This is a genomic window from Sporosarcina contaminans, from assembly GCF_042679045.1.
Lineage (GTDB): Bacteria > Bacillota > Bacilli > Bacillales_A > Planococcaceae > Sporosarcina > Sporosarcina contaminans.
The window spans coordinates 1-42387 of the sequence record NZ_JBHTLT010000122.1; the positions used below are offsets into that span (position 1 = coordinate 1).

Annotated in this window: 47 protein-coding genes and 1 riboswitch; of the genes, 2 read left to right on the forward strand and 45 right to left on the reverse strand. The window is 41.1% G+C overall.

The annotated features are described in order from the left end of the window. Nucleotides 1-624: 624 nt before the first annotated feature. The 10 genes from gcvPB to comGA form a co-directional block, all read right to left on the reverse strand. Nucleotides 625-2103 carry an aminomethyl-transferring glycine dehydrogenase subunit GcvPB gene (gene gcvPB, locus ACFQ38_RS14830; RefSeq protein ID WP_336824640.1) on the reverse strand — a complete coding sequence of 493 codons (1479 nt, stop codon included), beginning with the start codon at nucleotides 2101-2103 and terminating at the stop codon, nucleotides 625-627. Continuing rightward, nucleotides 2096-3442: an aminomethyl-transferring glycine dehydrogenase subunit GcvPA gene (gcvPA, locus tag ACFQ38_RS14835; protein ID WP_336824641.1), complete on the reverse strand. Its 1347-nt coding sequence runs from the start codon at nucleotides 3440-3442 to the stop codon at nucleotides 2096-2098. Before gcvPA ends, gcvPB begins: the two co-directional genes overlap by 8 nt. Before the next feature lie 24 nt (nucleotides 3443-3466). Beyond that, on the reverse strand, nucleotides 3467-4567 hold the full coding sequence (gene gcvT, locus ACFQ38_RS14840; protein WP_336824642.1) for a glycine cleavage system aminomethyltransferase GcvT: 1101 nt from the start codon (nucleotides 4565-4567) through the stop codon (nucleotides 3467-3469). A gap of 144 nt (nucleotides 4568-4711) precedes the next feature. Then, a riboswitch (glycine riboswitch) is annotated at nucleotides 4712-4804 on the reverse strand. 200 nt (nucleotides 4805-5004) lie between these two features. Next, a complete protein-coding gene (locus tag ACFQ38_RS14845) occupies nucleotides 5005-5514 on the reverse strand; it encodes a shikimate kinase (RefSeq protein WP_336824643.1) in 510 nt (169 codons plus the stop codon). A gap of 164 nt (nucleotides 5515-5678) precedes the next feature. Then, complete coding sequence (comGF, locus tag ACFQ38_RS14850) at nucleotides 5679-6119, reverse strand: competence type IV pilus minor pilin ComGF (RefSeq protein ID WP_336824644.1); 441 nt, start codon at nucleotides 6117-6119, stop codon at nucleotides 5679-5681. Then, on the reverse strand, nucleotides 6107-6406 hold the full coding sequence (locus ACFQ38_RS14855; protein WP_336824645.1) for a hypothetical protein: 300 nt from the start codon (nucleotides 6404-6406) through the stop codon (nucleotides 6107-6109). The genes comGF and ACFQ38_RS14855 overlap by 13 nt, the downstream gene beginning before the upstream one ends. Then, nucleotides 6396-6848: a competence type IV pilus minor pilin ComGD gene (comGD, locus tag ACFQ38_RS14860; protein WP_336824646.1), complete on the reverse strand. Its 453-nt coding sequence runs from the start codon at nucleotides 6846-6848 to the stop codon at nucleotides 6396-6398. Before comGD ends, ACFQ38_RS14855 begins: the two co-directional genes overlap by 11 nt. Further along, nucleotides 6832-7164: a competence type IV pilus major pilin ComGC gene (gene comGC, locus ACFQ38_RS14865; RefSeq protein WP_381481912.1), complete on the reverse strand. Its 333-nt coding sequence runs from the start codon at nucleotides 7162-7164 to the stop codon at nucleotides 6832-6834. Before comGC ends, comGD begins: the two co-directional genes overlap by 17 nt. 13 nt (nucleotides 7165-7177) lie before the next feature. Further along, nucleotides 7178-8233 carry a competence type IV pilus assembly protein ComGB gene (gene comGB / locus ACFQ38_RS14870; protein WP_381481913.1) on the reverse strand — a complete coding sequence of 352 codons (1056 nt, stop codon included), beginning with the start codon at nucleotides 8231-8233 and terminating at the stop codon, nucleotides 7178-7180. Continuing rightward, nucleotides 8230-9234, reverse strand: coding sequence for a competence type IV pilus ATPase ComGA (comGA, locus tag ACFQ38_RS14875; RefSeq protein WP_381481915.1), 1005 nt, complete (start codon nucleotides 9232-9234; stop codon nucleotides 8230-8232). The genes comGB and comGA overlap by 4 nt, the downstream gene beginning before the upstream one ends. Before the next feature lie 244 nt (nucleotides 9235-9478). Between comGA and ACFQ38_RS14880 the strand changes: the two genes are divergently transcribed. Further along, a complete protein-coding gene (locus ACFQ38_RS14880) occupies nucleotides 9479-9955 on the forward strand; it encodes a hypothetical protein (RefSeq protein ID WP_381481917.1) in 477 nt (158 codons plus the stop codon). 394 nt (nucleotides 9956-10349) lie between these two features. Here ACFQ38_RS14880 and panD read toward each other — a convergent pair whose 3' ends face one another. From panD to ACFQ38_RS14920, 8 genes are all read right to left on the reverse strand, one after another. Next, nucleotides 10350-10730: an aspartate 1-decarboxylase gene (gene panD, locus ACFQ38_RS14885; RefSeq protein WP_381481919.1), complete on the reverse strand. Its 381-nt coding sequence runs from the start codon at nucleotides 10728-10730 to the stop codon at nucleotides 10350-10352. Then, on the reverse strand, nucleotides 10708-11625 hold the full coding sequence (panC, locus tag ACFQ38_RS14890; protein ID WP_381481921.1) for a pantoate--beta-alanine ligase: 918 nt from the start codon (nucleotides 11623-11625) through the stop codon (nucleotides 10708-10710). Before panC ends, panD begins: the two co-directional genes overlap by 23 nt. After that, nucleotides 11612-12445 carry a 3-methyl-2-oxobutanoate hydroxymethyltransferase gene (panB, locus tag ACFQ38_RS14895; protein ID WP_381481923.1) on the reverse strand — a complete coding sequence of 278 codons (834 nt, stop codon included), beginning with the start codon at nucleotides 12443-12445 and terminating at the stop codon, nucleotides 11612-11614. Before panB ends, panC begins: the two co-directional genes overlap by 14 nt. 277 nt (nucleotides 12446-12722) lie before the next feature. Then, nucleotides 12723-13706 carry a biotin--[acetyl-CoA-carboxylase] ligase gene (locus ACFQ38_RS14900; protein WP_381481925.1) on the reverse strand — a complete coding sequence of 328 codons (984 nt, stop codon included), beginning with the start codon at nucleotides 13704-13706 and terminating at the stop codon, nucleotides 12723-12725. Further along, a complete protein-coding gene (locus ACFQ38_RS14905) occupies nucleotides 13684-14868 on the reverse strand; it encodes a CCA tRNA nucleotidyltransferase (RefSeq protein ID WP_381481927.1) in 1185 nt (394 codons plus the stop codon). Before ACFQ38_RS14905 ends, ACFQ38_RS14900 begins: the two co-directional genes overlap by 23 nt. Beyond that, complete coding sequence (gene bshA, locus ACFQ38_RS14910; protein ID WP_381481929.1) at nucleotides 14865-16001, reverse strand: N-acetyl-alpha-D-glucosaminyl L-malate synthase BshA; 1137 nt, start codon at nucleotides 15999-16001, stop codon at nucleotides 14865-14867. The genes ACFQ38_RS14905 and bshA overlap by 4 nt, the downstream gene beginning before the upstream one ends. An 83-nt stretch (nucleotides 16002-16084) precedes the next feature. Then, on the reverse strand, nucleotides 16085-16879 hold the full coding sequence (gene dapB, locus ACFQ38_RS14915) for a 4-hydroxy-tetrahydrodipicolinate reductase (protein WP_381481931.1): 795 nt from the start codon (nucleotides 16877-16879) through the stop codon (nucleotides 16085-16087). Beyond that, complete coding sequence (locus tag ACFQ38_RS14920) at nucleotides 16872-17228, reverse strand: nucleotide pyrophosphohydrolase (RefSeq protein ID WP_381481933.1); 357 nt, start codon at nucleotides 17226-17228, stop codon at nucleotides 16872-16874. Before ACFQ38_RS14920 ends, dapB begins: the two co-directional genes overlap by 8 nt. A gap of 94 nt (nucleotides 17229-17322) precedes the next feature. On the opposite strand from ACFQ38_RS14920, the gene ACFQ38_RS14925 reads away from it, so the two are divergent. Next, nucleotides 17323-18195 (forward strand): YitT family protein, encoded by an 873-nt coding sequence (locus ACFQ38_RS14925; RefSeq protein WP_336824659.1) that lies wholly within the window; start codon nucleotides 17323-17325, stop codon nucleotides 18193-18195. 49 nt (nucleotides 18196-18244) lie between these two features. On the opposite strand, the gene ACFQ38_RS14930 is transcribed toward ACFQ38_RS14925, so the two are convergent. From ACFQ38_RS14930 to der, 27 genes are all read right to left on the reverse strand, one after another. Further along, nucleotides 18245-18913: a zinc metallopeptidase gene (locus ACFQ38_RS14930; protein WP_336824660.1), complete on the reverse strand. Its 669-nt coding sequence runs from the start codon at nucleotides 18911-18913 to the stop codon at nucleotides 18245-18247. A 68-nt stretch (nucleotides 18914-18981) separates the two neighbouring features. After that, nucleotides 18982-19551, reverse strand: a complete 570-nt coding sequence (lhaT, locus tag ACFQ38_RS14935; RefSeq protein WP_381481949.1) for a lipoprotein heptaprenylglyceryl N-acetyltransferase LhaT — start codon at nucleotides 19549-19551, stop codon at nucleotides 18982-18984. A gap of 258 nt (nucleotides 19552-19809) precedes the next feature. Continuing rightward, the gene (locus ACFQ38_RS14940; protein ID WP_336824662.1) at nucleotides 19810-20580 is read right to left on the reverse strand and encodes a menaquinol-cytochrome c reductase cytochrome b/c subunit; all 771 of its coding nucleotides are present in this window, start codon (nucleotides 20578-20580) and stop codon (nucleotides 19810-19812) included. 56 nt (nucleotides 20581-20636) lie between these two features. Beyond that, nucleotides 20637-21311, reverse strand: coding sequence for a menaquinol-cytochrome c reductase cytochrome b subunit (gene qcrB / locus ACFQ38_RS14945; protein ID WP_147059784.1), 675 nt, complete (start codon nucleotides 21309-21311; stop codon nucleotides 20637-20639). 22 nt (nucleotides 21312-21333) lie between these two features. Then, on the reverse strand, nucleotides 21334-21837 hold the full coding sequence (locus ACFQ38_RS14950; protein ID WP_336824678.1) for a QcrA and Rieske domain-containing protein: 504 nt from the start codon (nucleotides 21835-21837) through the stop codon (nucleotides 21334-21336). A 199-nt stretch (nucleotides 21838-22036) separates the two neighbouring features. Then, nucleotides 22037-22486 (reverse strand): DUF2487 family protein, encoded by a 450-nt coding sequence (locus ACFQ38_RS14955; protein WP_336824663.1) that lies wholly within the window; start codon nucleotides 22484-22486, stop codon nucleotides 22037-22039. A gap of 55 nt (nucleotides 22487-22541) precedes the next feature. Beyond that, nucleotides 22542-23096, reverse strand: a complete 555-nt coding sequence (locus ACFQ38_RS14960; protein WP_336824664.1) for a ReoY family proteolytic degradation factor — start codon at nucleotides 23094-23096, stop codon at nucleotides 22542-22544. Between the two features lies 1 nt (nucleotide 23097). Continuing rightward, complete coding sequence (locus ACFQ38_RS14965; RefSeq protein WP_336824665.1) at nucleotides 23098-24360, reverse strand: tetratricopeptide repeat protein; 1263 nt, start codon at nucleotides 24358-24360, stop codon at nucleotides 23098-23100. A 42-nt stretch (nucleotides 24361-24402) separates the two neighbouring features. Further along, a complete protein-coding gene (gene aroA, locus ACFQ38_RS14970; protein ID WP_336824666.1) occupies nucleotides 24403-25695 on the reverse strand; it encodes a 3-phosphoshikimate 1-carboxyvinyltransferase in 1293 nt (430 codons plus the stop codon). Nucleotides 25696-25711: 16 nt separating this feature from the next. Beyond that, on the reverse strand, nucleotides 25712-26827 hold the full coding sequence (locus ACFQ38_RS14975; protein WP_381481936.1) for a prephenate dehydrogenase: 1116 nt from the start codon (nucleotides 26825-26827) through the stop codon (nucleotides 25712-25714). Further along, nucleotides 26824-27921, reverse strand: a complete 1098-nt coding sequence (gene hisC, locus ACFQ38_RS14980; RefSeq protein ID WP_336824668.1) for a histidinol-phosphate transaminase — start codon at nucleotides 27919-27921, stop codon at nucleotides 26824-26826. Before hisC ends, ACFQ38_RS14975 begins: the two co-directional genes overlap by 4 nt. Nucleotides 27922-27950: 29 nt before the next feature. Then, entirely contained in the window at nucleotides 27951-28316 is a 366-nt protein-coding gene (gene aroH / locus ACFQ38_RS14985) for a chorismate mutase (RefSeq protein WP_336824669.1), read from the reverse strand. Nucleotides 28317-28318: 2 nt separating this feature from the next. Beyond that, entirely contained in the window at nucleotides 28319-29419 is a 1101-nt protein-coding gene (gene aroB / locus ACFQ38_RS14990; protein ID WP_381481939.1) for a 3-dehydroquinate synthase, read from the reverse strand. A 1-nt stretch (nucleotide 29420) separates the two neighbouring features. Next, a complete protein-coding gene (aroC, locus tag ACFQ38_RS14995; protein WP_381481941.1) occupies nucleotides 29421-30602 on the reverse strand; it encodes a chorismate synthase in 1182 nt (393 codons plus the stop codon). Nucleotides 30603-30724: 122 nt separating this feature from the next. Continuing rightward, the gene (locus ACFQ38_RS15000; RefSeq protein ID WP_381481951.1) at nucleotides 30725-31495 is read right to left on the reverse strand and encodes a CheR family methyltransferase; all 771 of its coding nucleotides are present in this window, start codon (nucleotides 31493-31495) and stop codon (nucleotides 30725-30727) included. Between the two features lie 711 nt (nucleotides 31496-32206). Next, the gene (gene ndk, locus ACFQ38_RS15005; RefSeq protein ID WP_336824672.1) at nucleotides 32207-32653 is read right to left on the reverse strand and encodes a nucleoside-diphosphate kinase; all 447 of its coding nucleotides are present in this window, start codon (nucleotides 32651-32653) and stop codon (nucleotides 32207-32209) included. Nucleotides 32654-32745: 92 nt separating this feature from the next. Next, the gene (locus ACFQ38_RS15010) at nucleotides 32746-33720 is read right to left on the reverse strand and encodes a polyprenyl synthetase family protein (RefSeq protein WP_336824673.1); all 975 of its coding nucleotides are present in this window, start codon (nucleotides 33718-33720) and stop codon (nucleotides 32746-32748) included. 26 nt (nucleotides 33721-33746) lie between these two features. Next, on the reverse strand, nucleotides 33747-34442 hold the full coding sequence (locus ACFQ38_RS15015; RefSeq protein ID WP_336824674.1) for a demethylmenaquinone methyltransferase: 696 nt from the start codon (nucleotides 34440-34442) through the stop codon (nucleotides 33747-33749). Nucleotides 34443-34460: 18 nt separating this feature from the next. Then, on the reverse strand, nucleotides 34461-35195 hold the full coding sequence (locus ACFQ38_RS15020; protein ID WP_336824675.1) for a heptaprenyl diphosphate synthase component 1: 735 nt from the start codon (nucleotides 35193-35195) through the stop codon (nucleotides 34461-34463). 47 nt (nucleotides 35196-35242) lie between these two features. Next, entirely contained in the window at nucleotides 35243-35464 is a 222-nt protein-coding gene (gene mtrB / locus ACFQ38_RS15025; protein WP_336824676.1) for a trp RNA-binding attenuation protein MtrB, read from the reverse strand. 65 nt (nucleotides 35465-35529) lie between these two features. Beyond that, a complete protein-coding gene (gene folE, locus ACFQ38_RS15030; protein WP_336824677.1) occupies nucleotides 35530-36099 on the reverse strand; it encodes a GTP cyclohydrolase I FolE in 570 nt (189 codons plus the stop codon). Nucleotides 36100-36274: 175 nt separating this feature from the next. Then, nucleotides 36275-36547 (reverse strand): HU family DNA-binding protein, encoded by a 273-nt coding sequence (locus ACFQ38_RS15035; protein ID WP_147059822.1) that lies wholly within the window; start codon nucleotides 36545-36547, stop codon nucleotides 36275-36277. 814 nt (nucleotides 36548-37361) lie between these two features. Beyond that, the gene (gene spoIVA / locus ACFQ38_RS15040; protein ID WP_336825166.1) at nucleotides 37362-38840 is read right to left on the reverse strand and encodes a stage IV sporulation protein A; all 1479 of its coding nucleotides are present in this window, start codon (nucleotides 38838-38840) and stop codon (nucleotides 37362-37364) included. 89 nt (nucleotides 38841-38929) lie between these two features. Next, nucleotides 38930-39646 (reverse strand): hypothetical protein, encoded by a 717-nt coding sequence (locus tag ACFQ38_RS15045; protein ID WP_381481945.1) that lies wholly within the window; start codon nucleotides 39644-39646, stop codon nucleotides 38930-38932. 5 nt (nucleotides 39647-39651) lie between these two features. Continuing rightward, entirely contained in the window at nucleotides 39652-39855 is a 204-nt protein-coding gene (locus ACFQ38_RS15050) for a DUF2768 domain-containing protein (RefSeq protein ID WP_336825168.1), read from the reverse strand. 33 nt (nucleotides 39856-39888) lie between these two features. Continuing rightward, the gene (locus tag ACFQ38_RS15055) at nucleotides 39889-40908 is read right to left on the reverse strand and encodes an NAD(P)H-dependent glycerol-3-phosphate dehydrogenase (RefSeq protein ID WP_381481947.1); all 1020 of its coding nucleotides are present in this window, start codon (nucleotides 40906-40908) and stop codon (nucleotides 39889-39891) included. 30 nt (nucleotides 40909-40938) lie between these two features. Then, on the reverse strand, nucleotides 40939-42249 hold the full coding sequence (gene der / locus ACFQ38_RS15060) for a ribosome biogenesis GTPase Der (protein ID WP_336825170.1): 1311 nt from the start codon (nucleotides 42247-42249) through the stop codon (nucleotides 40939-40941). Between the last annotated feature and the right edge of the window lie 138 nt (nucleotides 42250-42387).

The following is a 42387-nucleotide window of genomic DNA, read 5'->3' on the forward strand; positions in this document are numbered from 1 at the left end:
TGGAACGGAAAGCGACGGTTGTCAGGGGTTCCCCATTTATTCTCCAACCAGAAAGGGACTATCACAGAAAATCAGTTTTCACTGACTTTCTGGACAGCCCCTTTTGATATTCCTTACTCTGTTTCTTTTATTGAGGTTATGATTCGTTTCAGCACCTTGTATCTATATGACAGATAGAACCGTGTCTATGTTTTAAAATGAGGATCGCTGAGAACACCATTCAATAAACAAAATAAACAGCGATCCTCTCCTCGATGAAAAGAAATAGATCACTGTTTTTAAATTACTTTCAATCATATGAGTTCCGTTGGTTGAAGTCTATATCTGCGACTCCTGTCGGGGGAGTGAAAGCCGTAACGAAGAACGGCTTTTGCGAGTAAAAGCGTAGCGTTGGGAGTACGAATGCAAAACAGATGCCTTAATTTCTACGACAATCGCAGAAGTTAAGGGAAATCAACTCTTTATGGTTCCCCGTCCCACGGAAAGCGTCAAGTCGGAACGTAAATCGACAGTTAGTGTTTAGGGCTTCATCAATTGAAGCTTTAAAGATTAAAAAAGGAATTGGAAAAAGACCGCATCGAATGCAATCAGGTCTCTTTCCATTCAAATGATTACTCTTCCTATTTATACACCGACTGTTTCTTCTTCTTTTTGATAGCGAAGGACTGGCTTCCTTGCAGCTTTCGTTTCGTCCAAGCGGCTAATAACCGTTGTATGAGGTGCTTCTTGAACAATTTCAGGGCTTTCCTCAACCTCTTTCGCGATTTGGATCATCGCATCGATAAAAGAATCCAACGTTTCTTTTGATTCTGTTTCTGTTGGCTCAATCATCATTCCTTCCTCAACATTCAGAGGGAAGTAAATTGTAGGTGGATGGAATCCAAAATCCAATAACCTCTTTGCCATATCCAACGTGCGGACACCCAATTTCTTTTGGCGTCTGCCGGATAGGACGAATTCATGCTTACAATGCTGTGGATATGGAAGATCGAAATACGGTTCCAACTTTCTCATCATATAGTTTGCATTTAATACTGCGTATTCCGTTACAGCTTTTAAACCATCAGGTCCCATCGAACGAATATACGTGTATGCGCGCAAATAAATGCCAAAGTTTCCGTAGAATGGCTTCACTCGCCCAATTGATTTAGGACGATCATACTCAAATGTATATTGGTCCTCTTTTTTGACTAATACCGGTTTTGGCAAATAAGGAGCCAATTCTTTCGTAACCCCTACCGGACCGGATCCTGGACCGCCTCCTCCATGAGGACCTGTAAACGTCTTATGCAAGTTCAGATGGACAGCATCGAATCCCATATCTCCAGGGCGCGCTTTTGCCATGACAGCATTTAAATTTGCACCGTCATAATACAACTTACCGCCGACGCCATGGACGATTTTCGCCATTTCAAGGATTTCTTCCTCAAATAAACCTAAAGTATTAGGGTTCGTTAACATGAGTGCAGCCGTTTTCGGACCAACCTTCGCTTTTAAATCTTCGATGTCGACTAATCCGTTCTCATTCGACTTCACTGTAACCGTATCAAACCCAGCTACCGCAGCAGACGCAGGGTTCGTTCCGTGAGCAGAATCGGGCACTAATACTTCTGTTCGTTCAGTTTCTCCATTGGCTTCATGAAATGCGCGAATCATCATAAGAGCAGTCCATTCGCCATGAGCTCCAGCTGCCGGTTGCAACGTTACTTCATCCATTCCCGTAATTTCGGATAGATGCTCCTGTAAATCATACATAACTTCCATTGCGCCTTGTACAGTAGATTCATCTTGCAATGGATGAACATTTGCAAAACCAGAAAAACGAGCTACCGCTTCGTTTATTTTCGGATTGTATTTCATCGTACATGAGCCTAATGGATAGAAACCTGTATCAACGCCATGGTTGCGGTTCGACAATGCTGTGTAATGACGCATAATATCTAACTCCGACACTTCAGGAAGCTCCGCGTCTTCTTGTCGCACAAAGCCGTTTGGCATTAGGTCAGATAAAGCCACCTCTGGTACATCCAATGCTGGAAGGCTGTAGCCGATCCTTCCTTCTTTTGAAAGTTCAAAAATTAAAGGTTGGTTCTCTTTATGCATGAATGGCCTCCATTTCCTGCACGAGTGCATCGATTTCTTCTTTCGTCCGCTGCTCAGTAACGGCAATAAGCACATGATTTTCAAGCTCTGGATATGTCAAGCTTAAATCATAGCCGCCGATTATTCCTTTTTTAAATAACTCGGCATTTATTTCTTTAACTGGCTTTTTGCAAGCGACAACAATCTCATTGAAATGAGCATCACTAAATTTCACGTCAAAACCTGCTTTTGCAAATGCATTTTTGGCATAATGAGCTTTGGCTATGTTTTGATATGCAATTTCTTTTACGCCATTTCTGCCTAAAGCTGTCATCGCTACAGATGCAGCAAGTGCATTTAAAGCTTGGTTCGAACAAATATTAGATGTCGCTTTATCGCGGCGAATATGTTGCTCACGGGCTTGGAGCGTTAATACATAACCTCTTCTGCCTTCTTCGTCAGTCGTTTCTCCTACCAGTCTGCCTGGCATTTTACGCATCAATTTTTTAGTCGAAGCGAAATACCCGCAATGAGGACCTCCAAATTGCTCTGGAATGCCAAATGGCTGTGCATCGCCTACTGTTATATCTGCTCCTAAAGCTCCAGGTGGTGTCAATACGCCAAGTGCAAGAGGATTAGCAGACACAATGAATAAACTGCCTTTTTCATGTGCCATTTGACCAATTTTTTGCAAGTCTTCAATTTGACCGAAGAAATTCGGATATTGAACCATTACAGCTGCTACATCTTCATTTAATAGTTGCCCTAATTTTTCAATACTGCTAACGCCGTTTTCCTGTGGAATTGTGACTACTTCCAAAAATTGGCCGGCGGCATAAGATTTAACAACATCTCGGGATTCAGGATGAATCGCTTCCGAGACTAACAGCTTCTTACGGCGCGTATGGCCAGCAGATAAAGTACCAGCTTCTGCAAGTGCTGTGCCGCCGTCATACATTGACGAGTTCGCAATTTCCATTCCTGTCAATTCACAAATCATCGTCTGGAATTCAAAAATCGCTTGCAGTTCACCTTGTGAAATTTCTGGTTGGTAAGGTGTATAAGCGGTGTAGAATTCAGATCTTGAAATGACATGATCAACAATGATCGGCTTGTAATGATCATACACACCAGCGCCCAGGAATGATGTATAGGATTTCGAGTCGGCATTTTTTGCAGCAAGGCTTGAAAGTTCTTTTAAAAGTTCAGTTTCGGATTTCGCTTCTTTAATTTTCAATTCACCTTTAAAGCGGACCTCTTCAGGAATATCCTCAAATAATTCATCAACCGTTGCGATGCCGATTGCCGACAACATTTCATCACGGTCTTTATCCGTCATTGGAATGTACCGATGCTTCATATCACATATCTCCTCTTCAGTAATTTAACGTTTATAGAAAGGTGTTGCGATAACTGTTGCCTTCAAACGACGATTACGGACTTCAACTTCAACTACTGTGCCGACTTCCGCATGCTCACTAGCTAATAATGCAAATCCGATGTTTTTCTGCAATGTTGGCGATTGCGTTCCAGTTGTCACTTCACCGACTTCTTCATCTTCGATATAAACTTTATATCCCGTGCGCGGAATTCCTTTGTCGATCATTTCCAAACCGACCAGCTTACGTGTGATGCCATTTGATTTCTGTGCAGATAGAACTTCTTTGCCGATAAAATCAGCATCTTTACCAAGTTTTACAACAAAGCCTAAATTTGCTTCTAACGGGCTAATGTCTTTTGACAGCTCCTGTCCGTATAAAGGCAAGCCAGCTTCAAAGCGCAGAGTATCACGCGCACCAAGTCCAGCAGGTACAATTCCTTCTTCTTTACCAGCTTCAAGTATAGCTGGCCATAGAGCAACAATCGCATCAGGCGAAGCGTAAAGTTCAAAACCATCTTCACCTGTATATCCAGTACGGGAAATTAGGACATCATGTCCCGCTACATTGACATGTTCTTTGAAACGGAAAAATTTAATTTCATCCAGAGGTTCGGTTGTTAACTTTTGCAAAATTTCTTGCGATTTCGGCCCTTGTAATGCCAATAATCCGTACTCGGAAGAGCGGTCATCAATATGCACGTCGCTTGCAGCGTGTTCTTTCATCCATGCAACGTCTTTATCAATATTCGATGCGTTGACGACTAATAGGTAATCATTGTCTTGGCGTTTATAAATGAGCAAATCATCGACAGTGCCGCCGTTTTCATAGCACATGACAGTATATTGGGCTTGCCCATCCTTCAATTTTGATACGTCATTTGTACAAAGTGACTGCAAAAAAGAAAGCGCCCCTTCACCTGATACAAAAACTTCTCCCATATGGGATACATCGAATAGACCTGCTTTTGTCCGGACAGCTTCGTGTTCAGCTTTAATGCTTGAAAACTGTACAGGAAGTTCCCAGCCGCCAAAGTCAATCGTCTTTCCGCCATAGGCTTTATACTGATCAAACAATGGCGTTCGCTTCAAAGTCGTTTCTGTCACCTTAAAATGCCCCCTAACGTTTATTTTTAGATAAAAAAAGACAGAAGTCCCCTAATAAGAGAACCTCTGTCCATGTACCTGAAAGTTTGACCTTACGGCTTTCCTCGTTGGTGGCCGATCATCCATCGGCGCTCTCCAGAGATGCGTCCTGAACGAGTCTTGTTACCTGAGAGATTCATAACCTTCGTTACTTGCTCCTTCGGTGACGCCTTATGCGTGCTCTCCCCATCCATTCATCCGCCATATGTAATTGAATATTAATGTGTAAGATTCGGACAATAATTGCCCTTTCACCTAACATCTTAACATTTCATTTAAGGAAGCGCAATCTTTTTTATGAATTTAGAGATTTCACGTACAAAATAATTGTTTTTTTGTGAAACGTTCGTGTTTAGGTAGTGATTTCATTATCGAACAATTTAATATGCTTATCTAAACTATCCTTTTAATCTATTAATTTGAAAAGCGACGTATTGTGAAATTTCATGAAGAGAACGATTCGTCGTCTCTACCTTAAAATGTGCACTTTCCATATAATAAGCTTTCCTTTTATTAAATAGGATTTCTAATTCTTCTCGGGTGGATTTTTGCACGATAGGCCGATTAGGATCCGTTGAGACTCTACGCCAAATATCCCGGAAGGTAGAATTCAAATAAAATACTAGCCCGGAGCTTTTCATCAATTCTCTATTTTCAGCTCGCATTGGTACACCACCCCCGGTAGCGATTATACAATACTCGTCTGGAAAGGTTTTTAGAAATTCTGTTTCAATATCCCTAAATCCTTCCTCACCATACGTTTCGAATATCTGCGGAATGGTCATACCTATCATCTTTACTATTTCGGCATCCATATCATAAAAGGGCATATTCACTAATGGAGTAAGCCGTTTTCCGACAGCGCTTTTCCCAGATCCCATAAAGCCTACCAAATAAACTTTTTTCATCTCTTCAACCGCCTTGCCTCATTATCTTCAACGTCTCTTTTTCATAATGCATTTCTATTGAATCGAATGTTCTATATAAATTACTATGCCATGAAACGATGTTGAAAAGAAAGAGGCTAACGAAAAAAAGTAAGACAATGCAAGCGGCTAGTGTGGTTCCTTTTTCATTCTGGATATATACCAATCACAAACCCCCTTTCCCTAACCTGGCCGTCAGTCATTGTAACTTGCACATTCAAAAACTCTCCCGATCGAGAAAAATGAACAGACCTAACATTTGTATACAGTGGAATATGCCCCATTCCAAAAACCGTTTTCCGAATGACCGAGCCGCTTTGACCGATTTCTATTTCTCCTCTGTCTGTTATGAAATATATCGCTCTGCCTTCTTTCGTAATATGAAACTCTTTTACGTCTGCTATATAAGATTGTAGATCAATCGCAAAAAGCTCCCATTCTACTGATGAATAATCTTGGAGTTGATTTTCAATCGGTGCTTTCCAAAAATAAAATAGGACGACGAATTGCAGAAAGATCGCCATGATCGCCAATTGAAATAACGACTCCAACAACGTATATCCCTTTTCATCCTTTAACCAATGCATCGCTCATTATCCTCGCCATGCAACTCATATGTCACACAAATTTTTTGTCCCAATACAATCCATTCAAAATTTATGCCATTTATCATTCTCACACCTTCCACTATACCGGTCGTTTCATATAAAATAGCGCTTTGATAAGCCAATTCTGCAGCGTGCATCGTATATTTTTTCTTATCTAATTGGTAAGCAAGCTTTGAGGCGAACGGAAGCAAAGTGCCAAAAATGCCTATAATCACAAAAAGCGAAAGTATTGTTTCTGGCCATGAAAAGCCTTTCTCATTGATCATGTTTAATTACCCTCCCATGCTCAAGCTGAAAAGCTAAACGAACATCCCCTCGGCTTGTCCGGAAAACAATCGAACCGGTTTTAAGTATATGTCCGTTCGGATGAAATGCCACTTCATTCAGTGAGCTGCTGCTGACGAAACGCATAGAAGGCGGAAAATCAATTGTTGCAATTTCTGTCGTGTTTGGCGCGTAAAGGGAATACGATTTTCCACTATTTCTAAATTTAATTGTTGTATGCGCTTCGTTTGCTATCGAATATGCTTGCATTTGGTGAACAGAAGAAATGAAAACCGCAATTGCTTCATCTTCAGATTGCTCCCTTATCCAACGGTCCCCGAATGGAATAATTAAAAGGATCAAAATGCTAACGATTGATAGAACAAGAAGCAGTTCCAATAGGGTGAAGCCTTTCTCTCTAAACTTATCAGTCCGTATCTCCACCTGAATCTGCTACCCCTTCCGCAGTAACCAATCCATCTGAATCAATCGTTACCGCCCTACCATCCGGACATTGAGGAAGCTCAGGCATATATTCTTCATCCATCAAATCTTCTGCAGTCGGGACAGTATGATGATCCATCCGATACGCTTCAACTTGTCCTTGCACCATCTTGACATATGCATTGCATCCCTTCTGGTCAATCGATTTCGAGTGTTTCGTCACATTCGGTATTGCAATTAGCACTAACACGGAAATAATAAGCAGGACGATCATCATCTCTATTAAAGTGAAGCCTCTATCATTCAATAGTTTCATTTATAGTCACTCCTCATATTTTGTCGATCATGCCATAAACAGGCAACAGCAATGATAAATATGCCAAAAGAATGCAAATGGCAATCAAACTAAATAGGACTGGCTGCACTAATCCCATCTTCTTAGTCAATTCAACCTCGATCATTTCAGTTAAATGTTCTCCGTAAATAATAAGTTCCTTCGGTAAATGACCGGTATTTGCGCCATGTTTTGCAAAGGTAGTTAATTCTTTATTCAACCCATACGTCAAGTCGATCGCCTTATCAAAATCGACTCCATAGATGACCAGTTCCATGATTTCCGAACCGATCGTGCTTAAAATCGGATCCACATTCTGTTCTGCAATTATTTGAAGGGCGTCTTGCATAGATATTCCCGATTGCAGTAAACTTCCTATTTCTGATGCAAAATCCCTTGTAGTTATGTTCATGAAAAAAGTTTTTAGGAAAGGCAATGACATCATAAAACGTATTTTGTTTTTCGGAAGCATTTTCCGATAGGCAATCATGCCACCTAACGTAATGATAAAAATTGCTACGCCGATCATCGTCGCTGCATCCGGAATCCTTGCCACTATAGTTGGAAGTGATGCGAATATAGTAGAAGAGTCAGTTTGCCTTGCTAAGGATAGTGCTTGCAAATTAGGAAGAAAGAAATTTCTGAACAGCAATAAAAGCATTGCCATAAAAAGAAAAAGCGCTAGTGGATAAAGAAGGAGGCCTTTTAATTTCTTCCTTCGTTGTTCTGAGTTCTTTAAACGCTCCGATAGTCCTTTTAACGCTTCGGGTAGCTGCCCATTCATTTCACCGATGACAATTGGAAGAAGCTTTGAGGATGGCAAACCTAATCTCCCTAAAATTTCAGTCACACCAAGTCCTTCGCTGAAATCCTTTTCTACTTGCAATGTCTTCTCTTCATACTGTTTTATATGATGCGGCAAAAGAAGCATCAAACCATCATAGAAAGTATATCCTTCCATTAATAAAGCGGATAAACGCGATAAAAACATTGCTTGATTGTTTAAAGATGTCTGACGACTATTCAAACGAGCAAAAAATCGACACTTCATACGTACAAACCTTCGGAAACAGTATATTTTTGAACAACGGTTTCTATTTGCATCTCTTGCGGAATTTCAACCCGTTCTCCGTGAATAATACGATCTGATACGATATTGAGCATTTCCCCTTGAATGATTTGAAAGACAGCGCTGATTTCTCCATCTGTTTTAGTGATTAAACGCTGAGAAGATATGCAAACAATTGTCTGTCTTAGCTCTTCAGGCGTTATGCCGAAATCCATTAACCGATAAAAACACCCAACAGCATCTTTAGAATGGACAGTAGTTAAAACTAAATGACCTGTCAGAGCTGCTGCCACTGCAATCTTCGCTGTTTCCGCATCTCTTATTTCCCCAATCATAATGACGTCAGGTGAGTGCCGTAAAATAGCTTTCAATCCTGTCGCATACGTCATGCCGGCCCGTTCATTTACTTGTATTTGCAACAGATGGCTATGATTGTTTTCCACCGGATCTTCAAGAGTGATAACATGCCTGTCTAATTCATTTACACAATGTGCTGTTAAAGAGTAAATAGTCGTCGTTTTACCGCTTCCTGTCGGACCTGTCATAATGAGAAGTCCTTGTCTCTTGGATGCAGCTTCTCGAAGCTGCTGCTCCCACTCATCCTCTATACATAGCTGTGAAAGAGGAACAATTTTATCATGTTTTTGTAACCGGATAACAACGCTTTCCTTCATTTGAATTGAAGGGATGGTTGACACCCGAAATGAATAATTTTCGTTTTGGAATTGTTTATGGAAAGATCCGCTTTGAGGTTTTCTTTTATCGCTTATATCTAAAGAGGAGAGAAACTTGAAAAATGAAATCATTCGGACCGATAACTGTAGGGGGAATGTATCGACCCGTACTATTTTCGCGTGTTTTTTAAAAAGAATTTCGTATCCGTTGCGAGTAGGTACAAAATGAATATCTGAGGCCTCATATTCAATCGCTTTTAATAAAAGCTTAAAACTTTTTTCTTCAATGAGATTATCCTTACGCTCCATCGAATCCCCCTTTCTACTAAACGGAAGACCGCATTCCGCCTTACTCAAAGTATAGGATGGCTCCATTAAAAATGAAAGACTTTCCACGAAGGTCGAATTTTCGTCTGCCGATATCGCTTAAAATAGAATTGTGCAAGCCGAATTTTCCTCAAATTCGTTTTTTACGTTTGAACGATTATTTTTAGAATAAATCGAAACTTTTATAAATGGAAGCCGTCTAATTTGGAAGCAGGGAGGGAGTAAGATGAAAAGGTTTTTAATTGGCATATCGCTTTTCTCATTTTTAATAATTGTAGGTTGTTCAGTAAAAGAAACGAAAAGTGAGGAACTATTGCCAGAGGGAATTCCTGAATTTGTACAGGAAAGCGATTTCGATAAGATTGATTGGAATAAAAAGGCTGTGACATTTGATCGCAATATGATCGGAAATGAAAACAAATTAGGCGTTATCGGCATGGATCAGCCTAGTTTGCATGCACAAAAATGGATGTGGCATTTATGGGGGATCGATCATTCCACAAATCCAACATTGACAGTTGTCGGTTTTCATAAAGAGACTGGTACCGTCCATCCAATTTTATCAACGGGATGGTCTATGGGCCTGAGCGGACCGAATAATGGAGCTGATGCACATACACCATCTACCGTAACAATACCAAAAGCAGGAGAGTGGGCATTTATACTGTGTATACCGACGAAAACATATTTGATATTTTGGTAACCGACATTACCGAATAACAGTATTTTCATGGAAAATGCTTGACGAACGTCAGGCATTTTTTTGAATTTTAATTCCCTCTATTCTCGCACATTCCCAATTCTGCATGCATTGTTAATTTCATCATGATGCTACTTTGCGTCATAATAATTAGCATTCTCGTTATTGATGTTTCACCCTATAACAGTGGATTTTTATTACAGTGACCGTTTTTCAGTTCAGATTGCTATTTTTAACCACTCTACATCCACCAAAACATTAAAATGCGTACTATTTTCACTAAAGGATCTCATAGTTTTGGAAAATGTCTATGCCATCTTATGTAGATAATCGATAAATTGAACAGACAAAAAGGCAATTACGTCTCAGCGTAGTTGCCTTTTTATGGAACTATACATTACAATACCGTACTCGCTTTTTCACGGATCACTTGTTGAATGCCATTTTTCTCATCCAATAAAAGGACCGTCGGTTCATGTACTTTTGCTTCCTCGTCAGACATGAAAACGTAAGAGATAATAATAACAATATCTCCGGGCTGGACAAGCCTCGCTGCCGCGCCGTTGACGCAAATAACACCGCTACCCCGTTCACCTGCAATAATATACGTTTCAAAGCGAGCTCCGTTATTGTTGTTGACGATTTGCACTTTTTCATTCGGCAATAGTCCTGCTGCATCCAATAAATCTTGATCGATTGTTATGCTTCCTACATAATTTAAATTTGCTTCTGTCACTGTTGCTCGATGCAATTTACTATTCATCATTGTTCGAAACATTTAGTTTACCCTCTTTAGTTGACATAATAATATTATCTATTAATCTCGCCTTTTCAAATTTCACCGCACAAGCGATAATGATTTCTTTGGAATGCTCCTCAATCGGCTGCAAATCAGGGAAGGATAAAATTTCCACATAATCTATTTCACCGGTCGTTTCCGAGCAAATCATTTCTTTCACCATTTGAATGGCTTCTTCTGGATGCTTTCCTTGTTCTATATATTTCGCGCCTTTCTGCAATGCCTTATAAATTGCAGGGGCTTCCTTCCTTTCAACTCCGCTTAATTTTACATTTCGTGAGCTTTTCGCCAAACCATCCTCTTCCCGAACGATCGGCACTCGGACAATCTTTGTCCGTAAATTGAAATCATGGACAAAAGATTCAATTATGGAAAGCTGCTGCGCATCTTTCATCCCGAAATAGGAACGATCCGGGTCAACGATATTAAATAGTTTCAATATAACCTTCAGCACACCATCAAAATGCCCCGGCCGTTTCGCACCACATAACACGCTTTTTTGTTCGCCAGGAAGAATGCGAATACCGCTTTCATGTGGATACATTTCATCAACAGAAGGTATGAATACAATATCTACACCTGCCGAAGCGGCTAACTGTAAATCCCGTTCTTTATCTCGCGGATAAGTTGCATAATCCTCATTCGGTCCAAACTGGGCAGGATTGACAAAAATGCTCATGACGACGAGATCATTTTCTTCCCTTGCATACTGAACTAAGGAGAGATGCCCTTCATGTAAATAGCCCATTGTCGGCACGAATCCTACGGTTTTACCTTTTCGATCGTTACGGTCCAATAGCTTGCGCATTTCCTCAATCGTTTCGATCACTTGAAGCTTTGTTTGTTTCGTTCCTTCGATATTACTTGCCACCATACATGGCCTCCAGCTCTGCTTCTTTCATCGTAAATTGGTGTTGCTCGGCAGGAAAACCTCCTGATTTCACTGCTTCCGCATAGCTTTGGAGCCCATTTCGTATCGCTGTGCCAGCATCTGCATAAGCCTCTACAAACTTCGGAATATGATGATCGCCATATTTGATCGTATCGTGAAAGACCAACACTTGACCATCTGTTTTTGCTCCAGCACCAATGCCAATCGTCGGAATAGTTATAGCTTGAGAAACTCGTTCGGCTAATTGATAAGGAATGCATTCCAACACGATCATACATGCTCCAGCAGCTTCGCAAGCTTTTGCATCTTCGATCAGCTTTTCTGCAGCCTCAGCTGTTTTCCCTTGTACTTTATAACCGCCTAGGACAGCGGCTGATTGCGGTAACAGACCTAAGTGCGCTACGACAGGAATACCTGTATCCGTCAGTAGCTGTATTTTATTAATTACATTCCCTGCCCCTTCCAACTTCAAAGCGTTTGCTCCAGTCTCTTGGAAAATACGTGTTGCTTCCTTTAGTGTTTGATCGGTCGAACCATGATAAGAACCGAAAGGCATATCGACGACTACAAACGTTTCCTTTGCCCCTCGCCGTACAGCCTTGCCATGGTGAATCATATCATCCACGGTTACAAATGCTGTAGAATCATATCCTAAAACGACCATTCCTAAAGAATCTCCGACTAAAATAACATCAATTCCTGCTTGTTCTGCTAGTTTTGCAGATGGATGATCGTACGCTGTCAGCATGACAATTTTCTCTTGTTCACGCTTCATCCTCATAAAATCAGCCGTGCTTTTCATTTCTTACCCTCTCCTTTTCTTCAATTGAGAGGAGAAAACCGAAAAACCCTTCCGTCAAAAATAGGACAGAAGGGTTGTGTGCCACAAATTCATTTATACCCATTGACCGTCTGCGATCAAATGAGTCTGGTATTATGGTTTCCTCCGTCCCTGTCTTTTACAAGATCAAGGCAGAACGTATTGAATTGCTATTATAATTGCCTACTTTTTGGTGCAGTTCAATGTGATACTGCCCATCGGTTTTACTATACCAAATCTTCATAAAGTTGTATACTGATTATTTTTTAATTTCGATATCTGCCGAGAAGATCGCTCGAACAGACCCGTCATCCATTTTTAGCTCCAAAAGCCCATCATCTGAAATACCAATTGCCGACCCTTCAATTGTTTCATTGAGCATGACGGCACGGATCCGTTTCCCTTCAATATTTGCATAGCTTTCCCATAATAACTTAATAGGACTGAAACCATGCTTTTCATACATTGTCGTATATAGTTCAAGGTAGTATAAAATTTCTGCGATCAATCTGGAGCGATCTACTACTTGACCTCCTTCCAAACGAAGCGATGTTGCAATCGACTTTAATTCGATAGGGAAATCTTCTTCAGTCTGATTAACATTCATTCCAATACCTAAGATGATCGCTTTTACTCGATCGGGATCCGCTTGCAATTCAGTTAAGATACCGGTCATTTTTTTCCCTGAAATCATTATATCATTCGGCCACTTTATCGTTGGTTCAATCCCTGTCAATTCTTCAATGGCTCGAACAATTGCAACGGCAGCTACTAAAGTCATCTGGGGCGCTTGATGTGGCATAAGTGACGGCCGAATAACGATGCTCATCCAAATGCCTTTTTGCGCCGCTGAATTCCATGGCCTTGACATTCTTCCCTTTCCTGCTGTCTGCTCTTCAGCAACAAAAAGTGTGCCGTCGTCTGCATTTGCTTGCGCAGCATCATGGGCAATGAGCTGTGTCGATGGACAGCTTTCATAATAATGAATGATCTTGCCATAGTGATCCGTTTTTAAATGCTGTTGAATATTGGCAGCATTAATTCGGTCAGGTGAGGAAAGCAATACATACCCTTTTTTTCGAATTGAAGCAATTTCATAACCTTCTTCTTCAAACTCTTTTATATACTTCCAAATCGCCGTTCTTGATAAGCCGTATTCATCCGCGAATTCCTGGCCGGATATAGGGGCCCCGTTTGCTTCGAACAGCCTTTTTAAAAGCTCATGCTTGACGTTTGAATTCACTTAGAAACCATTCCTTTAAATGCTTACTTGTATTGATGCACTGTCCATATAATACTGCCCGTTCAGCTCTATAGAGCCATTCTCCGAGCCATTTTCCACCACGTTGTCCAGTCCATTCCATTAAATCTTTTCCGTTTATACACAAATCCTCTTTAGACTGGATCGGCAATTTACCTTTCATTTCACGCAACTCTTCAATCGTCATATATTCTTTATTAGGATATAATGCATGGAAAATTCTTTCCGTTATTTGTAACACGCTTTCAGTATATTTATACAGTTGATCAGTTCCAAACTTTCCAGCCAGCCTCTCCTGAAACGCTTCTGATACTGCAGTGAGAAACTGCTTGTCCTGATTCGATAACTTATAAGCTTTAAACAGGTCCTGCGGATTGAATTTGCCTACGATCATGAAGGCAGCCCATCCATGCAATGGAGAAGAAAAAGGAGCACATGCAGACAGCATCCCTATTTCCTGTGGAAATAATGGCAGCTCGCGATGCAGATTACTTTCTACCAAAATGGTCAATGCTCTTTCTACATACTTCCCAATGAACAGTTTGTCCATTTCAGTCTTAATGCGCTCTACGGATATATGACCGATTAGTGGAGCATTATTTTTTAATGCATTCGCTGTATCTTTTTCTATTGCGAACCCTAAAGTAGAGGCAAATCGCACTGTTCGGATGATGCGCAAAGCGTCTTCTTGAAAACGATCGTCAGCATTGCCTACAGCTCGAATTAGCCTTTTCTTAATATCCTCTTGGCCACCGAACGGATCGATGCATAAACCGTCCAAAGTCAATGCTAAAGCATTCATCGTAAAATCCCTGCGTTTCAGATCTTCTTCCAAAGAACGGACAAAATGGACTTCATCCGGCCTTCGATGATCCGCATATGTACCTTCCGTTCGGTAGGTCGTTACTTCGATCGGTTCTCCATACATCATGACGAGTACAGTTCCATGCTGAATGCCAACATCGAATGTATGCGAAAAAACCTCTTTCACTTCAGTAGGCATTGCGGAAGTTGCGATATCAATATCCGATGCCTCTTTCCCTAAAAGATGATCTCTCACGGAGCCGCCGACAAAAACTGCTTCATAGCCTGCATCCATTAATTGCCTTACAACTTCCCGACTTGCAGCCGTACCGAAACTCATCGACCTTTGCCACCTGCCAATTCATAATACAAACGTTCATATTGCTGAACAATCGAATCCGAATTAAATTTTTTAAAGGCAGTATGGAACGCATTTTGCCTAAACTCCTCATGTAAATGCTCATTTTCGAGCAAAAGCAATGCTCGCTCTGCAGCTAATTGCACATCTCCTATTTCGACAAGATAGCCGTTCTTCCCATCTTCAATCACCTCAGGAATTCCGCCGATATTCGTGCCGATTGCCGGTACTCCGCATGAAAATCCTTCTAACAAAACAAGTCCAAATGCCTCTTTTTCAGATAAAAGAAACAGCACATCACTGATTGCTAATAACTCCGGCAAGTCATCACGCTTTCCAGTGAATATAATATCTTCTTGCAGTCCTTCATTTTTCACCATTTCATGTAAACCTATTAGTTCTGGGCCTGTTCCGACTAACAGTAATTTTGAACTGCAACGCTCTCTAATAATTTTAAAGCTATTGATTATGTCGCCAATTCTTTTAACGCTTCTAAAATTAGAAATATGAATGATGACTTTTTCTTCTTTTCCGATCCCTAAATCACTTTTTAAAGTCTTTGGATCGACAGGGTGGTATTTTTCTTCATCAATAAAATTATAGATCGTCAAAATTTCCTTATTCGGTTTAATTAAAGACAATGTTTCTTGACGAAGCGATTCTGAGACAGCTGTCGTTATGTCCGATTTATTTATGCCATACCGCACAGTGTTTCTCAATGTAAGGTCATGTCCCAATATCGTTACATCTGTCCCGTGGAGTGTCGTAATGACGCCGATATCTGAATTAGCCATATCTTTTGCTAACGCTGCGGAAATGGCATGAGGAACTGCGTAATGCACGTGAAGCAAGTCCAAATGCTCTTGCTCGATTACTTGAGCAATCCGATTTGCTAATGCAATGTCGTATGGCGGATACTTAAATACTGCATAGCCATCAATTTTCACCTCATGAAAATGGACATTCGGATGGACATCTAAACGAAAAGGTTTACTCGATGTAATAAAATGCACCTCATGTCCTTTTTCTGCCATCTTTTTTCCTAACTCCGTAGCGACTACACCTGATCCGCCCAACGTCGGATAACATATGACACCGACTTTTAATTTTTTCATGACCACACCTCTTTCGCCATTCAATCAATTATGCCTCTTTAATCATTCACTATAAAGAATCCTTTATAATAATTAGTCAATGACTATAGTAATTTTTCGAGACCATAAATAAGATCCGTTCTGCCGACAACATCCCGGATTGCCATCATTATGCCAGGCATAAAACTTTTCCTGTCGAATGAGTCATGACGAAGCGTCAGTAATTCCCCTTCCCCACCTAATAGCACTTGCTGATGCGCCAATAATCCCGGAAGACGGACGCTATGAATTTTCATGCCTTCTACATCAGCACCACGAGCGCCATTTAAATGCTCTTGTTCTTCAGGGTGTCCTTGAATATGCGATGGTCGCACTTGCTTAATCATATCTGCCGTTTTGACAGCTGTTCCCGAAGGTGCATCCAACTTCCGATCATGGTGCATTTCAATAATTTCTACATCGCCTAAATAACGTGCAGCTTGCTGAGCGAATTTCATCATTAAAACAGCGCCAATCGAGAAGTTTGGCGCAATCAATCCGCCAACTTTTAATTCATTGACCAAACCTTCAATATCCTTTACTTCGTCTTCTGTCAAACCTGATGTACCTACTACTGGATGTATCCCTAATAGTAATGCCTCTTTCACATTTTGAAAGACAGCATCCGGATCAGTCACATCAAGCAGAACATCCGGGGCACATTCCTCCGCCAATTTCGATAAAGAGGTATAAATCGGAATGCCCATCTCTTCATCGATAATTATTGAGTTATGTAAATACTTTCCATCATATTTATAGTCTAACGCAGCAACGACTTGTGCATCTTTAGCCTCTTCAATTGCCTGAATAGCCGTTGTGCCCATTCGTCCCCGAGCTCCAGCAATCGCTACTTTAATCATTTTTTCCATCCCCCTTTTTCGTCCATCGGTCTGCATCCCTTTTGTTGAACTTGCTCATTACAGATGCCAAGGCTTTTTGCAAATCGATACCTTCTGCATTTGCAAAACAAATCAAAACGAAAAGCAAATCCCCTGTTTCTTCTTCAAGCGATCGTACTGCTTCTGTTTTTTTCTTCTTTTTCATTCCATATACATGTTGTACTTCTCTCGAAAGCTCACCTAACTCCTCCGTGAGCCTTGCCAACAATTCCATCGGAGGAAAATACCCTTCCTCAAAACTTGATATGTACGAATGTACCTCGTCTTGTAAATCTTTTATTGTTTTAAGCGATTCCATTTGTTTCATCATCCTCCATTTGCTATCGTAACATTCACGAATCAGTTGTCAAAAATTGAAGAATCAAAGATAATAGACATGTTGTCTGTAGAAAGGTGGTTATGTTTTGCTAAAAGGAATTAAAATTAAAAACATTTTTTTCATCGTATTAGGTGCAGCCATTTTTAGTTTCGGATTAGTTCATTTTAACATTCAACATGAACTTGCCGAAGGCGGCTTCACCGGAATTACACTTATATTGCTATTTGCATTCAACTGGGATCCCGCCATTATGAACCTTCTTTTAAACATCCCGATGTTCTTAATTGGTTGGAAACTATTAGGAAGAAAAGTTTTTATCTATACAATTATTGGAACAGTTTCAGTTTCGGTCTTTTTAAAAGTATTTATGAAATATCAATATGATATCCATTTGGAAGGAGACATGTTTCTTGTCGCGCTTTTCGCCGGAATATTTATTGGAATCGGACTTGGCATCATTTTCCGGTACGGAGGCACAACTGGCGGTGTAGATATTATCGCACGTTTAGCCCATAAATACATAGGATGGAGCATGGGGAAAACGATGTTCATGTTCGATGCGATCGTCATCCTACTTTCTTGGATTGTCTATTTAGACCATCGTTCCGTCATGTATACGCTCGTTGCACTATTCGTAGGCGCTAAAGTGATCGATTTTGTCCAAGAAGGTGCGTACGCCGCTAGAGGCGCTTTTATCATCTCGGAACATCAGGATGCAATTGCTACAAAAATCGCTGCAGAAATGGAGCGTGGCGTAACTGTTTTTAAAGGCTATGGTCATTTTACAAAATCAGACCGAGAAATACTATACTGTGTCATCGGAAAAAATGAATTAATGAGACTGAAAAGTATTATTACCTCTATTGACCCTCATGCATTTGTATCGGTAAGTGAAGTACATGATGTATTAGGTGAAGGTTTTACACTCGATGAACAAAAGCAGCCTTTAGAAAAATAAATAAAAAACCGTCCTTATTGCACTATAAAATAAGGACGGTTTTTCTGTTTTAGTCTCTGTTTGTGAAAATAAGGATAAGGCGAAGCAATTCAAGAACTGCAACGGCAGTAGCCGCTACATATGTCATGGCAGCCGCGCTTAAAACTTTTTTTGCATGCGGTTCCTCTTCATTTCTAATAATGCCCAACTGAACAATTTGATTCATTGCTCTGCTTGAAGCATTGAATTCAACAGGAAGCGTAACGATTTGGAAAAGAACTCCTACAGCCATTAAAGCGATTCCAATCCCTAAGAGGGAGTTCATACTGGAGAAGATTAGTCCAATCATGATGAAGATCCAAGATGCATTTGACGTAATATTAGCGACAGGTGCTAACCTATGGCGAAAACGCAAGAAGGAGTATGCTTCTTTGTCTTGAATCGCATGTCCTACTTCATGCGCTGCTATTGCCGTTCCAGCTACGGAAGCTTCATGATAATTTTGTGGAGACAGTGCAACGATTTTTGTAATTGGATTGTAATGGTCACTTAGAAAACCTTGGCTCTCAACAACTTTCACATCATGCAAGCCATTTTGGTCCAAAATCATACGTGCAACCTCTGCTCCAGTCATTCCAGATGTGGAACGGACTTTTGAATATTTGTTATACGTACTCTTCACTTTAAACTGAGCATAAAGCGGCAGCAAAATGATGATGCCCAAATAAATCAGAAACATCTTCGTTTCCTCCCCTTTCTCTATAGTACTATTTTATATTGGACGCGGTTTTACCGCAACTTTTACGTCTAAGCATTTAAAGATTGTTTCATCTTTTTCCAAACATAGTACGCTATACTTATACAAATAATGGAGAGCCAAAATGTAAAGTAGCCAATTACATTCATGTGCTTCATCAAATCATAGTAAATAGGCATTTGTCCAAACACATAATCGATGACGTCATTATGAAGAGTCCAAATTGCCGCTATCACGATGTGTTTAAATTCAAAGCGATACATTGGAATGTATAAAATGGCCTGTATAGCCATAGCCAAATGCGAACCGATTAACATCCAGCCTTGCCAACCGATATCACCAGTTTCCGCCAATGTAAGCGAATTCATGACAACTGCCCAAAGTCCATATTTCACTAATGTGATAAGCGCAAGTGCTTCCACTAATTTGAAATTTTTATGTATGAGCCAGCCAATTAAAGCGATACAAAAAAACAAACTTGCAGTTGGACTGTCTGGAACGAAAATCCAAAAAATCGGTTCTGTACTTTTTAGCTGCCACATATACCAGTCATAGCCGTAAACGGTTCCAATGATGTTTATAAACAGCAATATCCAAAGAAAGGATTTATGCGTAAGCATAAGCCAAATGCGATGAACGAATGAAATACAGGCCAACTCCCTTCACACGTAAATAAGGTTCTACTAATATCTTCGGAAATGTCTTTACACTTTATTCAGACTACGCTTATCATTCATTAATCTCCTGCTGAAAAATGTTCTTATCGAAGTGTGTAGCTATGTAACACATCTTAATAGAAATAAAGACGGAGAAAAACAAGTTGTTTTTTCTCCGTCTGTTAAATGAATTATTTTGCCTAAAATGGCATATGGATCTTCTTATTCTCCTGATTTCAAGTTAGCAATGAATTCTGCTAAGACTTCAAGCTCTTCATCCGACCCTGTCCATTGCCCTGGAGGCATGTCGCCAATACCATTGTGGGCAATATCTTTAATTTCTTCAGCTGAAAGACCAGTATCCACTAAAGGATCTCCTAAACCACCTTGGAAGGCATCTCCGTGACAGTTAATACAAGATGATCCAGCATAAATCTGATAACCTTCAGAATTCTCATCAAACTGTGCTTCTTCAACGATTGCACCTTGAGCTTTCGCTGCTTCCCAGTCATGGTTCACAACGGATTCCCATGTCAAGTAGAAAATTGCAGCAAACGCAAGTAGCATGAAGCCTGTTGGAAGAGGTCGTTTGAATGGACGGCGCTCTTTTGATGTATCCATGAATGGTACAAGCATTAATGCACCAATCGCAAGCCCAGGGATTACGATTGCACCGATGACGTTGTATGGTCCGGATGCGAATTCATACTTCAGCAATTGATACATGAAAAGGAAATACCAGTCAGGAACCGGTATGTATGTTGTATCTGTCGGGTCAGCTTGTCTTTCAAGCGGCGACGGATGGGCAACTGTAATAATTAAATATCCAATTAGGAAAACAGCACCGATCATCCACTCTTTCAAGAGGAAGTTCGGCCAGAAAGCTTCCGTCTTACCTGGATATTCCGAGTAATCTTTCGGGACGTTTGGCATCTTGCCTTCAGCTTTGATGCGCGAGTCACCGACAAATTTCATACCTTTTCCGCGATGCATTTTGTCCCCTCCTTATTATAATTTCAGACAGTCGAACATCCACTTTCATGTGGATCTTATAGCGGTCCGGAAATACCTTGTCTTCTGATCATGATAAAGTGTGCTGCAAGCAACCCAAGCAAAGCAGCTGGTAGGAAGAATACATGAATCGCGAAGAATCGTGTTAATGTTTGAGCACCAAGGATAGTGGAGTCTCCAGCAAGCAAAATCTTAATTTGCTCACCGATAAATGGCACTGACGCAGCAATTTCGATCCCTACTTTTGTTGCGAACAACGCTTTCATATCCCATGGTAACAAGTAGCCTGTGAATCCAAGACCAAGCATTGTAACGAAGATCAATACTCCGACAACCCAGTTTAGTTCACGAGGTTTCTTATATGAGCCTGTAAAGAATACACGCAAAGTATGTAGGAACATCATAACGATAACAAGCGATGCTCCCCAGTGGTGCATCCCACGCACAATTTCTCCGAATGCTACTTCATTTTGAAGATAGTAAACGGATTTCCATGCATTTTCAATATCCGGGGTATAATACATTGTAAGGAACATGCCCGATAGAATCTGGATGACCGTTACGAAAAACGTCAAACCTCCGAAACAATAAATGAATGCAGAAAAATGATGTGCAGGGTTTACGTGCTCAGGTACTTCGTGGTCAGCGATATCACGCCAAATTGGGGTGATATCCAACCGTTCGTCAACCCAATCATAAATTTTATTTAGCACTTCGGTCGTACCCCCTTACATATTAAACTAATGTGTTTGGAACCGTTTTTCCAAGATAGACGAAGCCATCCACGATTTCGACCAAATACTCATCAAGTGGTCCCAATGGTGGAGTTCCTGCTACGTTTTTACCGTTTTTCTCATAACGTCCAGCGTGGCAAGGGCAGAAGAATTCATTCTTATGTTTATCCCCTTCCCAGTTCACCGTGCATCCAAGATGCTTACAGACAGGAGAAAGTGCGATGACCTTATCGCCTTCTTTATAGACCCAAGCAGTGTTCGATACATCGGATTTATACCATGCATCTTTCCGATCCTTAATAGTAAAGTCAACACGGACTGGAACTTCTGTCAACTCATCCACTTTTTGCGGAGTTGCAATGAAATCCCCTTCACCTTTCGGTTGCAATACCGGATCGACCGCAAAGCGGACCATTGGCATCAACATCGCTGAAGCCATAAATCCACCGACACCCATTAGTGAGTAGCTTAGGAATTGGCGTCTTGACACTTTGCTGCTCATCAGTTTCCCTCCTCTTACTCCAAAATCAGTCCAACGGACATACTATTGCTAATTGTAATTCTAGGACATATCTATGATATATCAATATTAATCTAAATTCAATCATGCTTTCCATCGATAATGGAGATTGTGAACAATTGATGAATTTTATTAGAAATCTTTATTTCTTTTCCTATTTATCGATGAATAGAACAGCATTACGTTAATTTCCTGACCATTTTTCCGTAAATGTAGGCAGTATTTGTCGCAGTTGATCTTCTAAAATGGATTGTCGCAATTGCACATCCATGCTCTCAAGAGGTATCGATGGCATCCAAACAACTTGTCCAGGAACCTCGATTGACATCCACTCCGAATCCGTTGTTATGAAGAACACGTGCTTGAACGGCGTTTCACCAAATGCCTGCAACGTTGTAGAAGCCATCGTTTTTAGATCTGTTAATGGTGTATAGGCAAATGGCGGTGCAAACATCATACGACCTTTAAATTGCATTTCAATCATTGACGTCAAATGCATGATGAATTCTGTCGATGATGCACCTGTTTTCATATTATCCGATTTCGTCTCCACTTTTACAAGCGGAACCACTAACGTATCGATATATTCTTTCTGTTGCAAGTATGTATCCATATCCTTGCCTGTCCAATTCATATCTAACCACTCTCCCCCGAATACTCATGCAAATGACTCCACCTATTCGATGGAGTCACGATTCTTTCGTCGTTTTCATATCGTTCAACATAGATGATAGGATGAGAAACCTCTCTCTGTCATTTGCATCGAGCGCTTCATCTACCCGTTTCATCAACATTTCAAGTGACATCGAAACGACACTTTCCTCCAAAAGGCGTTCAGCGATTTTTCGATCGCTCGCACTTACTTGGAGCTCATCAGGCAAATAAGGATTCTCTTCCCGTACCATTGCATATTCCGGGCACGCATGGCTGTTCGGGAAATTTAATTGAATAAACATCTTTTCGTCCGGATGAAGACGTAAATCATGAAAAGACTTTTCCGCATCCGCTGTCATCAAGTTCCCTTTATAAAATCGGAAAGGGATGCTTTCGGAATTCGTTGTTGAAATCACCATAGCACGCGGGCAATAATGAGCTTCATCCGTAAAGTGGACATTTTTGAGAAGTTGTTCATGGCTAAGAAGATAGTTCAATATCCAGACACATTCCCGGCGCTTTAATTTGTAGCGCTTTAAAAACCACCGTACAAAATCCTTTTTGGCAGCGACAGGAATCACGGCAGTCATATCACACCTCCTCATCATTCAACATTTCAAGAAAAACGGTCCATTCTTCATGCTCTCCATGCTTCAATAATTCATTAATTACTTCGATAGCTTCCTGACGTTTTCCTTCTTCCAATAAAAATCGGATGTAGCGATCCAAGAATGACGGATCATCTGTCATCTTAGCATATGCCTTACTATAAGATACGTATGCATCGTCAAATTGTTCCTGACGTTCCAAAGCATATGCTTTAAAGGCATCGATTAACGGAATGTCGAATTGGTCAGCATCGACATCTTCCAATAGTTGAAGCAATTCTTCATCTTGCTCCCTTTCATTGTACAATGATGCGAGTGTAATGAGTGCTTCTAAGTATTCAGGGTCGAGCGCCAAAGATTCCTTCAAATGCATCTCTGCTTCGTTTGGCATACCTAACTTCAAAGCGGATTTAGCTGCAGACAAACGGAGCTCCTTATCGAATTCATCCCTTTTAATGCCTGATAGAAACCACTCATATGCTTTCTGATCATTTCCAAGCTGCGCTTGAACTTGCCCCGCCAACATATAGGCAGAAAAATAGTCAGGATCTATTTCCGCCAACTGATCAAGTAATCCGATTGCTCGCTCCAGATGCCCGCTTTGATAATAAGCGAACGCAGCCCCGAAAAGGGCGTCTGGCGATACTTCTTTTTTCAGCAACGCCTCATAATAAGGGAGCGCCTCTTCATATGCCGCGCCGGCGCTATATGTTTCTGCAAGTCGATGAAGGATATTCGTTCCAGCAATTTCATTATGCCCTTCATCATGAAGTTCTTTATAGCCGGTAGCTGCTTCTAAGTATCTCCCTGCATCTAATAGCAACTCGGCATAAGCAAATCGGATAATCGGCTCATAAGGAGATAGCGAAAGGGCTTCCTTCACTTTTTGCATTGCAGCCTCCGCCATACCAATCATTTGATAATAATCCGCCAATGCCATAAGCGCCTGCACATATTCCTCATCATCAGGCGAAATGTCTGTTAAAAGCAATAATGCCTCATCTTCCTCGCCTAACTCCAACAAAGTGCCAGCCCTGTCAATTTTCAATTGCGCTTCATTAGGCATTAATTTAAGCAAACCTTCATAAATATGATCGGCTTGACCGATAAAACCATAGTCAATCAAAACAGTCGCAGCGTCATATAAAAAATCATATTCCTCTGCTTGCTCTGCACGATCGATGAATGCATGAATCGCTTCAATATCACCATCCAAAACCGATTTTTCAAAATCATGTAACTGCATCATATTTTCACCTGTTCCTTCATGTAGTATACATTAGGAAAATTATTCTTCCACAGCAGATAGTTGGTAGAGGTGTTCAAAGAAATTAGGATACGATATGGCAATGCAATCTGGATCTTCGATATGCACTGGCCCATCAGCTACATAGGCCGCAATAGCTGCCATCATCCCAATTCGATGGTCTCCATAGGAAGATAGGGATGCACCTTTTAAAACGGTTGGTCCATGAATAATCATGCCATCTTCCGTCGCTTCAATGTCAGCGCCCATTTTTTTTAATTCTTCCGTTACCGCCGTTATCCTATCCGTCTCTTTAACACGCAGTTCCGCCGCGTCCTTAATGACTGTCTTCCCTTTCGCTTGTGTAGATAAAAGAGCGATGATCGGAATTTCATCAATCAGTTTTGGAATTAACTCCCCACCGATTTCAATGCCACGCAATGAATCCGCCGTTACATTTACATTGCCAAATGGTTCGCCATCATCACCATTTCGATCCGTTACTACAACTTTTGCGCCCATCGCTTTTAAAACGTCAATAATTCCGGTACGAGTAGGATTTAATCCGACATTGATAAAATCGACTGAGCTACCTTCTAACATTGCAGCAGCAACCATGAAAAATGCCGCGGAAGAAATATCCCCTGGAACGACGACTTTACTTCCTTGGAGTGTTTGTCCACCTTCTATGCTCACAGTCTTATCCGAGCGTAGCACATTTGCACCAAACTGCGCCAACATACGCTCCGTATGATCTCTCGTAACATCGATCTCTTTAACAGTTGTCATTCCTTCAGCGTTCAATCCCGCGAAAAGGATTGCTGACTTAACTTGAGCGCTTGCTACGGGTAACTCATAATCAATTGCCGTTAGCTTACTACCCGTAATCGTCAGTGGCAAAAAGTCATCACCGTGAATGAGTGCCCCCATTTTTTGCAATGGACCTGTCACTCTCTTCATTGGTCGTTTTGATAAAGAAGCATCTCCGGTCAAAACGGATTTCACGTTCGAGGAGGCAAGAATGCCTAACATGAGCCTAGCTGTCGTTCCTGAGTTTCCAGCATACAAAGTATCAGCAGGTGCTGTCCAATTTTTCATGCCAGGACTGTCAATCCAAACATGTTCTCCTTCCCTTTTAATATAGACACCTAATTGCTTAAAGATTTCAATTGTCCGAAGGCAATCTTCGCCAGATAAGAAACCGGTAACTTCCGTTCTACCTTTCGCAATCGATCCTAACATGATTGCACGGTGAGAGATGGACTTGTCTCCCAATACTTTGCATTCGCCTTTTAAAACTGGTTTACGGAATTCGACCGTTCGTGATCCAACCATGTGAGAATCCTCCCTATCAAATGATATGCATGCTATAGTCAGTTGCTTTCGAAAGAGCAACTCTCGCTTTTTTGCGGTCATCAGCATTTTGGAAACTGATGACCAAAATGCCGTATACATCTGTTCTCGTTTCAACAATACGGATATTTGTTAAACTGATTTGCTCATCAGCTAAAATTTTCGTAACTTCAGAAATCACTCCCGGGTGATCCGGAATATCAATATGCAAATCAAATGTCATATATAGCGCACCTTGCACTGCCCCCTCAAATGTGGACGGAAGCGCATCGCGGCTGTTCTTGGCACGTTCAAAAAAGGTATAAATCTGCTCCGGATCATTTTCAAGTAGCATATTCCGAACATTTTGCATTTCATCTAACCAGCCATCTATCTGTGCCAATAATTCGGTTCTGTTTTGAATTGTAATATCTCTCCACATAGTTGGATCTGCAGAAGCGATTCTCGTTAAATCCCTAAATCCACCAGCCGCCAAGTTTCTGACAAATGGCTGTTCATCTTCTTGTGCGGATAGTCGTTCAACGAGCGCTGAAGCGATAATATGTGGAAAATGACTAATAATAGCAGTCATCCTGTCATGTTCTTCAGCTTCCAATACAACTACTTTCCCTTTTGAAGGGGCTAATAACGTTCTTAATTGCTCTACTTGTTCCGTATAGCTGTCTGCGGCAGGAGTCAAAATGTAGTAAGCATTCTCAAATAAATGCGCTTTAGCTGCGGCAACCCCACTCTTGTGGGAGCCTGCCATAGGATGGCCACCAATGAATGTAATGCCTTTATCAATAATTGCTTGAGCGGCTTCCATAATCGGCTTTTTCGTACTGCCGGTGTCAGATATAATTACATCGTCCTTAAAATTCCAATCGACCGATTCCTTTAATATGGAAACGGTCGTATTGACTGGTGTTGCAAAAAATATATAATCCGCCTTTTCACAAGCGGCCTTTGCGGATGGAGCCACTTCATCGATAATTCCACGTCGGTATGCTTCGTCAACCGTCGCATAAGACCGGTCGAAACCGATTAGATGAATGGGCGATCCTCCCCGGCGCAAAGCAAGGCCTAAGGAACCACCAATCAGCCCCAATCCAATTATTGCAATCTGCTTCATCATTTTCTACCCTTTTCCATCAATAATTGATCGAAAGCTGAAAAGAGACGATTATTTTGCTCCTCTGTTCCGATCGTTATTCTTACATGATGTGGAGTGCCTAACGCATTTCCACTCCGAACGATAAAACCTTTTTCCAATAGAAACTCAGAGGCTTCATCTGCATCTATAGGAACTTCAATCAAAACAAAATTCGTTTGCGAATCAAACAAATTCAAGCTGTTTTGTGCTGCATACTGTTTAAACCGTTCTCTTTGTTCAGCGTTCAGAAGACGGCATGAGTCAATGAAAGCTTCGTCTTCAAGCGCTTTTTCCGCAACAGTGATCGCCAATGAGTTGTTGTTGAATGGGTTTCTGACTTTATTTAACGGTTCTATTACAGAAGGTGAGCCAATCGCATAGCCAATTCTGAAGGACGCCAACCCATAAGCTTTGGAAAAAGTCCGCATGATGAGAATGTTAGGGAATCGTTTCAATAAGCTAATAGAATCAACATAATCAGGCTCTGTCACAAATTCGATATAAGCTTCATCCAAAACGATAAGTATATGCTCCGGCACTTTCTCTATAAACGAAATCAGATTCTTTTTAGGGATCAAGTTGCCGGTCGGATTGTTTGGATTACAAACAAAGATAACAGCAGTCTGATCTGTAATCTCTTCAAGGAAAGCCGGCAAATCATGTTGACCATCAACTAAAGGAATTTCGCTAATGGCTGCACCTTCGATTTTCGCATTATGTGCATATTGTGGAAAAGTAGGCGTTGCCATAATGGCATGTGAACCTTTGTCCAATAAAGCGCGTGAGATAATGGAAATCGTTTCGTCTGAACCATTGCCAAACAAGATCGCCTCTTCATCCACGCCATATTTTTCAGAAAGTTTTTTGCGAAGTGTTCCCCCATTTCCGTCGGGATAAATCTCAAAGCGCAACGTAGAACTGTTTAAAAACTCTTTTACAGATTTTGCACAGCCGTATGGATTTTCATTTGATGCCAATTTAACAACTTCTGTCAAATTGTAAGTTTCCATCACTTCTTCAATTGATCTTCCGGGTTTGTACGGCTTCATTTCCCGTAAAACTTGTTTCCATTTCATATGTATCCCCTCCGGCCAAAATGAATCGTTTATTTTTGTAGATCTGGACGTAATTTCACGGCATCCTTTTGATAGATATGTTGGATTTCCTTTTGCGTGGCATCAGTATTAATATGCATCAATATTCTGATACAAAAAGGCATAGCATCTATCACATTCATTTCATGGGTGCACATGACAGGGACATATTTCCACCCTTTAATCGACCTAACCGCCTTTGCAGGAAAAGCTGAAGCGATATCTGTTGTTGTCGATATAATGACTGAGACAATATCCTCTGGTGCCACTTTATTCGCATTTGCCATTTCGATTACTAAAGCTTCAGTCGCATCATGTACAATTTGCGCCTCGTCCAGCTCTACTGTCGTTGCTCCTCTGACTCCACGTACCGTCATAGTCACTCCTCCATTTCGACTCTCTTTTGTAGTTCATAGAATGCATTTTCGCATTCCTCTTCTGTAACTGCCTGGACAAATGGATGGCCAAAATTTTTGAGTAATACAAAGTTTAACTGGCCAAATGAAGCTTTCTTATCTTTTTTCATATATTGTAAAAAGTCTTCGAATTTGAATGATCGTACTGGGGCAAATGAATACCCATTTGACAATGAAAAACGAATGAAGCGATTTGTAATTGAAGAATTAATTTCACTAAAATTTTCGCTTAATAGAAGGCTATAGGCCATGCCAATCATGACCGATTCTCCATGACTAAGGCCTCCAAAACCGCAAACCGCTTCAACTGCGTGCCCAAATGTATGACCGAAATTTAAAAATTTGCGTTTACCATATTCAAATTCATCTTCAGCAACAATATCCGCCTTCACTTGTATCCCTTTTAATAATTCACTTGAAAGCCAATCAATCGATGGAGAAGAAAATCGGTCATTTGAAAGCAGTTCTTCTGACCATGCAGCGTCTGAGATAAACGCATGTTTGATGAGCTCAGTCATGCCAGATCTCACTTCTCGAGGGGGTAACGTTTCGAATAAAGCTGTTTCAAATAAAACAGCGGAAGGCTGATGAAAAGAACCAACCATATTTTTTCCTTCGGGCATATTAATCGCTGTCTTTCCCCCAACCGCACTGTCATGCGACAGAATCGTCGTCGGACATTGAATGAATCGAATTCCACGCATGAAAGTTGCTGCGACAAATCCTGTCAAGTCGCCTACCGCGCCGCCTCCAAATGCAATTAATATGGAATTCCGAGTAAAACCTTCTTTTAAAAAAAAGGAATGGCACTCGCCATATACAGACAACGTTTTACATTGCTCGCCAGCGGGGACTAACTTGATAACCGGTTGTACACCGCATGAATTAAGAGCTTCTTTTAGTAAAGCCAAATGAAGGGATGCGACATGTTCGTCCGCTATGATGCCGACATGATCCGCATTTGTAATTAGGGAGTAATAATCGCTTGAAAACAAATCATACACATTGCGGTCAATATGAACATCATATGAATGCCCTTTAATTTGAACAGTCCGCTTTCCCATGTCAAAACTCCCTCACATATTGTCGGTAACGGTCCATCTCTTCTTTTAATCCTTCCATCGTATCAGAACGGAATTCATCCATAATCGCTTTCGCAATTTCTGTTGCAATAACGTGCTCTGCCACTACAGAAGCTGCTGGGACTGCGCATGGATCCGAACGCTCAATTGTTGCAACGAATGGTTCTTTTGTTTCAATATCAACGCTTTCAAGCGGTTTATAGAGCGTGGGAATCGGCTTCATGACTCCCCGGATGACGATTGGCATGCCCGTCGTCATACCACCTTCGAGACCGCCTAAACGATTTGTTTTACGATAATATCCTTGATCTTCAGAGTAGGCAATTTCATCATGCACTTCACTCCCGGGACGCTTTGCCATTTCAAACCCTAAACCGAATTCCACACCTTTGAACGCATTGATACTCATCATTGCGCCCGATAGCTTCCCATCTAATTTACGGTCAAATTGCACATAGCTGCCAATACCAGGAGGGCAACCTTCAACGATTACTTCCACAACTCCACCAAGTGTATCGCCGCGTTCTTTTATATCGTCTATAGCTTTCACCATTTTTTTTGAAACTTCCGGATCTGCGCAATAAACCGGATCACTTTCTACGATCGTTCGTATTTCATCTACTGATTTTCCAGCGTAACTTTTCTGGTCTGTTGTCACACCACCAATTTCCGTTACATGAGAAACTGTATGGATCCCTAAAAAACGTAAAAATTGTTTGGCAACAGCACCTACTGCAACACGCATTGTCGTTTCACGAGCAGAGGATCGTTCCAATACATTTCTTAAGTCCCGGTGACCATATTTCATGCCACCAACTAAATCGGCATGCCCTGGCCGCGGCCTGGAGATTCGCCTCTTAATATCTTCAGGGTTCACATCTTCTGGCAATGGCTCAATTCCCATTATTTTCGTCCAATGCTTCCAATCATCGTTCACAACAGTTAATGTTACTGGCGATCCGATCGTTTTGCCATGCCTGACACCAGACGTAATCATGACTTGGTCCTTCTCAATTTGCATGCGGCGGCCTCTTCCATGGCCGCCTTGCCGTCTCTTTAATTCTTTATTGATCATTTCCGCTGTCAACGGCATTTGAGCAGGCAAGCCTTCTATAATTGCTGTAAGTTGAGGGCCATGCGATTCGCCGGCTGTAAAAAACCTCATTTCATTTCCTCCTCTGTCTCTTTATAAAAGGATTGTTTACATCCGTTTCATAGCACTTTACCAAAATGAAGCGAATTTGACCATAGTTTCTAAAGAAAAAAACAACTATTCGTTCCTTTCTATCAAATTTTCTTATAAAAGAATGTTTCTTCCGATTCAAATCCATATTTGGAAGGGTTGAAAATTTGTTCGGTGCTGCCGACGAATAAAATGCCGCCGGGTTTTAATGCCTTTGAAAAATTCATATAAATTTGGTCTTTTGCCTTTTCTGTAAAATAAATCATGACATTTCGGCAAACGATTAAATCAAAACCTGAACCGTATGGATCATTCAATAAATTGTGCTGCTTGAATTCCACAGTCCGTTTAATTTCATCCGTCACTTGATAATGATGCCCTTCATTTACAAAATAACGGGATAAAACCGGCTTCGGTACTTCTTTCAATGATCGATCTGCGTAAAGACCGACCTTGGCCCTTTCCAATACGCCAGCATCCAAATCGGTCGCTAAAATGGAAATATCCCTCACTGGTATATGCGAAGATAGCACCATTGCAAGAGAATACGGCTCTTCTCCAGTCGAACAAGCCGCGCTCCAAATTTTCAGTCTCTTGTTTTTCGATAAAAGCATCGGGAATATTTTTTTGTCCAACACATCCCAGCGCTGCCCATTCCGATAAAACTCTGAAACATTGATCGTCATCCGATCGAGGAATTCATCTAACAACTCTTTACTTGTATGTATGGCTTGGTAATATTCCGTAAAATTGCGGTACCCTCTCTTCTCATAAAGGGAAGTAAGTCTTCTTTTCATCTGCGCTTCCTTATATAACGACAGATCAATTCCTGTTTTTGTTTTTATTTTATTGATGAACTCAGCGTAATCCGACAATCTCCATTCCTCCAAATCAATTGCCTCCGCATATATGTAGCCAAATCTCAACCAAAGACCCTTTCCGTATCAAGGCATCCATAAACGTCCTGTACGTACAGCTTCTTCGTAAACTCCTACAAAGACTTTAACATCCGCCAGAGGCTTTATTAATATACATTCACCAGTATTGCAGTCTTTAAAGCGAAGAATGGCGTTTAGGGTCAGATCAAAAGCTTTCTTAACCTTTCCCTCAACTTCCATCCGTAGTAAAGACACTGGCTGTACAGCGAAGCAATTTTTCTTTTTTTACAGTCTCTTATGAAATAAAGAAAAGTATTTGTTATAGGTAGATAAACATTTTTACCTATTATAACGAATAAACGGTAAGGATGTATAAATAATTATGTCAAAGCGCAATTATTGTTCTTTTTTGTTCAAAATATCGCATGTCAAAGCCACAAGATCGCAAAAGAGAATGGATCATTATACCTACTACTTACCGGTATAGGAGGGGTGCCGCTCTAGCTTGTATGCATTCAATATACGGATATCAAGGTAGGTATTAAATATTTTGCTGGAGAAAGATAAAAACAGCCGTGCGGAAATAACCGCTTGGCTGTTTAAGTGCATGTTCAAATGAACGGACAAAATAGCCGCTAAAAGTTCTTCTTGAAAGAACATTCATTACGCCACTATAGTACGTGATCACTTTGAACAAATAGGATGAAATTAGTTAATCCAGTTGTTCATCAATTTATCATAGCTGATAAGTTCTTCTTCTTTAAAGAACAAGCCAATTTCACGAACGGCTGATTCTGGAGAGTCAGACCCGTGGATGATGTTTTTGCCCACAGTAACAGCGAAGTCACCACGGATTGTTCCTGGAGCTGATTCTTTAGGATTCGTTGCACCCATCATTAGACGTGCAGTAGAGATGACATTCTCACCTTCCCAAACCATCGCAAAAACAGGTCCAGAAGTGATGAATTCAACCAGTTCTCCGAAGAAAGGACGCTCTTTATGCTCGCCATAATGCTGTTCAGCAAGTTCTTGAGAAATTTGCATTAATTTACCGCCAACAAGTGTAAATCCTTTGCTTTCAAAACGGCTTACGATTTCACCGATCAAGTTTCTTTGTACACCATCAGGCTTGACCATTAAAAATGTTCTTTCCATTTCTATTAACACTCCTTCAATTGTATGTATGGAATTTTCTCCTTACTGATCGTACCACCTAAGCCTCGATCTTTCAACTATGATCCGGCCTGTCAATACTTTCTTTTCCCTAAGAATTCCGCGATTTTCAACAAGGCAGACTTCGCTTCCCCTTCCGGCAAACTTTCCAATTCATCGATTGCCTTTTTCAAGTAGAGGTCGCTTACACGCTGAGCTCTTTCAATAGCGCCCGATTTTCGGATATACTTGATCATTTCAGCACGTTCCTCTTCCGTCAAAGTACCGTCAAAGGACCGTTGCAAGAATGGTTGGAATTCCTTTTCATCCTTTATGTATAAAGTCGGAAGTGTCAAATGGCCATTCAACAAGTCACTGCCTGCTGGCTTGCCCAATTTTTCATCTGTAGATGTAATGTCCAAAATATCATCGACAATTTGGAAAGCCATTCCTGCAAAGTATCCAAACCTTTGTAATTTACGTACAACGTCAGGAGAAGCATTGGATACTAATGCACCCAATTCACAGCTTGAAGAAAGCAAAAGGGCTGTTTTCCTTTTTATGCGTCGCAAATAATCGCGGAAAGTTTGATCCACTTTCTTTTGAAAATCAATTTGAATGATTTCCCCTTTACAAATTTCTAACATCGTCTCGGCCAATAATTGATGAACTTCACGTATCTCGATTTCACCAATCGACATTAGGGCCCGTGAAAAGATATAATCTCCGGTATACATAGCGATACGATTATCCCATTTCGCTTTGACAGTTTTAAAACCCCGTCGTTTATCGGAGTCATCAATTACGTCATCATGGACTAAGGAAGCCATATGAATCAATTCAAGCGAAACGGCGACTTTCGCTACTTTCTCCATCGAATAGTCACCGAATTTAGAGGATAGTATGACAAAGATCGGCCGAATCCTTTTCCCTCCTGCCCGCAGCAAAAGGAGAGAGGCTTGCCGAATGATCGGGGAAGAGGAGTCAACGGATTGTTCAAGTTCCCTTTCGATAAATGCAAGATCCTTACGGAAGTCTGCGTAAAGTGACATTAACTTCAATTTCTCCAAGACAATTACCTTCCCCTGCTTACGTTTTATTTGAATGCTATATGTCCGGCTGCTGCGCCGCCGCTATATTTTTTATAGGAAACTTCACTGAATCCAGCGTCTACAAACATTTGAGACAGCTGCTTGACACCCGGAAAATCGTCTGCGGATTCTTGTAGCCACGAATATTCTTTATAACTCTTCGCAAAGATTTTACCGAATAACGGCATGATATATTTAAAATAAAAACGGAATAGCTGTCGATAAACCGGAATCTCAGTTTGAGAAGTTTCCAAGCACGCCGCCATACCACCCGGTTTTAACACTCGGTGCATTTCTTTCAACACAGTTGCATAATCCGGTACATTTCGCAAGCCGAAACCGATTGTCACATAATCAAAGGAGTTATCAGGAAAAGGCAATTCCATGGCATTCCCTTGGATCAGTTCAATCATTGGATAGCTTTCTACCTTTGGTTTTGCTGAAGCAAGCATCCCTTCACTAAAATCGAGTCCAATTACGCTACCTCGAGTACCGACCGACTCTGCAAGTGCAATTGTCCAATCAGCAGTTCCGCAACAAACATCCAATGCCTTTGAACCTTCCTTGACATCCATTCGCAACATGATATCATTGCGCCATTTTTTATGTTGGTTAAAACTGATGACCGAATTCATCTTATCATAGTCAACAGCTATTTTTTCAAATACATGATGGACTTTTTGTTCTTTTGGTGTCGCCAAAAGCAATCCCTCTTTTCTTCATATCAGCTTGCCTAATAAAGGTGCAGTCAAGCTTTGGATTTCGCGCTTAAGGAAAGGTTGAAGAAAGTCAGCCTTTTCCATTTCAGATCGCAAAGTTTCCGCCAACGTTGAAGCAATTTGCTCAAGTTGTCCTATATGATTATTGTTTTCATTGCAATCGAGCTTTGCATACGGTTCCACGCTCAATTTTTTATTAAAACAATGCAGCGACAAAGCAGTTTCCGCTATTTTTCGATACTGTTCAAAACCATATGTGCGATAAAAAACTGCTACGCATGCCGCTTCTATAGTCGTAACGATATTAAGAAGTTCATTATTATCTGTAATAGGGAATCTCATCATATTCGTTTTCGTTTCGTTAATATGTCCAATTGTTTCCGACATTGAACGAATGAACGCAAAATCCGGCAGAGAAGAAAGCAACCGATAATGTATACCGCTATAATGATCTCCCGAGAGTACCATCAGCTGCTGTTCCTGCGAAGTAGCATTCGTTAAATTGATCTTATCATGGACAGCGAAAGCGGCGTGCACTGCCCCGACAGCAACAGCAGATACTTCGATTTGCTTCGAATATGTTTCCCCGTTTAAATGTGGTAAAAGCATGAAAAATGCTTTTACCTCGTCGATCGATGCCTTTCCAAGCGCTTTTTCCACAATCGGTTCCCGAATGGCATTTTCGACGTACTGTATATAGTTTTGTATCGTTCGATTTATCGTTTGTCTGTCCATCTTCGGATCTCCAATCAAAGAGCTAAGAGAAAGCATCTTTTCACAAATCATTCTTTTCCTTCACTGGAAACGACACCGTGTGAGGAGTGAATTTCCGCTTTACCACGAATTTTCATGGCAGAGGTATGCTCAGTAAATTGGGCGATCATGACTTCTCCTCGATCCAATTTCTCTGTGTGATGGAATTTTGTATCATTCCCTCGTGTCAAACCGATGACATTCACACCGTCTTCCAGCGCTTTTATAATAATATAATCAGGTTGAGTCATGTAAACCACTCCTGTCATTCATATACAATCCATCATATCATAGAGTTGAAGCTGTCGGCAAAGCCTCAAACCGACTTTATAAGAGACAGAATTTCTGCTCTTTTCACATCATCATGTTCATAGATGCCCCGTGCCACTGTCGTAACAGTTTTAGCGCCCGGCTTTTTAATGCCGCGCATCGTCATGCACATATGCTCAGCTTCGATAATGACATATACACCGATTGGATTGAGCATGTCCATCATTGCATTTGCAACAGTCGATGTAATCCGTTCCTGCAACTGAGGGCGCCTTGCTGTCGTTTCGACCGCACGTGCTAACTTGCTTAAACCGGCAACAACACCATTGCGTGGTATATAAGCAATATGTGCATGCCCAAAAAACGGCACTAAATGGTGCTCACACATTGAGTGGAATGGTATGTCCTTCACCAATACGACTTCATCATGATTTTCATGGAAAACTGTTTCGAAATACTCTTTTGGATCTTTATTCAAACCTTCAAATGCTTCTGCATACATTTTAGCAACACGTTTCGGCGTTTCAAGCAAACCTTCCCGATCCGGGTCTTCCCCGATTGCTTCAAGGATCATAGTAACGGCTTTTTCTATTTTGCCAAGATCCATCTCTGTCATAATGACATCCTCCTCCACCCAAACTAATCTTTCCTCCAAAAATAGTAGCATAATCCTTTCGTTCCGTACAGTTCGCCTCACTTTGAGGAAAATTATGCTGCCAACATAAGAAAGAAAAGGAGCCCGTTCAGCCGATCCGTTAATCGACGAACGAACTCCTATGTAAACTCAAAGATTACTTAACAGCATCTTTAAGCGCTTTACCTGCTTTGAATGCAGGTACTTTACTTGCAGCAATTTCGATTTCTTCTCCAGATTGCGGGTTGCGGCCTTTACGTGCTGCACGCTCGCGAACTTCGAAGTTACCGAATCCGATCAGTTGTACTTTATCACCTTTTGCAAGTGTCGATTGGATTGTATCGAATACAGCTTCAACCGCTTTAGTAGCATCTTTTTTAGTCAGTCCTGCCGCTTCGGCAACTGAGTTGATCAATTCTGTTTTGTTCACACCATTCACCTCCTCTCAAAGGAAATGTATTTCGCTTCTTGATAGGGCAACCGCTTTTCAGAACACCAATAGTGTAACGCATTCTTATCGAACCTTTTAGTGACTGTCATAGCTATATGCTGTCCTATGCTTTTGTTTGTCCAGCTGCAAACACCAGCTCACGCGTCCACTTCAGGCTCTCGGACGAAATGCGTGCATTTCTTCTCGGGCCTTCCAGTGGCCGGTTGAGATTAACGGTGTTTTCCGCTTTTCTTGTCCAGCTGCAGGTGGCAACCGCTCGGGTCGCTTCGAATGAGAAATAAAGGCAAAAAGCGCCTTTAGTTTCTCATCCTCCAGCGCCGGTCGCGGCTGGACGCCACCTTCCGCTTTTCTTTGTCCAGCTGCAAACACCAGCTCACGCGTCCACTTCAGGCTCTCGGACGAAATGCGTGCATTTCTTCTCGGGCCTTCCAGTGGCCGGTTGAGCTTAACGGTGTTTTCCGCTTTTCTTTGAACACTGTAAAAAGAGTAACATACTCAAAACCGCGACGCAACAATATTATCAACGTTTGTAAGCGCTTTTCGATTTATTTTATAAAAAAAACAAAAAGACCCGTCAAAAACGGATCTTTTTCAGTAAAAACAGCATTTCCACTTGACAGATTAGGATTTAAAGCTCTTCATTAACCAAAAGGAATTTTAAGTCTTTTCGCAATAGCCTTTCTCTATGAACAATCTGTCTCTAAAATGCTGACAGGATTTTTAGATGTAATCTTGCTAAAAGGATCGTAATTCCTAAGTTTTTCCGAAATATTAAAGACCTCGATATAACAGATTAAACGATGAAGGTAATCATTCCTTTATTGCCGTCATTGACCATTTGCTCTATCGTCTCCCTTAACCGTTTTCGAGCATTTGGCGGCACTGAGGAAGTTTTAAAGCGGATACTTTCTTTCATCACTTCATGGAGTGGAGTGCCGAACAATTGAGTTTGCCATAATGCATCTCGATCATGTAAGTAGGCATTCTTCAATTCCTTCAGCAAATGATGGCTATGGAATTCCGAGCCGATCAATGGTGAAAACTCAGCGTCCATATCAATTCTAATGATATGAAGGGACGGCGCGGATGCTTTCATTCGCACACCGTAAAAATTATCTTGTTTAATCAATTCAGGTGGCGATGGCTGGAAATCATCGATTGTCGGCAATGCTACACCGTAGCCACTCTGTTTTGCTGTTTCAATAGCCTCCGCATACATATCATAGGATTTCTTCGCTTTAACGGCATCTTGAATGAATACGAGCCAATCTTTTTTAGTCCGGATTTCACGTTGCATAATTTTCTCGCATACCTCTCTGAATGCTTCTTCATCCATTTGGATATTAACGATTGCTTTTCCTTTTCCGGCATCTACATCGACAACTTCTGCATGGCGAACATAATTTTCATCTTTGAGCTTTTCAGCAAGCTCTTGAACTTTTCGTATTTTGGATGCTTCCAAAAAGCCTTCGTTTATAACGTTGTCAATCGCAGCATTCAATTCATGCTCTGGTCCGAGCACGTCCATCCAGTCAGGCTTTTGCAGATCGATATGCGTAATTGGGAATTCATATAAAGCTTCTTTTAAAATTAATTGGATCTCTTGCGCGTTTAATTGATCGGCACTAATGGCAATTACTGGAACTCCATGCGTTTCCTGCAATTTATCGCGCAATGAGATCGTCCGATCATGTGCAGGCATTTTAGAATTTAGTACAATTACAAATGGTTTGCCAATTTCTTTTAGTTTGCCAACAATCTCTTGTTCTGCAACTTCAGCAGCCTGTCTTGGGATATTATTTACTGTACCGTCTGTCGTTACTAAAATTCCAATCGTTGAATGGTCTCGAATCACTTTATCGGTCCCTATACGGGCAGCCTCTTCAAACGGAATAGGTTCGTTATGCCAAGGTGTATGGACGTATTTCGGGCCATCTTCATCTTCATAACCTTTGACACCATCAATAACATAACCAACACAATCTGCCAGCCGTACTTGAAATGACAGTTCGCCATCTCCAATAGAAACCGACGTCCCTTGCGCTGGCACAAACTTAGGCTCAGATGTCATTATGATCGGACCTGGTGAGCTTTGTGGCAGCTCATCCTGTGCTCTGGCCCGATCACCCGCATCTGACATATTCGGAATGACGACCTCTTCCATCACCCGTTTCACAAATGTAGATTTCCCGACACGAACAGGGCCGACAACACCTATATAAATATCCCCATCCGTTCGTCTAGCTAAGTTTTCATATAACTCTTCTTTCATGCGTAGCCCTCCTTTTTTTGCGCATATTAGTTTATGATAAAAAAAAACGTTTCATGCTAAAAGCACGAAACGTTTTTATATCGCAATGATTATTTGCCTTTTTTCATGAAAATAGGCTCATTTTTTTCATTAACTGTGTATGGCAAGGAGTAAGCAGGCAAAATCGGATACTCATCGGAAAGCAAATGGCGAATATCTTCACCTTGTTCGACAGATGGCTTTTCCTCTTGTAAAATCCTGTTTAAATCAATTGAATAGTCTACATAGAAGTTCCCGTCGCCTCCAATGACAATCGGCAACAATGCATCCGAATAAGGGCTCTCCACTTTAATCGGCTCTTTGAAGCCCATTTTTTCATAATCAATTTCAAAAACCGCTTCTCCAACCGGATCTTTAAATGGCACACTGCCGTTCACTGTCTTTCTTATGTTTAATTCCCGAATCCTCTCAGCTATTCGAAGGTCTACAAGTTTCACTGTAGGATTCTCCTCTACGTCCATTAAAACATATTGGAAAATACCGCCGACTTCATATGCGTTAGACGGGATTTTTTCTGTATAAGCAGGTACAATTTGTGAAAATTCGATTGGATATTTAATATATTGATCCGTTTCTTGCTCTCTCGTTTTAATCGGAAGCAAACCGCCACTATTTTCTTTAAACGCATCGACAGCCTTTTGGACTGACTCTAATTGATCTTCGTACGGATTTTCTCGTGTCACTTTCTCATCTTTTGGATACATGCATCCTGACAAAATAATAGTGAAAAATAACATTGACATGACCGCAAATCTTTTTCGGAACATCTCATTTACCCCCTCCCTGTCGGCCCACTGAATACAATATAAATCATTGCCAAAAATGAAAAGAGTAATAGAGCATACGCAATTAATGCAAATAGGAATTTTAATAATCTATTTTTCAATTTATGTCGGCTAACATGGATGAGCCCCATGGAAACGACCATGAAACCCATTGCATAAAACGATAGCCACATTTTATCCATAGAGGACAAATCAATCATCCTTTCCAACTAACAACACATCGATTATTTATAAAATATGTCTTCAATCTCCTGTTTTTTCGTTCGGCCCATTAACTGATCTACAGCTTGTTTAGGCGTTTCTCCTTCGAACAGCACCGTATAGAGTGCCTCGGTCAATGGCATGGATACTCCATGGCGAACAGCAAGCTGATGTGCTGCCTTCGTTGTACGGATGCCTTCTATGACCATACCCATCCCAGAAATGACCTCGTCTAATGTCTTGCCTTGTCCTAACAAGTTTCCAGCTTTATAGTTCCTTGAGTGGATACTTGTACATGTGACGATAAGGTCGCCGAGCCCTGTCAATCCCGAAAATGTTAATGGATTCGCACCCATCTTCATGCCAAGACGGGTTATTTCGGCCAGTCCTCTTGTAATGAGCGCTGCTTTCGCGTTATCCCCATAGCTCAAACCGTCCGATATTCCCGCAGCTAATGCGATAACATTTTTTAAAGCACCGCCAATTTCCACACCTATAAGATCATCATGTGTGTAAACACGAAAATAATTGTTCATAAAAAGATCTTGTACTTTAATAGCTGCTTCGGCATCCAGAGATGCTGCCGTAATCGTTGTCGGATGACGGAGGACAACCTCCTCGGCATGGCTTGGACCTGATAAAGCAACAATCGCTTTTCTTTTTTCCGGATCAATTTCATCCTCGATCATTTCGGAAATCCGTTTCAACGAATCCGGCTCGATTCCTTTCGAGACGTGAACAATTAACTTCGGTTCGTTTATTAATCGATTTAGCTGTCCACATATTTCTCGAATTCCTTTTGTTGGAACAGCGATGATCAAAACATCGCTGTGAGTAACAGCTTCCCGTACATCAGTCACTGCATGTAAATTAGTCGGCAGCTCTATTTTTGGCAAATACATTTCATTTGTATGCTGCTCGTTTATTTCCCTGCATTGATCGGGCTTTCTTGTCCAAAGCATGCAATTATGTCCATTGTCGGACAAAACGAATGCAATGGCTGTTCCCCAGCTTCCCGCTCCAAATACAGATACTTTCTCCAAAGTCTTCACCTCATTATTCACTGAGTCCGCTTAACTGCGTGCGCGTGTAATTAACCTGATCGGGGTTCCTTCAAATCCGAATGACTCCCTCAGCCGGTTTTGTAAAAATCGTTCATAAGAGAAATGCATAAGCTCCGGATCATTTACGAAAACAATGAATACCGGCGGTTTGACTGAAACTTGCGTAACATAATAAATGCGCAGTCTGCGTCCTTTATCTGACGGGGCAGGGTTTCTCGCCACTGCATCTTCTATCACTTCGTTCAATACGCTCGATTGAATACGCATCGCATGATTTTCGCTTATCATTTGAATTTGGTCAAATAGCGTTTTTACCCTTTGTTTCGTTTTTGCAGACACGAAAGCAATCGGAGCATAATCAAGAAAGAGGAAATTTTTTCGAATGTCTTCTGTAAAACGATTCATCGTTTTTTCATCTTTTTCAACTGCATCCCATTTATTGACGACGAAAAGAATGCCTTTGCCAGCTTCTTCTGCGTACCCTGCAATCCGCTTATCTTGTTCACGGATGCCTTCCTCGCCGTTTAAGACGATCAGTACAACGTCCGATCGGTCAATCGCCTTTAATGCACGAAGGACACTGTATTTTTCCATATTCTCGTATACTTTTCCTTTTTTGCGCATACCAGCTGTATCAATAATTTTGTACTTTTGCCCTTCGAATTCATATGTCGTATCAATCGCATCCGTTGTCGTCCCAGCTACATCACTGACGATGACACGTTCTTCGCCCAATAGCGCATTGACGAGCGATGATTTCCCGACGTTCGGTCTGCCAATCAATGAAAAACGGATAACGTCTTCTTCTTCGTCAACTTCCCCTTTTTCGGGAAAATGCTCAGCAACAGCATCCAACAAATCTCCAAGACCAATTCCGTGCGAACCTGATATTGGATATGGATCGCCGAATCCTAATGAATAGAAATCATAAATCATATCCCGCATATCCGGGTTATCGATTTTATTGACGGCCAATACGACTGGTTTTTTCGTTTTATAAAGAATTTTCGCTACTTGTTCATCCGCGTCAGTAACACCTTCGCGTCCATTCGTTAAGAAAATAATGACATCCGCCTCTTCGATGGCGATTTCAGCTTGCAAACGGATTTGCTCTAAGAACGGTTCATCTCCAATATCGATGCCGCCAGTGTCGATCAAATTAAAATCATGGGAAAGCCAGTCTGCAGAACTATATATGCGATCTCGCGTAACCCCCGCCACATCTTCTACAATCGATATACGCTCTCCGACAATCCGGTTGAATATTGTCGATTTCCCTACATTCGGCCTACCGACAATTGCTACAGTTGGTTTACTCATCAATTAACACCCTCTTAGTATTCTCTTTCGTATTATACACAATTCCTACAGTGCCGTCTAAAGGCGAGACATGTAAGCAGAACGAATCGCAGCACAAAAAAAGAGGCTGGGACAAAACCCACCTCTAATTGAAAAAGC

Excerpts from the sequence above, each read along its gene's own strand:
- gcvPB (WP_336824640.1), bottom strand. The coding sequence starts at position 2,103 with ATGCATAAAGAGAACCAACCTTTAATTTTTGAACTTTCAAAAGAAGGA.
- gcvPA (WP_336824641.1), bottom strand. The coding sequence starts at position 3,442 with ATGAAGCATCGGTACATTCCAATGACGGATAAAGACCGTGATGAAATG.
- ACFQ38_RS14845 (WP_336824643.1), bottom strand. The coding sequence starts at position 5,514 with ATGAAAAAAGTTTATTTGGTAGGCTTTATGGGATCTGGGAAAAGCGCT.
- comGF (WP_336824644.1), bottom strand. The coding sequence starts at position 6,119 with ATGCATTGGTTAAAGGATGAAAAGGGATATACGTTGTTGGAGTCGTTA.
- ACFQ38_RS14855 (WP_336824645.1), bottom strand. The coding sequence starts at position 6,406 with ATGATCAATGAGAAAGGCTTTTCATGGCCAGAAACAATACTTTCGCTT.
- comGC (WP_381481912.1), bottom strand. The coding sequence starts at position 7,164 with ATGAAACTATTGAATGATAGAGGCTTCACTTTAATAGAGATGATGATC.
- comGB (WP_381481913.1), bottom strand. The coding sequence starts at position 8,233 with ATGAAGTGTCGATTTTTTGCTCGTTTGAATAGTCGTCAGACATCTTTA.
- comGA (WP_381481915.1), bottom strand. The coding sequence starts at position 9,234 with ATGGAGCGTAAGGATAATCTCATTGAAGAAAAAAGTTTTAAGCTTTTA.
- ACFQ38_RS14880 (WP_381481917.1), top strand. The coding sequence starts at position 9,479 with ATGAAAAGGTTTTTAATTGGCATATCGCTTTTCTCATTTTTAATAATT.
- panD (WP_381481919.1), bottom strand. The coding sequence starts at position 10,730 with ATGTTTCGAACAATGATGAATAGTAAATTGCATCGAGCAACAGTGACA.
- panC (WP_381481921.1), bottom strand. The coding sequence starts at position 11,625 with ATGGTGGCAAGTAATATCGAAGGAACGAAACAAACAAAGCTTCAAGTG.
- panB (WP_381481923.1), bottom strand. The coding sequence starts at position 12,445 with ATGAAAAGCACGGCTGATTTTATGAGGATGAAGCGTGAACAAGAGAAA.
- ACFQ38_RS14905 (WP_381481927.1), bottom strand. The coding sequence starts at position 14,868 with ATGAGTTTCGGTACGGCTGCAAGTCGGGAAGTTGTAAGGCAATTAATG.
- bshA (WP_381481929.1), bottom strand. The coding sequence starts at position 16,001 with ATGAAAAAATTAAAAGTCGGTGTCATATGTTATCCGACGTTGGGCGGA.
- dapB (WP_381481931.1), bottom strand. The coding sequence starts at position 16,879 with ATGATTAAAGTAGCGATTGCTGGAGCTCGGGGACGAATGGGCACAACG.
- ACFQ38_RS14920 (WP_381481933.1), bottom strand. The coding sequence starts at position 17,228 with ATGATGAAACAAATGGAATCGCTTAAAACAATAAAAGATTTACAAGAC.
- ACFQ38_RS14930 (WP_336824660.1), bottom strand. The coding sequence starts at position 18,913 with ATGTTTCTGATTTATTTGGGCATCATCATTTTGCTGCCGCTTTATGCT.
- lhaT (WP_381481949.1), bottom strand. The coding sequence starts at position 19,551 with ATGCTTACGCATAAATCCTTTCTTTGGATATTGCTGTTTATAAACATC.
- ACFQ38_RS14940 (WP_336824662.1), bottom strand. The coding sequence starts at position 20,580 with ATGCATCGCGGAAAAGGTATGAAATTTGTCGGTGACTCGCGCATCAAA.
- ACFQ38_RS14955 (WP_336824663.1), bottom strand. The coding sequence starts at position 22,486 with ATGAATTGGACAGGCAAGGATATGGATACATACTTGCAACAGAAAGAA.
- ACFQ38_RS14960 (WP_336824664.1), bottom strand. The coding sequence starts at position 23,096 with ATGACTGCCGTGATTCCTGTCGCTGCCAAAAAGGATTTTGTACGGTGG.
- ACFQ38_RS14965 (WP_336824665.1), bottom strand. The coding sequence starts at position 24,360 with ATGCAGTTACATGATTTTGAAAAATCGGTTTTGGATGGTGATATTGAA.
- aroA (WP_336824666.1), bottom strand. The coding sequence starts at position 25,695 with ATGGTTGGATCACGAACGGTCGAATTCCGTAAACCAGTTTTAAAAGGC.
- ACFQ38_RS14975 (WP_381481936.1), bottom strand. The coding sequence starts at position 26,827 with ATGATGAAGCAGATTGCAATAATTGGATTGGGGCTGATTGGTGGTTCC.
- hisC (WP_336824668.1), bottom strand. The coding sequence starts at position 27,921 with ATGAAATGGAAACAAGTTTTACGGGAAATGAAGCCGTACAAACCCGGA.
- aroH (WP_336824669.1), bottom strand. The coding sequence starts at position 28,316 with ATGACGGTACGTGGAGTCAGAGGAGCAACGACAGTAGAGCTGGACGAG.
- aroB (WP_381481939.1), bottom strand. The coding sequence starts at position 29,419 with ATGGGAAAGCGGACTGTTCAAATTAAAGGGCATTCATATGATGTTCAT.
- aroC (WP_381481941.1), bottom strand. The coding sequence starts at position 30,602 with ATGAGGTTTTTTACAGCCGGCGAATCGCATGGCCCTCAACTTACAGCA.
- ndk (WP_336824672.1), bottom strand. The coding sequence starts at position 32,653 with ATGGAAAGAACATTTTTAATGGTCAAGCCTGATGGTGTACAAAGAAAC.
- ACFQ38_RS15020 (WP_336824675.1), bottom strand. The coding sequence starts at position 35,195 with ATGGACAGACAAACGATAAATCGAACGATACAAAACTATATACAGTAC.
- mtrB (WP_336824676.1), bottom strand. The coding sequence starts at position 35,464 with ATGACTCAACCTGATTATATTATTATAAAAGCGCTGGAAGACGGTGTG.
- folE (WP_336824677.1), bottom strand. The coding sequence starts at position 36,099 with ATGACAGAGATGGATCTTGGCAAAATAGAAAAAGCCGTTACTATGATC.
- spoIVA (WP_336825166.1), bottom strand. The coding sequence starts at position 38,840 with ATGAAAGAAGAGTTATATGAAAACTTAGCTAGACGAACGGATGGGGAT.
- ACFQ38_RS15045 (WP_381481945.1), bottom strand. The coding sequence starts at position 39,646 with ATGTTCCGAAAAAGATTTGCGGTCATGTCAATGTTATTTTTCACTATT.
- der (WP_336825170.1), bottom strand. The coding sequence starts at position 42,249 with ATGAGTAAACCAACTGTAGCAATTGTCGGTAGGCCGAATGTAGGGAAA.